Source organism: Fructilactobacillus sp. X3R5C2, assembly GCF_059901175.1.
In genome coordinates this window covers 230,686-288,356 of record NZ_JBWXVC010000002.1, presented here as the reverse complement: position 1 = coordinate 288,356, position 57,671 = coordinate 230,686, and the positions used below count along the sequence as shown (strand labels likewise).

At 37.3% G+C, this 57,671-nt stretch carries 60 protein-coding genes, 1 tRNA gene and 1 other annotated feature (1 of these 62 running past the window's edge); of the genes, 52 read left to right on the top strand and 9 right to left on the bottom strand.

The features are described from left to right. From pheT to greA, 4 genes are all read left to right on the top strand, one after another. Positions 1-1,387, top strand: the 3' portion of a protein-coding gene (gene pheT, locus AC6UD4_RS03495) for a phenylalanine--tRNA ligase subunit beta (RefSeq protein WP_500693678.1). Its footprint begins 1,025 nt before the window's first position; the window shows 1,387 of its 2,412 coding nt (coding positions 1,026-2,412); the start codon falls outside the window, past its left edge; its stop codon occupies positions 1,385-1,387. A gap of 13 nt (positions 1,388-1,400) precedes the next feature. Further along, positions 1,401-2,528: an endolytic transglycosylase MltG gene (gene mltG, locus AC6UD4_RS03490; RefSeq protein WP_500693679.1), complete on the top strand. Its 1,128-nt coding sequence runs from the start codon at positions 1,401-1,403 to the stop codon at positions 2,526-2,528. 12 nt (positions 2,529-2,540) lie between these two features. Further along, the gene (gene udk / locus AC6UD4_RS03485) at positions 2,541-3,215 is read left to right on the top strand and encodes a uridine kinase (protein WP_500693960.1); all 675 of its coding nucleotides are present in this window, start codon (positions 2,541-2,543) and stop codon (positions 3,213-3,215) included. Positions 3,216-3,278: 63 nt separating this feature from the next. Then, on the top strand, positions 3,279-3,755 hold the full coding sequence (gene greA, locus AC6UD4_RS03480) for a transcription elongation factor GreA (RefSeq protein ID WP_500693680.1): 477 nt from the start codon (positions 3,279-3,281) through the stop codon (positions 3,753-3,755). Between the two features lie 45 nt (positions 3,756-3,800). Here greA and AC6UD4_RS03475 read toward each other — a convergent pair whose 3' ends face one another. Then, positions 3,801-6,440, bottom strand: coding sequence for a YfhO family protein (locus AC6UD4_RS03475; protein WP_500693681.1), 2,640 nt, complete (start codon positions 6,438-6,440; stop codon positions 3,801-3,803). Between the two features lie 147 nt (positions 6,441-6,587). On the opposite strand from AC6UD4_RS03475, the gene AC6UD4_RS03470 reads away from it, so the two are divergent. The 7 genes from AC6UD4_RS03470 (at position 6,588) to AC6UD4_RS03440 (ending at position 11,850) form a co-directional block, all read left to right on the top strand. After that, positions 6,588-8,651: a peptidoglycan D,D-transpeptidase FtsI family protein gene (locus AC6UD4_RS03470; RefSeq protein WP_500693682.1), complete on the top strand. Its 2,064-nt coding sequence runs from the start codon at positions 6,588-6,590 to the stop codon at positions 8,649-8,651. 122 nt (positions 8,652-8,773) lie between these two features. After that, positions 8,774-8,923 (top strand): 50S ribosomal protein L33, encoded by a 150-nt coding sequence (rpmG, locus tag AC6UD4_RS03465; protein ID WP_500693683.1) that lies wholly within the window; start codon positions 8,774-8,776, stop codon positions 8,921-8,923. A gap of 55 nt (positions 8,924-8,978) precedes the next feature. Next, positions 8,979-9,512, top strand: a complete 534-nt coding sequence (locus AC6UD4_RS03460; RefSeq protein ID WP_500693684.1) for a 5-formyltetrahydrofolate cyclo-ligase — start codon at positions 8,979-8,981, stop codon at positions 9,510-9,512. Between the two features lie 10 nt (positions 9,513-9,522). Next, the gene (locus AC6UD4_RS03455; RefSeq protein ID WP_500693685.1) at positions 9,523-10,197 is read left to right on the top strand and encodes a rhomboid family intramembrane serine protease; all 675 of its coding nucleotides are present in this window, start codon (positions 9,523-9,525) and stop codon (positions 10,195-10,197) included. A gap of 36 nt (positions 10,198-10,233) precedes the next feature. After that, a complete protein-coding gene (locus tag AC6UD4_RS03450; protein ID WP_010021549.1) occupies positions 10,234-10,461 on the top strand; it encodes a YqgQ family protein in 228 nt (75 codons plus the stop codon). A 1-nt stretch (position 10,462) separates the two neighbouring features. After that, complete coding sequence (locus tag AC6UD4_RS03445) at positions 10,463-11,425, top strand: ROK family glucokinase (protein ID WP_500693686.1); 963 nt, start codon at positions 10,463-10,465, stop codon at positions 11,423-11,425. A gap of 20 nt (positions 11,426-11,445) precedes the next feature. Then, positions 11,446-11,850 (top strand): rhodanese-like domain-containing protein, encoded by a 405-nt coding sequence (locus AC6UD4_RS03440; protein ID WP_500693687.1) that lies wholly within the window; start codon positions 11,446-11,448, stop codon positions 11,848-11,850. Between the two features lie 43 nt (positions 11,851-11,893). Here the strand turns inward: AC6UD4_RS03440 and AC6UD4_RS03435 are convergent, their stop codons facing one another. Then, a complete protein-coding gene (locus AC6UD4_RS03435) occupies positions 11,894-12,070 on the bottom strand; it encodes a DUF3042 family protein (RefSeq protein WP_500693688.1) in 177 nt (58 codons plus the stop codon). Between the two features lie 92 nt (positions 12,071-12,162). Between AC6UD4_RS03435 and miaA the strand changes: the two genes are divergently transcribed. The 24 genes from miaA to AC6UD4_RS03315 all read left to right on the top strand — a co-directional run bounded on the left by miaA (position 12,163) and on the right by AC6UD4_RS03315 (position 31,545). Beyond that, positions 12,163-13,083, top strand: a complete 921-nt coding sequence (gene miaA, locus AC6UD4_RS03430) for a tRNA (adenosine(37)-N6)-dimethylallyltransferase MiaA (RefSeq protein ID WP_500693689.1) — start codon at positions 12,163-12,165, stop codon at positions 13,081-13,083. Beyond that, complete coding sequence (locus AC6UD4_RS03425; RefSeq protein ID WP_500693690.1) at positions 13,073-13,594, top strand: hypothetical protein; 522 nt, start codon at positions 13,073-13,075, stop codon at positions 13,592-13,594. The genes miaA and AC6UD4_RS03425 overlap by 11 nt, the downstream gene beginning before the upstream one ends. A 74-nt stretch (positions 13,595-13,668) precedes the next feature. Next, positions 13,669-13,742: transfer RNA gene (locus AC6UD4_RS03420), tRNA-Arg, on the top strand. Positions 13,743-13,841: 99 nt separating this feature from the next. Further along, positions 13,842-13,914 (top strand) — a sequence feature (ribosomal protein L21 leader region). Between the two features lie 16 nt (positions 13,915-13,930). Further along, positions 13,931-14,239, top strand: a complete 309-nt coding sequence (rplU, locus tag AC6UD4_RS03415; protein ID WP_500693691.1) for a 50S ribosomal protein L21 — start codon at positions 13,931-13,933, stop codon at positions 14,237-14,239. Between the two features lie 5 nt (positions 14,240-14,244). Next, complete coding sequence (locus AC6UD4_RS03410; protein WP_500693692.1) at positions 14,245-14,565, top strand: ribosomal-processing cysteine protease Prp; 321 nt, start codon at positions 14,245-14,247, stop codon at positions 14,563-14,565. A gap of 26 nt (positions 14,566-14,591) precedes the next feature. Beyond that, positions 14,592-14,888 (top strand): 50S ribosomal protein L27, encoded by a 297-nt coding sequence (rpmA, locus tag AC6UD4_RS03405; RefSeq protein WP_010021538.1) that lies wholly within the window; start codon positions 14,592-14,594, stop codon positions 14,886-14,888. Positions 14,889-15,002: 114 nt separating this feature from the next. Beyond that, positions 15,003-15,563 carry an elongation factor P gene (gene efp / locus AC6UD4_RS03400; protein WP_039143941.1) on the top strand — a complete coding sequence of 187 codons (561 nt, stop codon included), beginning with the start codon at positions 15,003-15,005 and terminating at the stop codon, positions 15,561-15,563. A 43-nt stretch (positions 15,564-15,606) separates the two neighbouring features. Continuing rightward, positions 15,607-16,035: an Asp23/Gls24 family envelope stress response protein gene (locus AC6UD4_RS03395; protein ID WP_500693693.1), complete on the top strand. Its 429-nt coding sequence runs from the start codon at positions 15,607-15,609 to the stop codon at positions 16,033-16,035. Beyond that, complete coding sequence (nusB, locus tag AC6UD4_RS03390) at positions 16,032-16,430, top strand: transcription antitermination factor NusB (RefSeq protein ID WP_500693694.1); 399 nt, start codon at positions 16,032-16,034, stop codon at positions 16,428-16,430. Before AC6UD4_RS03395 ends, nusB begins: the two co-directional genes overlap by 4 nt. 94 nt (positions 16,431-16,524) lie before the next feature. Continuing rightward, positions 16,525-17,388 carry a bifunctional 5,10-methylenetetrahydrofolate dehydrogenase/5,10-methenyltetrahydrofolate cyclohydrolase gene (locus AC6UD4_RS03385; RefSeq protein WP_500693695.1) on the top strand — a complete coding sequence of 288 codons (864 nt, stop codon included), beginning with the start codon at positions 16,525-16,527 and terminating at the stop codon, positions 17,386-17,388. Continuing rightward, positions 17,378-18,727, top strand: coding sequence for an exodeoxyribonuclease VII large subunit (xseA, locus tag AC6UD4_RS03380; RefSeq protein WP_500693696.1), 1,350 nt, complete (start codon positions 17,378-17,380; stop codon positions 18,725-18,727). The genes AC6UD4_RS03385 and xseA overlap by 11 nt, the downstream gene beginning before the upstream one ends. Beyond that, positions 18,727-18,978, top strand: coding sequence for an exodeoxyribonuclease VII small subunit (locus tag AC6UD4_RS03375; RefSeq protein WP_500693697.1), 252 nt, complete (start codon positions 18,727-18,729; stop codon positions 18,976-18,978). Before xseA ends, AC6UD4_RS03375 begins: the two co-directional genes overlap by 1 nt. Further along, a complete protein-coding gene (locus AC6UD4_RS03370) occupies positions 18,965-19,837 on the top strand; it encodes a polyprenyl synthetase family protein (protein WP_500693698.1) in 873 nt (290 codons plus the stop codon). Before AC6UD4_RS03375 ends, AC6UD4_RS03370 begins: the two co-directional genes overlap by 14 nt. A gap of 7 nt (positions 19,838-19,844) precedes the next feature. Then, positions 19,845-20,663, top strand: a complete 819-nt coding sequence (locus AC6UD4_RS03365) for a TlyA family RNA methyltransferase (RefSeq protein ID WP_500693699.1) — start codon at positions 19,845-19,847, stop codon at positions 20,661-20,663. Positions 20,664-20,675: 12 nt separating this feature from the next. Then, entirely contained in the window at positions 20,676-22,382 is a 1,707-nt protein-coding gene (gene recN, locus AC6UD4_RS03360; RefSeq protein ID WP_500693700.1) for a DNA repair protein RecN, read from the top strand. 82 nt (positions 22,383-22,464) lie between these two features. After that, positions 22,465-23,082: a guanylate kinase gene (gmk, locus tag AC6UD4_RS03355; protein ID WP_500693701.1), complete on the top strand. Its 618-nt coding sequence runs from the start codon at positions 22,465-22,467 to the stop codon at positions 23,080-23,082. Then, positions 23,082-23,285 (top strand): DNA-directed RNA polymerase subunit omega, encoded by a 204-nt coding sequence (gene rpoZ / locus AC6UD4_RS03350; protein ID WP_500693702.1) that lies wholly within the window; start codon positions 23,082-23,084, stop codon positions 23,283-23,285. The genes gmk and rpoZ overlap by 1 nt, the downstream gene beginning before the upstream one ends. Positions 23,286-23,389: 104 nt before the next feature. After that, entirely contained in the window at positions 23,390-24,595 is a 1,206-nt protein-coding gene (gene coaBC, locus AC6UD4_RS03345; protein WP_500709629.1) for a bifunctional phosphopantothenoylcysteine decarboxylase/phosphopantothenate--cysteine ligase CoaBC, read from the top strand. 20 nt (positions 24,596-24,615) lie between these two features. After that, on the top strand, positions 24,616-27,039 hold the full coding sequence (priA, locus tag AC6UD4_RS03340; protein ID WP_500693704.1) for a primosomal protein N': 2,424 nt from the start codon (positions 24,616-24,618) through the stop codon (positions 27,037-27,039). Between the two features lie 10 nt (positions 27,040-27,049). Continuing rightward, positions 27,050-27,994 carry a methionyl-tRNA formyltransferase gene (gene fmt, locus AC6UD4_RS03335; protein ID WP_500693705.1) on the top strand — a complete coding sequence of 315 codons (945 nt, stop codon included), beginning with the start codon at positions 27,050-27,052 and terminating at the stop codon, positions 27,992-27,994. Next, entirely contained in the window at positions 27,981-29,321 is a 1,341-nt protein-coding gene (rsmB, locus tag AC6UD4_RS03330) for a 16S rRNA (cytosine(967)-C(5))-methyltransferase RsmB (protein WP_500693706.1), read from the top strand. The genes fmt and rsmB overlap by 14 nt, the downstream gene beginning before the upstream one ends. Before the next feature lie 9 nt (positions 29,322-29,330). Continuing rightward, positions 29,331-30,236: a ribosome small subunit-dependent GTPase A gene (rsgA, locus tag AC6UD4_RS03325; protein ID WP_500693707.1), complete on the top strand. Its 906-nt coding sequence runs from the start codon at positions 29,331-29,333 to the stop codon at positions 30,234-30,236. Positions 30,237-30,238: 2 nt separating this feature from the next. Further along, entirely contained in the window at positions 30,239-30,898 is a 660-nt protein-coding gene (rpe, locus tag AC6UD4_RS03320) for a ribulose-phosphate 3-epimerase (RefSeq protein WP_500693708.1), read from the top strand. Between the two features lie 2 nt (positions 30,899-30,900). Continuing rightward, positions 30,901-31,545 carry a thiamine diphosphokinase gene (locus AC6UD4_RS03315; protein ID WP_500693709.1) on the top strand — a complete coding sequence of 215 codons (645 nt, stop codon included), beginning with the start codon at positions 30,901-30,903 and terminating at the stop codon, positions 31,543-31,545. Between the two features lie 62 nt (positions 31,546-31,607). Here the strand turns inward: AC6UD4_RS03315 and rpmB are convergent, their stop codons facing one another. Next, positions 31,608-31,793 carry a 50S ribosomal protein L28 gene (gene rpmB, locus AC6UD4_RS03310; protein WP_500693710.1) on the bottom strand — a complete coding sequence of 62 codons (186 nt, stop codon included), beginning with the start codon at positions 31,791-31,793 and terminating at the stop codon, positions 31,608-31,610. Between the two features lie 193 nt (positions 31,794-31,986). Here rpmB and AC6UD4_RS03305 point away from each other — a divergent pair, with 193 nt between their 5' ends. The 15 genes from AC6UD4_RS03305 to rplS all read left to right on the top strand — a co-directional run bounded on the left by AC6UD4_RS03305 (position 31,987) and on the right by rplS (position 47,423). Beyond that, the gene (locus AC6UD4_RS03305) at positions 31,987-32,349 is read left to right on the top strand and encodes an Asp23/Gls24 family envelope stress response protein (RefSeq protein WP_500693711.1); all 363 of its coding nucleotides are present in this window, start codon (positions 31,987-31,989) and stop codon (positions 32,347-32,349) included. 30 nt (positions 32,350-32,379) lie between these two features. Next, the gene (locus AC6UD4_RS03300; protein WP_500693712.1) at positions 32,380-34,080 is read left to right on the top strand and encodes a DAK2 domain-containing protein; all 1,701 of its coding nucleotides are present in this window, start codon (positions 32,380-32,382) and stop codon (positions 34,078-34,080) included. A gap of 76 nt (positions 34,081-34,156) precedes the next feature. After that, positions 34,157-36,187, top strand: coding sequence for an ATP-dependent DNA helicase RecG (gene recG / locus AC6UD4_RS03295; RefSeq protein WP_500693713.1), 2,031 nt, complete (start codon positions 34,157-34,159; stop codon positions 36,185-36,187). A 15-nt stretch (positions 36,188-36,202) separates the two neighbouring features. Continuing rightward, entirely contained in the window at positions 36,203-37,234 is a 1,032-nt protein-coding gene (plsX, locus tag AC6UD4_RS03290) for a phosphate acyltransferase PlsX (protein WP_500693714.1), read from the top strand. Between the two features lie 12 nt (positions 37,235-37,246). Beyond that, positions 37,247-37,519 (top strand): acyl carrier protein, encoded by a 273-nt coding sequence (locus AC6UD4_RS03285; RefSeq protein ID WP_500693715.1) that lies wholly within the window; start codon positions 37,247-37,249, stop codon positions 37,517-37,519. Between the two features lie 80 nt (positions 37,520-37,599). Further along, complete coding sequence (rnc, locus tag AC6UD4_RS03280; protein WP_500693716.1) at positions 37,600-38,331, top strand: ribonuclease III; 732 nt, start codon at positions 37,600-37,602, stop codon at positions 38,329-38,331. A 13-nt stretch (positions 38,332-38,344) separates the two neighbouring features. Then, positions 38,345-41,878, top strand: coding sequence for a chromosome segregation protein SMC (gene smc, locus AC6UD4_RS03275; RefSeq protein WP_500693717.1), 3,534 nt, complete (start codon positions 38,345-38,347; stop codon positions 41,876-41,878). A 2-nt stretch (positions 41,879-41,880) separates the two neighbouring features. Next, positions 41,881-43,191, top strand: coding sequence for a signal recognition particle-docking protein FtsY (gene ftsY / locus AC6UD4_RS03270; protein WP_500693718.1), 1,311 nt, complete (start codon positions 41,881-41,883; stop codon positions 43,189-43,191). A gap of 12 nt (positions 43,192-43,203) precedes the next feature. After that, the gene (locus tag AC6UD4_RS03265; RefSeq protein WP_500693719.1) at positions 43,204-43,545 is read left to right on the top strand and encodes a putative DNA-binding protein; all 342 of its coding nucleotides are present in this window, start codon (positions 43,204-43,206) and stop codon (positions 43,543-43,545) included. Between the two features lie 10 nt (positions 43,546-43,555). Then, entirely contained in the window at positions 43,556-45,001 is a 1,446-nt protein-coding gene (ffh, locus tag AC6UD4_RS03260; protein WP_500693720.1) for a signal recognition particle protein, read from the top strand. A gap of 89 nt (positions 45,002-45,090) precedes the next feature. Next, positions 45,091-45,369 carry a 30S ribosomal protein S16 gene (gene rpsP, locus AC6UD4_RS03255; RefSeq protein WP_500693721.1) on the top strand — a complete coding sequence of 93 codons (279 nt, stop codon included), beginning with the start codon at positions 45,091-45,093 and terminating at the stop codon, positions 45,367-45,369. A 10-nt stretch (positions 45,370-45,379) separates the two neighbouring features. Then, positions 45,380-45,628, top strand: a complete 249-nt coding sequence (locus AC6UD4_RS03250; RefSeq protein WP_500693722.1) for a KH domain-containing protein — start codon at positions 45,380-45,382, stop codon at positions 45,626-45,628. 55 nt (positions 45,629-45,683) lie between these two features. Further along, complete coding sequence (gene rimM / locus AC6UD4_RS03245) at positions 45,684-46,199, top strand: ribosome maturation factor RimM (protein ID WP_500693723.1); 516 nt, start codon at positions 45,684-45,686, stop codon at positions 46,197-46,199. Between the two features lie 2 nt (positions 46,200-46,201). After that, a complete protein-coding gene (gene trmD, locus AC6UD4_RS03240; RefSeq protein ID WP_500693724.1) occupies positions 46,202-46,954 on the top strand; it encodes a tRNA (guanosine(37)-N1)-methyltransferase TrmD in 753 nt (250 codons plus the stop codon). A gap of 109 nt (positions 46,955-47,063) precedes the next feature. Next, positions 47,064-47,423, top strand: a complete 360-nt coding sequence (rplS, locus tag AC6UD4_RS03235) for a 50S ribosomal protein L19 (protein WP_500693725.1) — start codon at positions 47,064-47,066, stop codon at positions 47,421-47,423. A gap of 41 nt (positions 47,424-47,464) precedes the next feature. Here the strand turns inward: rplS and yjeM are convergent, their stop codons facing one another. After that, positions 47,465-48,988 carry a glutamate/gamma-aminobutyrate family transporter YjeM gene (gene yjeM, locus AC6UD4_RS03230; RefSeq protein ID WP_500693726.1) on the bottom strand — a complete coding sequence of 508 codons (1,524 nt, stop codon included), beginning with the start codon at positions 48,986-48,988 and terminating at the stop codon, positions 47,465-47,467. 58 nt (positions 48,989-49,046) lie between these two features. Then, positions 49,047-50,489 carry a C69 family dipeptidase gene (locus AC6UD4_RS03225; RefSeq protein ID WP_500693727.1) on the bottom strand — a complete coding sequence of 481 codons (1,443 nt, stop codon included), beginning with the start codon at positions 50,487-50,489 and terminating at the stop codon, positions 49,047-49,049. Between the two features lie 137 nt (positions 50,490-50,626). Here AC6UD4_RS03225 and glpK point away from each other — a divergent pair, with 137 nt between their 5' ends. Both glpK and AC6UD4_RS03215 read left to right on the top strand, forming a co-directional pair. Next, complete coding sequence (gene glpK, locus AC6UD4_RS03220; RefSeq protein WP_500693728.1) at positions 50,627-52,123, top strand: glycerol kinase GlpK; 1,497 nt, start codon at positions 50,627-50,629, stop codon at positions 52,121-52,123. A 15-nt stretch (positions 52,124-52,138) separates the two neighbouring features. Continuing rightward, the gene (locus AC6UD4_RS03215; RefSeq protein ID WP_500693729.1) at positions 52,139-53,482 is read left to right on the top strand and encodes an RsmF rRNA methyltransferase first C-terminal domain-containing protein; all 1,344 of its coding nucleotides are present in this window, start codon (positions 52,139-52,141) and stop codon (positions 53,480-53,482) included. Between the two features lie 39 nt (positions 53,483-53,521). Here the strand turns inward: AC6UD4_RS03215 and fni are convergent, their stop codons facing one another. Genes fni through mvk form a run of 4 tightly spaced genes read right to left on the bottom strand, consistent with a single transcriptional unit; the run spans position 53,522 to position 57,580 of the window. Continuing rightward, on the bottom strand, positions 53,522-54,547 hold the full coding sequence (gene fni, locus AC6UD4_RS03210; RefSeq protein WP_500693730.1) for a type 2 isopentenyl-diphosphate Delta-isomerase: 1,026 nt from the start codon (positions 54,545-54,547) through the stop codon (positions 53,522-53,524). Between the two features lie 9 nt (positions 54,548-54,556). Then, positions 54,557-55,624, bottom strand: coding sequence for a phosphomevalonate kinase (locus AC6UD4_RS03205; RefSeq protein ID WP_500701065.1), 1,068 nt, complete (start codon positions 55,622-55,624; stop codon positions 54,557-54,559). A 16-nt stretch (positions 55,625-55,640) separates the two neighbouring features. After that, entirely contained in the window at positions 55,641-56,636 is a 996-nt protein-coding gene (mvaD, locus tag AC6UD4_RS03200; protein ID WP_500693732.1) for a diphosphomevalonate decarboxylase, read from the bottom strand. Positions 56,637-56,647: 11 nt separating this feature from the next. Next, entirely contained in the window at positions 56,648-57,580 is a 933-nt protein-coding gene (gene mvk / locus AC6UD4_RS03195; RefSeq protein WP_500693733.1) for a mevalonate kinase, read from the bottom strand. Between the last annotated feature and the right edge of the window lie 91 nt (positions 57,581-57,671).

Sequence of the window (57,671 nt, the reverse complement as noted above, 5' to 3'; positions counted from 1 at the left end):
AGGAGTTTTTGATCCGGTTAAAACCAGGAAGATGGCACAAAAACAGCTCTTACACACGGATGCCTCACAACGCTTTGAACGGGGAATTGACCATGGAAACGTTGAACAAGCACTTGAGTATGCTTCGGGAATGACCCAAGATTTAGCTCTTGGTCAATCTCAACAAGGGGTTGTTAGTGGGAGTGATGTTGAGGTTAAGCCACGAGTGATTTCAATTTCAACTTCTCACATTAATCACGTTCTTGGGACTAATCTTAGTGACGAGGAAATCATTTCAATCTTTAAACGTCTAGGTTTCTCAGTTGAGGCATCTGGAGACGATCTGACGGTCACGGTTCCTACTAGATGCTGGGACATTCAAATTGATGCTGACTTAATTGAAGAGGTTGCCAGAATCTATGGATATGACAATATTCCGTCAACATTACCAATCACTCAAACGACTGAAGGTGGACTAACACCAAAGCAATTAATGATTCGAAAATCTAGAGAAACACTTGAGGGACTTGGATTAACGCATGCTATGTCATATTCGTTAACTACAAAAGCCAAGGCAAAGATGTTTATGATAAATGGTAGTCATGAAACTAATTTGCAGTGGCCAATGACAGAGGATCATGCCGTTTTACGTATGAATTTAATTTCAGGATTATTGGATGATGTGGCATATAACCAGGCTCGAAACGTGCTTAATGTGCCACTTTATGAGCAAGGTCGTGTTTTTTATAAGCAAACTCCTGATCAGATAAGACCAGACGAAGTGGAACATATTGCTGGTGCCATTTCTGGATCGTTAGTTGCTCCAAGCTGGGACCATAAAGCTAAGTCAGTTGATTTTTATCAAATTAAGGGAATTCTTGAAAAATACTTAGAAAGTCTTTCCTTAAAGGGTGACGTTACTTATGTTGCGACTGATAAAATTCTCGAAATGCATCCAGGTAGAACAGCGCTTGTTAAACTAGATGATCACATCATCGGTTTTGTGGGAGAAGTTCATCCAGAAGTCGCTAAACAATTTAAGATTAAAGAAACCTATGTTTTTGAACTTGACCTTGATTATTTAAATGTGGCTCCTAAGTCTGGACAACAATACCAAAAGGTTGGTCAGTACCCTGCTATTCATCGTGATATTGCTATGTTAGTGGATCGTACCATTACTAATGAGGACATATATAATGTAATTATTAGGAGAGGTGGCGCCTACTTACAGAATGCTACCGTATTTGACGTATATCAGGGGCAAAATGTGCCTGAAGGCAAAAAATCAATTGCCTATTCATTGACTTTTGAAGATCCTAACGCCACTTTGAAAGACGAGACTGTTGATAAAGCGGTCGATAAAATACAAAAACGTTTGACCACTGAATTAAGCGCTGAGATTAGATAAGGGTGGATTCATAATGAGTGAGAGAAAAAGGCATTTGGGTGGTTTTATTTCCAAAATTAAAACTAGTTCATTTGGGAAGAAAATTATTTATTCTGTGATTGCAATTATTGTAATTTTAGTAATTGCAATTGCGTTATTTGGACATCACTATTTTAAAACTTCACTTCAACCACTGGATCCTCATGATAATGAAGTGACTCAAGTTAACATTCCAAGAGGCGCTTCCACCAAAAAGATTGGGGCAATCTTACAGAAGTCAGAAGTAGTTAAAAGTGGGATGGTATTTAATTACTATGTAAAATCACACAACATCACTAGTTTTAAGTCAGGATATTATCAATTAAAGCCGTCAATGTCCCTAGATACGATTGCCAAGAGTTTACAAAAGGGTGGAAGTTTCGAACCCATTCAAAGCACTGATAGTAAAGTTACCGTTCCAGAAGGAGCTAACATCGACCAAATTGCGGATATTGTGGCTAAAAATACCGATTTTTCTAGGGCAGAATTTATTTCCCTGATGAAGAATCGTAATTTCTTTGATGAAATGACCAAGGATTATCCAGAATTACTGGGGTCCGCTAAAGATGCCAAGGGGACCCGTTATCTTTTTGAAGGATACCTTTATCCAGCGACATATCCCGTCCCTAAACATTCGTCGTTAAAGATGATGGTCAGTTTAATGCTCGCTAAAAGCAATCAAATGTATGGTCCATATTATCAAAGAATGAAAGAGCAAAAGCTGACGGTTCAGCAAACTTTAACGTTAGCATCTTTGATTGAACGTGAAGGTGTAAGTCAAAATGATCGTAATAAGATGGCTGGTGTGTTAAGAAATCGCATTGATAAAAAGATGCCACTTCAATCGGATGTGGCTGTTTTGTATGCACTTCATAAAAACTCAAAGACACTTTCAAAACGTGATTTAATGGTTAATTCCAAATATAATCTTTATGTTAATAAAGGGTTTGGTCCTGGACCATTTGATAACCCTTCGGTAAGCTCAGTCCAAGCTGTGCTATATCCAACTGATATGTCTAAAGGATATTTATATTTCTTGGCCGATCCGAAAACTAAAAAGATTTATTACGCTAAAACCTTAAAAGAACAGCAAAATAACATTAAAACTCATATGGATCGATAGTGGAGGATTAAAATAGTGAAAAGCAAAAAAAGACCCGTAATTATTGGAGTTACCGGAGGCTCTAGTAGTGGTAAAACAACGGTAAGTAGGTCAATCTTGAATCGTTTGCTGGGACATTCAATTGCAATCTTGCAGCAAGATTCTTACTATAAGGATCAATCCAATATGACGATGGACGAAAGAAGACAGGTTAACTACGATCATCCGCTTGCTTTTGACACTGATTTAATGGTTAAGCAATTGAAGCAGCTGTTAAACTATGAATCAATTGAGAAACCGGTTTATGATTATTCCAAATTCACCCGGAGTGGTGAAACTGTCACTCAAGAACCACGTGATGTAATTATTGTTGAGGGGATTTTAATCCTTGATGATAAAAGGCTCCGGGACCTAATGGATATTAAAGTTTATGTAGATACTGATGCTGATATTCGCGTCATTAGGCGGATTGAGCGGGATACCAAAGAACGTGGTCGAACGCTTGATTCGGTAATTCAACAATATTTAGCAACCGTTCGCCCCATGCATCTCCAATTTGTTGAACCCACGAAACGATATGCTGATATAATTATTCCTGAGGGTGGCAAAAATCAAGTAGCGATTGACTTACTAGTTACTAAAATTCAGTCAATTTTAAATGACGTTGGTGACGATCCGATTAGTAATGCAATTGATACGACAATATAATTAAGTTGCCAAACTTTAATTTAAATGGTATTTTAATTTTGAATAAAATAGTGAGGTGTAAGAATGGCTGAAGATGAAATGTACCCGATGACTGAAGAGGGGAAAGAAAAGCTCGAAACTGAATTAAAAGATTTAAAGGTCAATCAAAGACCAAAGATTGTTGATCGAATCAAAGTCGCTAGAAGTTACGGCGATTTATCTGAAAACTCTGAATACGAATCTGCCAAAAACGAACAAAGTATGTTAGAGAGCAGAATTGCTACGGTAGAGCACATGTTACAATATGCTCAAGTGGTTGATAAAGAAGAGACCGACGAAGATGAAGTGACCGTTGGAAAAGAAATTCAGTTTAAGGAACTACCTGATGAAGAGCCAGAGACATTTACAATTGTCGGAGCTGCTGAAGCTGACCCGATGAGTGGAAAAATCTCGAATGATTCTCCAATTGCACAGGCTTTGCTTGGCCATAAAGTAGGGGAAAACGTTGATATTGATATTCCTGCTGGCGTAATGCATGTCAAGATATTATCAGTTAAATAATAATTTTAATTTAAAATAGGGCAATCGTCTCAAGTGACGATTGCCCTATTTATTATATCTTTTTTTAAACCAACTTCTTAAAATTAAGGTGAGAAGTGTCAAAGCACTAATGATTATTCCCATATTTAAGAATGGTGGCCAATATGAAAGCTGAATGTGCTTCATTCCTTTTCCAGTTTTAAGTGCAATGAAGTAATGATCCCATTTCGTGATTGAATGTTTCTTTCCGTTTATTTGGGCACTCCAGCCTTTCGAGTACGGGATACTTGAAGCAATTACTGAATTAGAACCGTTTGTCTTTATATCAGCCTTTACCGTTCGTGCGTTTGGGCTGGATATTTTTTTGGTTCCCGATCGAAGTTTTCGATCGGTTTGCTTAAATAAAGAATTATTTAGCTGGTATAAAGTAAAGTTTTCTAACCAAAGTGATGACTTTTTCAAGCTGATTTTTACTTTAATCTTTTTGTTTTTTGCGTTATTGGCAATGTTAATGACCTTAATCGAATTAGATTCAGGACTAAGTGACAGTTGGTTACCATCAACTGACAAATCACAATTACCGTTATTTAACGCTGTTCCCATCGTCAAATAGTAAGAGTCATTAGTTTTTGGCTTAAACGTGAGATCAAGAGAGGCCGGCTGTAAGACGTTGACTTTGTTGAAGATGGTGCCAGTAAGTTGATTGTGTTTGGTTACGTTGTTATATCTAACGTGATTGAAGTTAATGCTCGAAAAGAGGTGGCTTTGGACTTGGTTGTCCCCCGTTAGATTTGACCATAGCTGTGTTTGGTATTGAATGGGATCTGGACTGGCAGCATTTTTGTGGATTGATTGGTCACTGGCTCTAAACATCATTGGTAACGCATACTGATTTTCGTATACTGAAAATCCCTCAGATGATCCCATGTTTTTGTATGAGTTTTGGTCATATCGTTCTGGGAATTCTCTAATACCTGGAACGTCAACTGGAGCTGTGTAGGGACGAGCCAGATGGTATTTCATTGAGAGCAGTGCATCTGAAACCATGGTTCCACTGGAATATTCGATTACGCCATCGCCATTTGGCTGACCAATTTTTCCAACTAGATCAGACATTTTAGGATTCATGACGGATGAAAATAAGGAAGCACCATAAAAATTAAAGTTAAAGGGGTCGTTTTTAGTTCGGGAAAAGTCCTTGCTGATTCGATATGGGCCATCTAAAGAATGATGTTTCAGGTAAGTTGTGACATGATCTAATTTATTTACGTAACCACGGTATTCAGAGTTACTTAAGTATGAGATGTTGTTTAAAGAGAGAATAAGATTAATGGTAATGCCAAAGACAATTAGTGAAAAAACACCCAAATTAAACCATTTTTCATTCCGGAAGTGGGTTAATAAAACGATGATGGCGGCTAAAATCATAAGTCCCTCAATCACAATTGTGAACCATTTAAGATAGTTATATTGAGGCATTCTAATGGTGGTATAAGCGACCATTAGTGCAAGCAATAAAATTATGAGCCACGTTCCAATTTGCTTAAAACTAATTGCCTGAATGTGAGATAAGCTAACTAGCGCGACCATGATGAACCAAAAACATATTACAAACGAAAAACGGTAGGGGTACCAGATTGGAAACTGAAATGCATGCCAAAATAAGTCGAGTGGCTGAAAACACGTTGACAACAGTAAAAAGATGGTCATTACCAAAGTGAAAATTCGAGTTTTTTTGGAGAAGGTTTTATTAACAAAAAAGAACAAAAATAGTACCAAAATCGTTTCTGAAATAAAAAGGTTTGGTAAGCCCTTGGGCATTTGGTCAAAATTAAAGGTCCCAGGAGCAAATTTAGTTACTAAGTCAAGCATTGGATATTCAAATTTAAAGTTCAATTTATCAGAAAATCCCTGGCCCTTGGAGTTAATCAGTGAATAAATGGTTGGCAGAAGAATGAAAGCAGCTAATCCCACCGAAATTAATCCATTTGCGACTAGTCGCAAAAATCCAACAAACATATCTTTGATATTTGAAACATTGATGGCTAAATAGTAGATAGTTAGTGCTACGATAAAAATCGTAATCATGTATGCCATATAATAGTTGATGATCAACATAGCGGTATATGATGTAATGAAAAGTAGTTTTTGGTTGTTTTTTAAGAGTTTAACTAAACCAAGCACAATTAAAGGAAGTAAAATCATGGCATCGAGCCAAATGATATTTAGGTTATTTGCAATCATCCAACCATTTAATGCATATGCAGTTGCAAATGATGACAGTATGAGTGAAGAATTAGTAAGATGAAGTTTGCGAACTAGAATGGTAAAGGTCAAACCAGATAAGCCAATCTTTAAAAGTAATAGGATGAGAATCCCTGATGGGAGGGATGCATTATTAAAAAAGAGTAAGATAAGGTTTAATGGACTCATTAGATAGTAAGCCCAAGTCCCGATCATTTCATTCCCTAGTCCGTTAGAAAACGAATAAAGAATTGATGAAGGATGGTGCAAGATGGCTCTTCTAAAATATGCAAAAAAATCAATGTACTGTTGTCCTAAATCAACCGTTAGAATCGTATTATTTCCGAAGGGTGCCATATTGCGATATGCTGCGTATAATGCCATAATAACTAGTGGTATTAAAAAGCTTAGGATTAATGCGAAGTTTTTAGATAGGCTCTTTTTTATTTTTTGGTTAAGCATTTAATTACCTCATTAATTTATAAAGTAATGAATTATAATAAGATTAGGTTTGTCGTTTTTCTAATAAATAGAGTATCATATATAAATTAAGAAAAGCGCCATAAGTGATGAATTCGAGTTATTAATTAGTTAAGGAGCGTTAGCATCGTGAGAAACTTTTTTGATCGGTTATTTAGAAGAAGGAGTCGGGATTCGAGCCGGCGAAACGGTAATTCCAAAATTCCATTTCGACTGAATTTTATCTTCGCAATTGTTGGAATATTGTTTGCAGTTTTAGTATTTCGACTAGCATACATGCAGATTTTTCAAGGATCAGTTTATAAATCTGATGTTAATCAGAGCGATAATTCAGTTAAGTATGGTAATGTTCCGCGGGGGATGATCTATGACTCAACCGGGAAAGTTTTAGTTGGTAACAAAACTCATCGGGCCATCACCTATACTAAAGGATTAAGCGTAATGCCTCAGGAGATTTATAATGATGCCAATAAACTTGGGAGTTACATCACCCTCCCAACTAAAGGGCTTACTAAAAAGCAAATTGGTGAATATTACTTGGCCGATAAGACTAACCTTACAAACGCTACTAAGGAAGTTCCTAATGGAACAAAGTTAGCGCCACAAGCAGCCTACAATAAAGCTTTAGATATGATCCAGAATGGGAAAATTGTAAAGGTTACTCCTCGAATGAAGAACGCAGCTGCTATTTTTACGGAAATGAGTGGGGCTTATCAATTATCAACTACCAACATTAAAACGGATGGTGTAAGTAACAAAGAAATTGCTGAAGTTGGTGAACATGCTTCTGAAATGCCTGGAGTTCAGGTTGGAACAAGTTGGTCTCGTGATTATCCATCTGGAAACGAGATTCAAAGTATTGTTGGAAATGTTTCATCTAGTAAAACTGGGTTACCTTCTGATCGGGTTAATGAACTTTTAGCTGAAGGGTATTCAAGAAATGATTCAGTTGGACAAAGTAATTTGGAACAACAATATGAACCAATTTTACGTGGCTCTAAGTCTCAGACCGAGGTTAAAGTTGGAGGGGATAACAAAATTGTTAAAGAAGTTAAGAAGTATCCAGGCCAACGGGGCCAGAATCTTCAGTTGTCCATTAACTCTAAGTTTCAAAATAAACTCCAAGATTTGGTTAAGGGTGCAGAGTCTGGTGGCGTTGGTGATTCAACGGGAGCTTATGCCGTTGTTATGAACCCAAAGACCGGTGCGGTAATTGGAATGGCTGGTGTTAACCGTGATCCTAAGACTGGTAAAGTAACACCAAACGAATTAGGAACCATCAACAGTGCCATTGTAATGGGATCGGTTGTTAAGGGTGCGATGGTTTCAGGTGCCCTAATGGATAAGGTTATTACACCGAATAACAGTACAATGGAAGATATGCCAATTGATATTGGTGGAGCTAAAAAGAGTTCTTGGTTTAACAAAAATGGTGAGGCCAATATGCCGGTTAACGCCCAGGGTGCTCTAGAGGTTTCCTCTAACTCTTACATGATGCAACTTGCTATGAAAGAAGGGGGCTTCAGGTATAAAGCGGGAGGATCACTTAACATGAGTCCCAACATTTTTAACATCGAACGAAACTACTTCAATCAATTTGGTTTAGGTGTTAAGACTGGGATTGATCTACCGGGTGAAACTGCTGGCATTCAAGGACCATCAACGTTTGCTAATATTGGGAAATCTTTGGATGAATCATTTGGTAACTATGATTCGTACACTACGATTCAATTAGCCCAATACATGTCCACCATTGCTAATGGCGGATATCGTTTGAAGCCACATGTGGTTCAAAATGTAAGATCAACCAATACCAAGAACGGACAACTTGGAGCTGTTCAGAATACGACGATGCCAACGGTGTTAAATGAAATTCCAATGACACAACAAGAACGAAACGTTGTTACCCAGGGATTGTATCAAGTAGTTCATGGTACCAATAAATATAAAACCGGTGGAGATTTGTCAAGCCTATCTCCCGAAGTATCTGCTAAGACGGGTACTGCCCAAACATTTTACAATGGAAAACCAACTGTTACTCTGAGTTTGGCTTCCTATGCACCATCAAAGGATCCACAGGTAGTGGTTGCATTAGCCATTCCTAATCTCCCGGTTGACGCTGAAAGTAATAATTTGAATCTTGCTAAACAAATTTATCAAGCATACTGGGATGATGTTCAGAATAAGCCATAAAATACTGTTAAGTAAAATTACTTAACGTTCTTTAAATGAGACTGGATATATAGTGCTAAAGATGTTAGTATTATGATTGTTGAATTAGTTATAAAAAACGAATATGTTTGGAGGTATTTGACATGCGTGTTCATATCACTTTGGAATGTACTGAATGCCACGAACGCAATTACTTATCAACTAAGAGTCGTAGAAATAATCCCGATCGCTTAGAATTAGAAAAGTATTGCCCACGTGATAGAAAAGTTACTTTACATCGCGAAACAAAATAAGATTTTGGGTTTTTACCCAAAATCTTTTTTATTATAAAATTAATGGGTGATGTAAATGAATAAAAATAAAGTTAGAGAATTGGTTTTAAAAAGAATGAAAAATGCTAAGCCATCGGATCAATTCTTTTATGGGTTGTATGAAGCGCTCTTTGACCTTCAAGAATGGCAGAACGCCAAGGTGGTTGCCACAACCATGAATACCGCCATTGAGATTCCTACAGCTCCCATAATTTTTGCGGCTTTAAATGATGGGAAAAAGGTGGTGGTTCCTCATACACTTCCTAAGCATCAGATGGAGTTTGTTGAGCTTAGCCATACTTTAAAGTTTCAAAAGACTAAGTTTGGGATCTGGGAGCCCGTTAATGGAAAGACGATCATCAGTAATTTGATTGATTTGATAGTGGTTCCAGGAGTTGCTTTTAATCCTGATAGTAATCAGAGAATTGGTTATGGTGCGGGATTTTATGATCGTTATTTATCTCGATTTGACGGCTATAAGGTTTCACTGGCCCAAAAAGCACAAATCGTTTCTGAGTTAAATTGGAAGCCAGATCCATTTGACGTTAGATTGGATCGGATTATTTTTTAGAGGATTTAAGATGATCAAACAAAAACTTAAAAGAGTCAATAATTATCCCTGGGTAACGTACTTATTACTGTTCATCATGGTAGTTGTATATTTAATGATGACTTTAAGTGGTGGCTCAGAGAATACCGTTAATCTACTAAAGTTTGGTGCACAATATAACCCCTTAGTAAAAGATGGTCAGTGGTGGCGTCTAATTACTCCCATTTTTGTTCATATTGGTTTTCAACATATTTTAATTAATGGAATCACCTTATATTATTTGGGAAAATTAATTGAACCAATCGTTGGTCATTTAAGATATTTTGTCATTTTTATGGTTGCAGGATTTTGTGGAAATTTAATGAGCTTCGCGTTTGGAAGTGGAATTTCAGCAGGATCCAGTACCGCTATTTTTGGATTATTCGGTGCCTTTTTGATGATTGCTTTTCAGTATCGTGGTGATTCATTTGTCAGAAGTACTGCAAAGACGTTTATTCTTTTTGTAGTAATTAACCTTGTATTTGATATCTTTACGCCTGGTATTGATATTTTTGGTCATATTGGCGGATTCATTGGTGGTTACCTGATTAGTTTTGTTGTAGGATTAAAGCACAATATCAATTTAGATAAAATTATGAGATTATTTTATGCAACCGCTTTAATTATTGGTATAATAATAATGTACTATTTAGGTTCTGTTCGTTGACACGTTGTACATAGTTAATTTAGGATGATGATTAAAATGACAACTCTATATGATGTTCAACAACTGTTAAAAAAATTTGGAATATATGTATATGTCGGTAAACGACTTTGGGATATTGAAGTAATGGCCTTAGAACTCGACCATCTTCATGATGCTCATGTAGTTAGTGATCGAGAGTTTACATCCGCAAAACTAGTATTAACACGTGAACACAGGATTGAAGAAAAAAACTTAAAATCTAAAAATGAGACGGGAGGTCTATAGAATGGCAAAGAATTTGATTGGGATTGACTTAGGTGGTACCACTACTAAAATGGCTTTTTTGGACGAAAATGGTGAGGTTCTTGATAAATGGAGAGTACTCACTGATACTAGTGATAAGGGCGCTCACATCGTTGAGAACATTGTTAAGTCAATCAACAAACATATCGAGGATTCTGACAAAACCATTAATGATTTTGTTGGAATTGGAATGGGAACACCAGGAACTGTAAACCGTGAAAAGGGGACAGTTTCCGAAGCTTTTAACCTTAACTGGAAGGATGAACAACCAGTTCGAGAATTGATTCAGAATGGGGTTGGATTACCATTTCAATTAGACAATGATGCCAATGTGGCTTCCTTAGGTGAATACTGGAAGGGTGCAGGTAGTACTGAAGACGACGTAGTCTTTGTTACGTTAGGAACTGGAGTTGGTGGTGGAGTAATTGCTAACGGTAAACTCCTTCATGGTGTTAATGGTGGAGCAGGTGAAGTTGGACACATTGCTGTTCAACCAAATGGTTACCTTTGTACCTGTGGCAAAAGAGGTTGCTTAGAACAGTACGCTTCAGCAACTGGAATTGTTCACGTAGCTAAGGATATGTCTAAAGATTTTAAGGGACATTCACGGTTAAAGGATCTCGAAAATACTGATGAAAAAATCACTTCAAAAATGGTTTTTTACCTAGCAGATAATGGCGACATCTTTGCTAATCAGGTTGTGGATAAGATTTGTTTTTACCTTGGACTAGCCTTATCTGATATTGGAAATACTTTGAACCCAGCAAGTATCATTATTGGTGGTGGAGTTTCTAATGCTGGAAACACTTTGCTTCAACCAACTACTAGATATTTCCAGGAAAATGCCTTTCCATCAATTAGAGATTCAACTAAAGTTAAATTAGCTCAGTTGGGTAATGATGCTGGGGTAATTGGTGCAGCTTCGTTAGCATTACAATTTAGATAAAAGTATTGGAGAGATTTTAATTGAGTAGTGTGATAGTTTCAGTTCTTTATTTTCTGATCACTCTAGGAGTGGTTCTGTTAATTTGGTGGTTATACCATGAATTTACTATTTTAATGGCCAAACGTTATTGTAAGTTTTTAAATGAAGATGAATTTCAAAGTGGGATTCGCAAATCGCAAGTTATTGACTTACGTGAAAGTAAAGCTTTTAATGATGGTCATATTCTTGGTTCAAGAAACATGCCATATTCAACTTTTCGAAGTTTTTATCAAGAACTGAGACCAGATCTACCAGTTTATTTGTACGATCAGAATAAGACTTTGAGTATGAAAGTTGCCAAATTCCTTCATAAAAAGGGTTTTAAAAATATTTCAATTCTTAACGAGGGTTACCAGCGATGGGATGGCAAAATTAAAAAGGGCTAAATAAAAAGAGAACTCGATCGAGTTCTCTTTTTATTATTAATAATTAACTTAAATGAGCTGAATGACTTTTTCTGTTTGCTCTTTTACGGTTTTCATTAATTTTGGACTCTTGTTCCTCCATTGGTTGAACCACCGTTTTCTTGAATGAAAGCCAAACTCCTGCAGCGATTCCAATACATGCTGCAACTCCCGTAGTAAATCCTTGTGTAAATTTACTCATAGTCATTGCCTCCTTTTTTATTATCTACTTGTCTATTATGCGTTATTTGCGCTAATATATCCAGTATAGAACATCATTAATTAGGTGAATTTATGAACAAATTATTAGCGATTGTTGGTCCAACGGCTGTTGGAAAAACGGACTTATCAATTAAAATTGCAAAACAGTTTAATGGAGAAATTATTTCTGGCGACTCAATGCAGGTTTACCGTCATCTAGATATTGGGACTGCCAAGATTTCTCGAACGGAGCAACAGGGAATTCCTCATTATTTAATAAACATCATTGATGTTGACGAACAATATTCGGTGGTTGATTTTGTTGAAGCTGCTGAAAAATTAATTAAGGAAATTACGAATCGAGGGCATCTTCCAATTATTGTTGGTGGCACTGGATTTTATCTTAATTCACTCTTAAGGGGATTAAATTTAGGAAGTAAGAATGATCCTGAAATTAGAGCAACATTGATTAATGAACTTAACGAATTTGGTCCAATGAAAATGTGGGATAAATTAAATCAGGTTGATCCCGTAACGGCATCAAAGACACCTATGCAAAACACACGACGCATTTTACGGGCTCTCGAAGTATACCTTGTTAGTGGAAAACCAATTTCCAAGCAGGATAATCAGGGACAGCAGTATGATGAATTGATTGTGGGACTTAATACGCGTCGTGATGTCCTATACCAGCGGATTAATCAACGAGTAGACCAGATGATGGAAAACGGGTTAATTAAAGAAAATAAATGGCTTTTTGAAAATGGTGGGAGTAAAATTCCTGCTAGTAAGGGAATTGGGTATCGAGAATTCATCCCTTATTTCAATGGTAACGAAAGTTTGGATCGAGTAGTAGAAGATGTTAAGCAAGACTCAAGACACTACGCTAAGAGACAACTAACGTGGTTTAGAAACAAGATGGACGTTACTTGGTATGATTTAGTTCAACATCCCGAAGAAATTACTCAAATTAAACAACAAATTAAGGAGTGGCAAAACAATAATGGATATTAACAAAATGGTTTCGGACACAGTCAACTTATATCGGCAGTTAGATGCTAAGAATCAAACAATTTGGAAACCTGGAACTCATGTTTCAAGTTCTTATGTTTCTTTAGACATTCACTTTTCTGAATTGGCTAAAAATTCTGGGATGCTTAAAACGGACATCACTAGTTCTGAGAATAATCGTGACAACCAGCTCGAAAGTTACATTAGGACTTTCAGGGATTTTTTGCTAATTGCTAACCTACAAAGTTGGGTGGATGTGATTACTGTGGATGATGAGATGTTAAATAAGTTATCAGGAATGAAAAAGACTGACGACCTTAATTCTTTGTATTTGTCGATGCTGAATATGTTACTAAAAAGTTATTATGAGAAAAGCAAGATTGGATATAAGCACGCTTGGACTTTATTCTTAAAGTTCGGCATTGTTGATTTAGGCTTTAGCCCAGATACAATCATCGATAGATTTAATAGTCTACTGCAAGATGATTTAAAGCTGGTTTTAAATGATCATTAAATCAAGCAATGTACTAAAAACCATTGACTTATAGTTCGATATTCAATATAATTATTCTTGTTGTTTGAGTTTATGTCGCAGTAGCTCAGCTGGATAGAGCAACGGTCTTCTAAACCGTAGGTCGAGCGTTCGAATCGCTCCTGCGACATCTCGAAAAAAGGCACACGCTTAATATCTGGCGTGTCCTTTTTTTATTTGACTTATAACATTAATTTTTATATACTTATGATGTTGTAATTGTGGACTTCCACAGCTACAACCGCTCAGTTTGAGTTTTAAAGCCCAGTGGGCACTTAATACTGGCGAGTCTAAGCAAATTATAAGGAGGTGCACTACATGTACGCAATTATTGAAACAGGTGGCAAGCAATACAAAGTTTCTGAAGGTGAAGCCATCTTTGTTGAAAAACTTGATGCTAACGAAGGTGACAAGGTTACTTTTGATGATGTTGTCTTTGTTAGTGGCAAAACCCCTAAGGTTGGTTCACCATTAGTCGATGGTGCTTCAGTCGAAGGAAAAGTTGATAAGCAAGGTAAGGGTAAGAAGATCCGTATCTTTAGATACAAACCTAAAAAGGGTGCTCAATCAAAGAAGGGTCATAGACAACCTTATACTAAGGTTACTATCAACAAGATTAACGCTTAAGTCGTATGATTAAAGCTACATTTGATTTAAATCATAATTTAATAACTGGATTTAAAGTGACTGGCCACGCTGATTCTGGTGAGTATGGGCATGATATCGTCTGTGCAGCAGTATCAGCGTTAGCAATTTCTTCTGTGAACGGGTTAATTACCGTTTGTGACATTGATCCATATGTAGAACAGGATGAAAAAAATGGAGGATATCTCCAAGTTAAGATTCCGGTTGAACATTTGAATGATGTTAAGGTCCAAACGTTACTTAAAAGCTTTATGAATGGACTTATGGATATTTCAAAACAGTATTCGAATTACGTTGAAGTAAAATAACACTTTTAATTTGGAGGTGTAAACGCATGTTAAAAATGAATCTACAATTTTTCTCTCACCATAAAACCGGTGGTTCATCATCTAACGGTCGTGACTCAGCTGGACGTCGTTTAGGGACTAAAGCTGCTGATGGCTCATCAGTAACAACTGGTACAATTTTATACCGTCAACGTGGAACTCATATCTATCCAGGTAAGAACGTTAAACGTGGTGGAGATGACACATTATTTGCTTTAGTTGATGGGATTGTTCGTTTCGAACGTTTAGGTCGTGACAAACGTCAAGTTTCTGTTTACCCTGAAGCAGAAGTAGCAACTAAGTAAATCCAAAGAGGCCTAGCGTTAATGCAGGGGTCTCTTTTTTTATCAATATCGTAACTTGCTTTTACGTGATCGATATTGATATGATAGGAACATAAATATGTGGGAGGCATGAAAATGTCAATTTCAATTGTAAAAGTAAAAAATGGTATGACCATTCAAGCTGACAATAACATCTGGAAGATTGTTAGTTTTCAACACGTAAAGCCCGGTAAGGGTGGAGCATTTGTTCGTACTAAGTTAAAGAATTTAAGGACGGGAGCCGTTCAGGAAAAGACTTTCAGAGCTAGTGCTAAAGTTGAAAAAGCTAACATTGAAACCAAAAAGATGCAATACCTCTACGATGATGGTAGTGGCCTTGTCTTTATGGACATGGATAATTATGAACAACTAACGATTCCAAGAGAGCAAGTTAAAGAAGAAATGAACTACTTACAAGAGAATATGGAAGTTCAAGTTATTCAGTATGGCGGTGAAACTCTGGGAGTTGAAGTGCCTAAGACGGTCACACTTGAAGTAGCGGATACTGAACCTGGAATTAAGGGTGATACTGCTTCTGGTGGATCAAAACCTGCTACTATGACCACTGGTTTAACGCTTCAAGTTCCATTCTTTGTAAATAAGGGTGATAAGTTAGTGATCAATACTGATGACGGTACTTACATTTCTCGGGCATAATGGTCAGAAGGATCTGATTGTTTAGCCAATTGGGGGTTATATTATGGCAGCAGACGAAAGTTTCATTACACTCGACAATAAGAAATCAGACCTAGGGTCGATTAAAATTGCACCTCGTGTGATTGAGGTCATTGCTGGAATTGCGGCCGTGCAAGTTGAAGGAGTTAACCGGATGCGTGGTAGTTTTTCTTCCAGTGTTAACGAATTATTTGGAAGAAAAGAGCGCGGTAAGGGCATCAGATTAGCAATTGAGAATGGCAAATTGAATGTTGATATTTTTGTATACCTAAATTACGGGGTTTCGGTTCCTAAAGTTGCTTTAGAGATTCAAAATCAAGTAAAACAACAGTTGTTGTTTATGACTGACCTTCGTATCGGTTCCGTAAATGTTCACGTTGAAGGAATGATTCCTCCAAAGAGTACTGGTAAAGTTGATACTGATAAATTATTCGATAATGAGGATAAAAAGTGAAAATAAGTCGACATCAAATTAGAGAGTTAGCTTTTCAAACCTTATTTGCGATGGAAAGTAATGATGCTGTTGAACCAAGTGAATTTTTTGATTATCTTACTAATGAAGATGTAAGGGCACCAGAATATTACTTGGAAATCGTTAATGGGGTAAGAGAGCATAAGAGTGAACTTGATAAGATCATTACGGATCACTTAGCGAATAAATGGTCGATTGATCGAATTAGTAAAGCTGACCTAATTATCTTAAGAATTGCGCTGTATGAAATTAAGTATGAAGAAGCAACGCCAAATAAGGTTGCCATTAATGAAGCTTTAGAATTAGCTAAAAAGTTTTGTGATGATAAGTCACGAAACTTTATTAATGGCGTTTTAGATAGTGCGATTGAAAAATAAGAACCCGTGATGGGTTCTTATTTTTTTACATTTAGCTAGAACAAAAATAATATGCTAAAATTGTACTAATAATAATGTATCGGGAGATGTTTTCGTGGTTAGCATAATTGATGGCAGAAAGGTTGCAAAAGACCTGAACTTAAAAACAAAAAAGCGAGTTTTTAAACTAAAACAAGCTGGAATTACTCCAGGATTAGCGGTAGTAATCGTTGGAAATGACCAGGCAAGTCAAAGATATGTTCGAAGCAAAGAAAAAAAGGCAACAGAGTTAGGCATCTATTCCATTAAGAAAGCTTTACCTGAATCAACCACGCAAGACGAATTGATCCAAATTGTGAGAAGTTTGAATGAGAACCCTGAAATCAATGGAATCTTAGTTCAATCGCCACTTCCTGATCATATTAACGAAGACAAAGTGATTGAGGCAATTGATCCTACAAAAGATGTGGATGGTTTTCATCCCGTTAATGTCGGTAAGTTATTTCTTAATCTTAAGGAGAATTACCCGGTTGCATGTACTCCGAAGGGCATTATGACTTTACTATCGGAGTACCATATTGACTTAGATGGTAAAAACGTTGTGATTGTTGGCCGTAGTTCAATTGTTGGAAAGCCAATGTTAGCTTTGATGCTTAACGCCGATGCAACTGTGATTGACGTTCATAGTCACACTGATGATGTTTCAAAGTACACGAAGCAAGCTGATGTAGTTATTTCAGCGGTCGGCAAGTATGCCATATTAAATGATGATGATTTTAAACCAGGTGCCGTTGTTATTGATGTTGGTCAAAATATGGATGAGAATGGTAAATTGGCTGGCGACGTCGAATACAAATCAAAAAGTGACAATATCGAATATATCACTCCGGTGCCGGGTGGCGTAGGACCAATGACAATCGCAACCTTGATGCAACAAACGGTTGATATGTGTGAATGGAGCAAAAAGAGTGGCAAGTAAATATTTAACTGTATCAGCTTTGACGCAGTATATCAAAAAGAAATTTGACGTTGACCCATACCTAGGACGAGTTTACCTTACCGGTGAAATCTCCAACTTTCGCTTGCGACCAACTCATCAATATTTTAGTTTAAAGGATGACAACTCAAAAATTAACGTTACCATGTTTAAATCGGCCTTCTCTAAGGTTAAATTCATGCCAAAAGAGGGAATGAAAGTCCTTGTTACTGGACATGTTTCCGTGTATGAAAAAACCGGAATGTATCAGTTTTATATTGATCACATGGAACCGGATGGAGTGGGTCAACTTTATGAAGCCTACGAACAGTTAAAAAATAAACTTGCCAAAGAGGGCTTGTTTGAGGAAATTCATAAAAAACCTCTTCCAATGTATCCTAAGAGAATTGCCGTAGTCACGTCTCAAAGTGGTGCAGTTATTAAGGACATCATCACCACCGTTAGACGGAGATTCCCGATTGCTCAAATTGTTTTGTTTCCAGCAGCTGTTCAGGGTGAGAATGCAGCGAGTGAGATCGCTCATCAAATTAACCGAGTCAACGAAATTGGCGGCTTCGATACTCTTATTATTGGTCGTGGTGGTGGTTCTATTGAAGATTTATGGCCATTTAATGAAGAAATTGTCGCAAGAGCTATTTATAATAGTAAAATTCCAGTGATTTCATCAGTTGGACATGAAACTGATACAACGATTGCTGATTTAGTTTCTGACAAACGGGCAGCAACCCCGACCGCAGCTGCGGAGTTGGCAGTTCCTGTGCTTAGTGATGTAATTCTTGATTTAAAGACTAAACAGACTAGGATTTATAATGCCATGGATAACATTTTGGCCCGTTCGAGGTCACAATACGATAAAGTAATGAATTCTTACGTTTTTAACCAGCCCGAACGTCTTTATGAATCCTATGTCCAGCAATTAGATACTTTAAATACCAAACTGGGTACTAACATGAAAGATTTACTAAATCATTACCATAATCAACTTCAAGCTTATTTAGAACAACTAAAATTAAACTCACCGGTTCATAGCATCAATGCAAACCAAAAACAGGTTAATTATTATCTTGAATCGATGAAAAAGTCCGTTCAAGTGATTTTGAAAACAAAACGGAATCAGTTAAATTCAAACGTCAGTGCACTCGATCATCTAAGCCCACTACGTTTAATGAGTTCTGGATATGGGATGGTTACAAACGATCATGATAAATTAGTTAAGTCGGCTAAGGATTTAAAAAGGGATGAACACATTCGTATTCAGTTCAGTGATGGAAGCGCTAGTGCAACCGTTGATCATGTTGGACTTAAAGGAGACTGTAAATAATGGCAGATAAAAAACCAACTTTTGAAGAAAATATGGATAAATTAGAAGAAATTGTTAATCAACTTGAACAGGGGGACGTACCTTTAGAAAAAGCCCTTTCAGAATTTAAAGATGGAGTTGAGTTAAGTAACGAAATGCAAAAGACACTTTCAAATGCACAAAAAACGCTTACTAAAATGATGGATGACAGTGATAATGAAATCCCATTTGATCGTGATCAACAAGGTGGAGACAGTGATGACACCCAATAAACAAACTCTTTCAGAATTTAAAGATAAATATATTCCGAAAATCGATCAAACTTTAGAAACAAACATTGATAAGTCGAGCTCGATAAAATTAATTGTAGATGCCATGAAATATTCTTTGATGGCTGGTGGAAAACGATTACGACCATTATTGACGTTAGCCACCCTAAAAACTTTGAATTACGAAGTTGACGAGTCCACCATTAAAACCAGTTCTGCGGTTGAGTTAGTTCATACCTATTCTTTAATTCATGATGATCTACCAGCCATGGACAATGATGATTATCGTCGTGGTCAACTCTCCAATCACAAAAAATTTGGCGCTGATATTGCAACTTTAGCTGGAGACGGATTGTTGACGTTAGCGTTTAACTGGCTTTCAAGAGCTGATTTGTCAGCTGTAAAAAGAGTTCAATTGATTCAGTTATTGTCCCATGCTGCTGGTCCAGATGGAATGGTAGCTGGTCAAACTGTAGATGTTAGTTCAGATAACCAACATTTGAATCTGGATGAATTAATGCATTTACATAGAAACAAAACCGGTGAGCTGTTTCATTATTGTGTTATAGCAGGGGCGATCATTGCTGATGCTGATAAAGCAAGTCGGGAATGTTTATCTGCGTTTGCTTGGAATTTTGGGCTAGCATTTCAAATATTTGATGATATTAAAGATGCTCCTAACCTTGAAAATCAGGATGATGTTGATAAAAATACGTATGTAAATTTGTTGGGAATTAATGGAGCAATTCAAAAATTAGATGAGACTGTTAGTAAAAGTCAAGAGGCATTAAGTAAGTTGCCGGATGAATTTTCACCCGATTTGTTAGATTCATTTTTATCTTATTTTGTGGTGAAAAAGTGAGGTTATAATGGCAAAGGATAAAGAGCGGGTTGATGTCTTACTTGTCAAGCAAGGATTGTTTGACACACGCGAAAGGGCAAAAAGAGCCGTCATGGCTGGTGAAGTACTTGGAAAAAATGAACAACGCATGGATAAGCCTGGGGTGAAGATTCCAGTTGAAACCAAGCTGCATTTAAAGGGCAATGCACTTCCCTTTGTCAGTCGGGGTGGATTAAAATTAGCAAAAGCACTCAAAAGTTTTAATATTAGTGTTCGTGATAGAATCGTTTTGGACATCGGATCCTCCACCGGGGGGTTTACGGATGTAATGTTACAAAATGGAGCTAAATTGAGTTACGCCTTAGATGTTGGGACAAACCAATTAGTTTGGAAGCTTAGAAATGACCCTCGTGTTGTTGTAATGGAGAATACTAATTTTCGGTACAGTAAACCAGAAGATTTTACTTGTGGAGAACCTAGTTTCGCCTCAATTGACGTTTCTTTTATTTCTCTTAAATTAATTTTAAAGCCCTTAAAATCAATTTTAGCTAAAAATGGGGAAGTAGTGGCATTAATAAAACCCCAGTTTGAGGCTGGTCGTGGAAACGTTGGTAAGCATGGCATTGTAAGGGACAAAAACGTGCATAAACAGGTGATTAATAACGTCATTCAGTTTGCGACTGAGGCTGGTTTTTCTGTTTTAGGACTTGATTTTTCTCCCATCAAGGGTGGTGAAGGAAATATCGAATTCTTGATTTATCTAAAGTCATCTGATGACCCTGAAGTAGGAAACGATGTTGCAGTTGATGGTGTCATGGATCGGGCTTATAAAAGTTTAAATAATTAAGAAGGTGAGAAGTTGTTACAGGAAATTTCAATCAAAGACTTTGCGATTATTGATCAATTGGAAGTTAATTTTTACTCAGGGATGACAGTTCTGTCAGGAGAAACTGGTGCAGGAAAGTCGATTATTATTGATGCCGTTGGTCTACTTGCTGGTGGTAGGGGATCGTCTCACTTTATTAGAAAGGGTGCGAACAAATCAATTTTACAGGGAATGTTTGCTATTCCTAAAGATGGTCTTACTGCTCATGTGTTGGATAAATTTGGGATCGAACATGATGATGATACGGTAATTTTACAGCGTGAATTATATCGTAATGGCCGCAACGTATGTCGCATCAATGGTATATTGGTGAATACAAATACGCTAAAAAAAGTTGGCGAAACTTTGGTTGATATTTATGGACAAAATGAACATCAAGCGCTGATGCAACCTGATAAGCACATTGGGTTACTTGATGAATTTGCTGGCGACAGCCTCAAACCTACGCTTAAGCTTTATCAGGAACAATATGAAAAATACCTTAAATTAAAGAAAGAATTAAATAATAAAAATAAAAATGAAAAAGAATGGGCTCAACGCATTGATATGCTTAAGTACCAGGTAAATGAAATTGAAACGGCTGATTTAACGGATGGCGAAGAAGAAGATCTGATAGCCGAAAGGGATCGTTTAAATAATTTTCAAGCCATTAGCGATAGTCTAGGAAGAAGTTTTAATGATATTAATGGTGATGAAAGTATTAGTCCGATTGATATGATCGGGGATGCCATGAATGCTCTTGAAGATTTAGAACGGTTAGATGATGAGTTTAAGTCAATTTCTGAGAATGTTAAAAATGCTTATTATACGCTACAAGATGCTTCTGGAGAGATTAGTAATCAGATGGATAATTTGGAGTTTGACCCTGACCGATTGAACGAAGTTGAGCAACGCTTAAATACTATTTTTGAGTTAAAACGAAAATACGGTGATTCGATTAAACAGATTTTAAAGTATTACGATAAAATCTCTGGTGAATTAACTGATATGGAGACGGATGAAAAGAGTGGCAATAATTTAGAAGAACGCTTCAATGCTTCCGTCAAAGAATTAAATAAACTTGGGAAAAAGTTAAGTGATATTAGACATCAGCAAGCCGAAAAGTTAACGGCTGAAATTCATCAACAATTATCTGATTTGTACATGGATAAAACGCAGTTCGAAGTTCGTTTTTCCAATTTACCTAAAGATACTTTTAATCGAAATGGAATTGAAGAAGTTGAGTTTTACATCCGAACGAATCCGGGTGAGGACATGGCACCGTTATCCAAAATTGCCTCAGGTGGTGAACTTTCTCGAATTATGTTAGCTCTTAAAACGATTTTTTCCCGCGTCCAAGGAGTAACTTCAATCGTGTTTGACGAGGTAGATACGGGGGTTTCGGGAAGAGTGGCTCAAGCAATTGCTGATAAAATTAGTGCAATTGGTAAGAAATCCCAGGTTTTGTGTATCACCCATCTGCCACAGGTTGCCGCCATGGCTGATAATCATGATTTCATCTCGAAGCATGTTGATTCTAATAATCGAACGGAAACTTCGGTTCAACCCTTATCAGGTGAGCAACGAGTTAAGGAACTTGCTAGAATGTTAGCAGGAACCACAGTTACTAAGTTAACCATGGAACACGCTTCTGAACTTTTAAACTTGGCCAATCAACAAAAAAGACAAAAAATTAAATAGCATTCATTTTATCTCTTATTGATTAATTGATTTATAAATTGCATAATATATATAAAGAAGTTACGAAAAAGGAGCGGTTTAAGTGAGTGAAAGAGGAATGTTAATTGTTCTTTCTGGTCCAAGTGGAGTGGGGAAGGGAACGGTTAGAAAAGCCCTTTTTAATGAGCCTGATGTCGATTTCAAGTATTCAATCTCGATGACTACCAGAAAACCCCGTGAGGGAGAAGTTAACGGGGTTGATTATTACTTTGTTTCAAAGGATCAATTTGAACAGAATATTAAAAATGGTAAGATGCTGGAGTATGCTAAGTATGTTGACAATTACTATGGCACCCCGTTACAATACGTAAACGAGACATTAGATTCAGGAAGAGATGTTTTTCTGGAAATTGAAGTTAATGGTGCCATGCAGGTGCGTGCCAACTGCCCCGATGGAGTTTTTATTTTCCTAACTCCACCTGACATTGATTCACTTAGGGATCGTTTGGTTGGCCGTGGGACTGATGATATTGAAGTTATCAACAAACGAATTGAAAAAGCTTCTAAGGAAATCCGAATGATGCAAAACTATGATTATGCAGTTGTGAATGATAAGGTTTCAAATGCGGTAGACCGAATTAAAACAATTGTTAAAAGTGAACGTTTAAAGGTAAACCGTGTTATGCCAAATTATCTTAATAAATTAGGAGATGAAGTTTAATGTTTATTTATCCACCACTTGAAGATTTATTGCAACACGTTGATTCAAGATATTCGCTCGTTATGTTAGCCAGCAAAAGAGCTGAAGAACTTGATCAAGGTGCGAAACCACTGCTTTCCCATTATAAGTCAGTAAAATCAGTTGGAATGGCGTTGGAAGAAATTGCTGCCGGCGTGTTAACCATCGCTCCAAAAAGTAAGTAAGAAAGGACTTTTGTGATGAATCTCATCACAGGGTCTTTTTTTATTAAATGAATAATAAGGGATGTGTAGTATAATTAATAAGAAATACTTTGGAGGGTATAATTTTGTTAAACGGGAAGCAAATTGTCTTATTTGTATCTGGTAGCGTTGCTGCTTATAAGGCAGTTTATTTATTGAGACTTTTAAAAAAGAATGGTGCTAGTGTCAAAGTTGTAATGACACCGTTTGCCAAACGATTTGTCTCGAAATTAACTTTTCAAGTTTTATCGAAGAATGATGTCTATGATGATCAAAGTTATTTTGATGACTCAACAACGATTAATCATATTGGGCTAGCTAAATGGGCCGATTTGGCAATTGTTGCCCCTGCTACCGCTGATTTTATTTCTAAAACAGCAAATGGGATTGCGGATGATTTTGCAAGTACGACTATGTTAGCCATGGAGTGCCCCAAGTATTTTGCGCCAGCAATGAATGATGTCATGCTAAAAAATCCAGCTACCCAAAGAAATCTTCAAAGATTAAAAGATGATGGTATCGAATTTATTGAGCCACAAGTTGGTCCACTAGCCGAAGGATATTCAGCTCTAGGTCGACTTGCTGAACCAGAAGAAATTTATCAGTTTGTGGTTAGTCAATTAAGTGATCATGATGACCAACCTCTTTCTGGGGTTAATATACTAGTAACTGCTGGTGGTACTAGAGAACCAATTGATCCGGTTAGGTACTTATCAAATAATTCATCAGGAAAGATGGGATATGCAATTGCTGAGGTTGCTAAAGAAATGGGGGCTAAAGTGACACTTGTAAGTGCCAACAGTCAGTGCCAGATTCCAGATGGTGTGAAAGTTATCAAAGTTAGTTCTGCTGATCAACTGGAGCACCAGGTACAACGCTTATTTTCAGATAATCAGGTTTTGATTATGGCTGCTGCAGTTAGTGATTTTAAACCTGCTCATGCGGAAAAACAAAAAATCAAGAAGGATCAAGACCATGATTCTTTAGATCTCCATCTAATTAAGAACGATGATATTGTTCCAAAAGTGGCACAACAGAAGAACCCTAATCAGGTGGTGGTCGGTTTTGCGGCCGAGACCAATGATCCTCTTAAAAATGCTAAGCAAAAGTTGATGAAAAAGAAATTAGACCTAGTGGTATTAAATGATGTTTCCAATTCATTAATTGGTTTTAATAGTGATGATAATCAGGTTTCAATCATCTCAAAGGATGGTTTGGTCAAAAAGACAGAAGTTGAGTCTAAATTAAAAGTTGCTAGTGAAGTGTTAAATGTCGTTGTTGACCTTTTATAGCTAATCTGTAATATGCAAGAATGGAAAGAAGGGGTAATTTGAAAATTGCAAAAGTGATTGTTGATGTTCCGACCATGCAAACAAATGTACCCTATTCATACTTAATTCCTACTGGATTAGAAGATCAACTGAAACGAGGCATGAGGGTCATTGTTCCATTTGGGAATGGAAACAGAAAAGTTGAAGGTTTTGTCGTTGATATTACAGATGAGAAACCGGACCAGCTTAAGCAACTCAAAAAGATTGATAGTACCATGGATTTGAGCCCAGTGTTGAACGACGAAATGATTGAACTTTCTAAGTGGTTGGCTGATACAACTTATTCTTTTCGAATTAGTTGTCTTTTGACCATGCTTCCTAATGCGATGAAGGCAAGATATACAACCTATGTAAAAGCAACTGGAAATCTTGCCGATCAAGAGCTTAATGATAAGTTTAAGGACCAGAGTATGGTTCCGTTTGACAAGGAGCATTTTAATAGTACTGAGATGGGGAAACTTGCTAAGTTACGTAAGAACAATAAAATCCAAGTGATTTACAAAGTTCAAAATGATGCCAAAAAGAAAACGGAAACGGCCATTTTAAATCAATTAAGTGATTTTGGTCAGGCAAAAAAACAACTTCGTAAGAATGCCACTTCTCAATTAAAATTACTTTCTGTATTAGAGCACCATACTGATCAACCAATTATTCAGACCCATCTCGTTAATGATCTTAAAATATCTAATTCGGCGATTAATAGTTTTGAAAAGAAGAATTGGATAAAAAAAGTTCAGGTTGAGAAGTATCGTGATCCGTACAAACATGATATTACAATTGATCAACCAAAAAAGTTAACCGTTGATCAAGCACATGCCGTTCGTGAAATTGATCGTTCCATTGAAGCCCATCGAAATGAAACCTATCTACTTGAAGGAGTAACTGGATCAGGTAAGACTGAGGTTTATCTTCAATCCATCCAAAAGGCTCTGGATTTAGGTGAGACGGCGTTGATGTTAGTTCCAGAGATTTCTTTAACCCCCCAGATGGTTAATCGAGTTAAAAATCGGTTTGGTAATCAAGTTGCTGTAATTCATAGTGGTTTGTCAACTGGGGAAAAGTATGATGAGTGGCGTAGAATTAATAATGGAAAGGCAAAGGTAGTAGTAGGGGCAAGATCAGCAGTTTTTGCTCCTCTTTCTGATATTGGGATTATTATTCTTGATGAGGAACACGATACAAGTTACAAGCAGGATGATAATCCGCGTTATCACACGCGGGATGTTGCCATTTGGCGTGGCAATTATCATCATTGCCCAGTCGTACTTGGGAGTGCAACACCTTCGCTTGAGTCAAGGGCTCGTGCCGGAAAGGGAGTTTATAGATTTTTACGCCTTCCCGATCGCATTAATCAAAGGCGTTTACCAGAAGTTTCAGTTGTTGACATGACCAGAGAGGAAGAGACTCATGATGGAATCTTTTCGCACCAATTACTTAGTGCGATTAAGCAAACAATTGAAAAGCACGAACAAGTAGTGTTAATGCTTAATCGTCGGGGATTCTCGTCTTTTCTGATGTGTCGAGATTGTGGCTATGTTTTAAAGTGTCCCAACTGTGATATTTCTTTGACGCTTCACATGGATTCTCATACGATGAAGTGTCACTACTGCGGATTTGAGGAACCAATTCCTAAGTATTGTCCCAACTGTCACAGTAAAAATATTCGTTACTTTGGTACTGGAACTGAAAGGGTAGAGCGACAATTACATGAACTCATTTCAAAAGCGCGAGTAATCAGAATGGATGTCGATACAACCCGGAAAAAGGGTTCTCATGAGAAGTTACTTCGTGAATTTGGTGAACATCATGCTGATGTTTTACTAGGAACGCAGATGATTGCTAAGGGACTGGATTTTCCGAATGTAACTTTGGTGGGGGTATTAAATGCTGATACTGGATTGGATTTACCTGATTTTCGTTCTAGTGAACGAACGTTTGATTTATTAACTCAAGTTTCCGGACGAGCTGGACGAGCTGATAAGGATGGAGAAGTCATTATTCAGACCTATAATCCAGATAATTATGTGATTCAATTGGCTAAAGACCAGGATTATGAAGCATTTTATCAAAAAGAAATGCATTTAAGACATTTAGCTGATTATTCTCCATACTTCTTTACCATTAAAGTTTCAATTAGTTCACTAAATGAGAGGCAGGCGGCTAATGAATCTTATGAGGTTGCTAATTATCTTAAAAAGTCGCTTGATCAAACTACCATTATTTTGGGGCCAACCCCTAGGCCGATTGCTCGAATGAAAAAACGTTATTATTTCCAAATCATTATTAAGTACAAACGTGACTTAAAGCTCAATGAAAGCTTAAAGCATATTTTACAAATATCACAAAAAGAAGTTAGAAAGGGTTTACGGATCGGGATTGATCCAGAACCAGTCAGTTTTATGTAGGTGAATTATTATGAAATCAATTGTATTTATGGGAACGCCTGAATTTAGTGTTCCAATCCTAAAAGCTTTAAATCAGAACTACAAAGTGTTGGCAGTGGTAACCCAGCCAGATCGACCGGTTGGGCGAAAACATCAAATTGAAGAATCACCGGTTAAGAAAGCTAGTCAAGATTTGGGGTTACCGGTACTACAACCGCAAAAATTAGGTGGAAGTCCCGAAATGGAAGAAATTATTCAAATGAAGCCAGATTTTATTATAACTGCTGCATTTGGCCAATTTTTGCCGACTAAATTGCTTGAAGCAGCGCAAATTGCGGATATCAATGTTCATGGATCTTTACTGCCGAAATATCGTGGTGGGGCTCCGGTTCAATATGCCATTATGAACGGAGATAAAGAAACCGGAATTTCGATCATGTACATGGTCAAAAAGATGGATGCTGGTGATGTTTTAGCTCAACAACCTGTTAAGATTGAAAACACCGACGATACTGATAGTATGTTTAAAAAGTTGAGTTTAGTGGGACGTGACCTTCTCTTAAAGACTTTAAAAGAAGTTATTAATGGAACTGCACATTCCCAAAAACAGGATGAAGAGCAAGTTGTGTTTTCGCCAAACATTAAGCGAGAACAAGAAGAGTTAGATTTTTCTCAACCTGCTAGTTTGGTTGATGCAAAAGTCAGAGCGTTAAGACCCGATCCGACCGCATTTGCAATGGTAAATGGGAAACCAAATAAGATTTGGAAAACAACGGTTATTGATGAGCAGACTGATTTAGATCCTGGTCAGGTGGTTAGTAAAGATAAACACCATTTAAAAATTGCTGCTGGGAACGGAACGGTTTTGGGAATTGAAGAAATTCAACCGTCTGGGAAGTCAAAAAAATCAATTACCGAATATTTGAACGGCAACCAGAAATTAGAAATTGGAGATCAATTTATTGACAGAAAATAACTCAAGTAATCCACGATACTTAGCCGTAAGAACACTAGAGCGTGTTCATGGCGGTGCATATTCTAATCTTCAAATCAACAATGTGATCGATTCTAGCACGATGAGTCCCAAAGATATTTCTCTGTATACTAATATCGTTTATGGTGTGATTCAGCACCGGTTAACGTTAGCTTATTATGTTGACCATTTAGTAAAAAGATCTGACAAACTTGATGGTTGGGTCAAAGAATTACTGTATACGGCAATTTATCAAATGCAGTATTTAGACAAAATACCAGATCGTGCGATTTTTGATGAATCAATTAAGATTGCCAAAAAGCGTGGGCATGATGGTATTAGACGACTTGTTACCGGAGTCCTTCACTACATCCAACGAAATGGATTGCCTCCAATTGATAAAATTAAAGACACTGCCACTTACGACTCAATCTTTTATAGTGTTCCGCTGTGGATTGTAAAGCAACTTAATGAGCAACTTGGTATGGATAAGACGGTTGATATACTTAAAAGTATTAATCAGCCAGCTAAGCAATCAGTCCGGGTGAACCATCGTAAGATTTCTGATGATGACTTAAAGAAGAAATTTTTCCAAGAGGGATATGAGGTTAAGAGTAGTGAAGTAGCTGATCATGCGCTTATCTTATCCGGTAAAAGTGCTAGTGGTAGTCCTCTGTTTAAAGAGGGTTTGTTTACGATTCAGGACGAAAGTGCCATGTTGCCAGTTCAATCCATGGACATTAGAAATGATGACTATGTACTAGATGCTTGTGCGGCTCCTGGTGGTAAAACCACGCAAATTGCTGAATATTTGACTACTGGTAAGGTTGAAGCTTTAGATCTGCACCTCAAAAAATTAACCAAAATTGAGCAAAATGCAGCCCGAATGGGTGTGAAAGATAATATTGAAGTTCATGCCATTGACGCTCGTAATGTTTCTGAATTATTTGGTGAAAGTACTTTTGATAAAATCCTGGTTGATGCTCCCTGTTCGGGACTTGGATTGATGAGGCGTAAACCAGAGATTAGATACGATAAGACACTTGATGACGTTTTACATCTTGTAAAGATTCAAACTGAAATTTTGAATGCTGTGGCACCAACACTCAAAGTGGGCGGACAGTTGGTATTTAGTACATGTACCATCATGAATCAAGAAAATAGTGAGAATGTCGGCAGGTTTTTAGATCAGCACCAAAACTTTAAACCGGTTTGGGTTAAGACAAGAAAAGACCTAAAGCCAAATCGTGATACAGATGCTTTAAAAATTTATCCAGACGACTATGATTCTGATGGCTTCTTTATCGCGGGCTTTCAGAGGATTCAATAGGAGATTAATGTGAGAAAAGGCAAGATTTATCAATCTTTGAGTGGGTTCTATGACGTTGAGTCCGATGAAAAAATGTACCGGACGAGAGCACGAGGGAACTTTAGAAAAAGAAATATTAAACCCATCGTTGGCGACCTGGTTGAGTTTGATGAAACTAATGTGAACGAGGGATACATTTTAAGGGTTTTACCACGGTTTAATCAATTAGTTAGACCACCAGTTGCTAATACTGATCAAGCAATTGTAGTTAATTCAGCCATTGAACCTGCTTTTTCTTTCTCACTATTAGATAAGCAACTTGTGGCCCTCGAAAAGCAGAAGATTATCCCAATTATTTATCTTAGTAAGACTGACTTGTTAACGTCAAAAGTGCAGGTTGATTTTTTTAAAACGGTTGCGGCTGATTATAGGAAAATTGGTTATGAAGTTGTGTTGCCTGATAAAAAAGATGATGTAAATGCAGTGAGCGATGTTTCGAAGTTACTTCCTCACAAACAATCAATCGTAATGGGTCAGACTGGGTCAGGAAAATCAACACTGCTTAACGAAATTGACCCTAAGTTAAAGCTTAAAACTGGAGTCGTATCTAAGTCTTTAAGTCGAGGGAAGCATACCACTAGGAAGGTGTCTTTACTAACGGTAAATGGCGGCTTGATTGCTGACACACCAGGCTTCTCTTCTTTTGATACTTTGGAAATTAAGTCAAATGAATTAAAAAATTATTTTCCGGAATTTGTACGTGCTTCACCCAACTGTAAGTTTCGTGAATGTCTGCATGTTAATGAACCTGGTTGTGCCGTGAAAGCTGGGGTTGAAAGTGGTACAATTCTATCGAGCAGGTATGATGATTATCTGCAAGAATATCATTTATTAAAAGCACAAAAGCCAATTTATAATAAGAAAAGAGGAAATTAAACATGATTAAAGTTGCTCCTTCAATTTTAAGTGCGGATTACGTAAACCTACAAAAAGACATTGAAAAGGTCGATAAGGGTGGTGCGGAATTACTACATATCGATGTTATGGATGGGATGTTTGTTCCAGCGATTGCCTATGGTCCAGGCTGGGTCAAAGAGATTCGCCCCATTACTGGATTAACACTTGACTGTCATTTAATGATTGAGAATCCTGAAAGATATATTGATACTTTTGCTGATGCTAACGCAGATATTATTGGGGTTCATGTTGAATCAACTCCCCATATTCATCGTGCTCTTCAAATGATTAAAGATAAAAACGTTAAAGCTGAAGTGGTAATTAATCCGGGAACCCCAGTGGAGATGATTAAGCCAGTCTTGTACATGGTTGATCAAGTTCTTGTGATGACTGTTAATCCCGGATTTGGTGGTCAAAAGTTTATTCCTGAAACGATTAGTAAGGTTAGAGAATTAAATAAATTACGTGAAGAAAATGATTCATATTCCTATGACATTGAAATTGATGGTGGAGTTAACAATAAGACGGTGGTTGACGCCTATAAAGCTGGTGCAAACGTCGCTGTAGCTGGCTCATATGTTTTTGATGCAGAAGATCCTGCTGCTCGTATTCAGGCTCTTAAGAACGCTACTAATTTTTAGTTATGAATAAGGTAAATGTCGTTGTTGGGGGACCAATTGAGTTATGGCCATCTAACTTAAAGACTAAAAAAATAAAGGGTCCCTTCATTGGGGTTGATCGAGGAAGTTTACGACTAATCAAATTGGGCATTATTCCTGAATACGCTGTTGGTGACTTCGATTCGGTTTCAGATTCGGAATTTAAAATAATATTACAAAAAGCCAAGCACGTTATTCGGGTTGATCCGGTAAAGGATGAGACTGATACTGAATTGGGTATCAGGACCGCTGGCAAGTATTTTCCTAAGAATGAGATCGATATTTATGGCTTTTCAGGCGGGCGTCTTGATCACTTGCTGACCAATTTTTTGATGGTCTTAAAGCCAAATATTAAACCCTATCTTTCAAGGCTGAGACTCATTGATAGTCAAAATGTAATCCGATACTTTCTAAGTGGGTCGTATCATATTAAGAAAATCACTGGAATGAAATATTTAGACTTTTGTCCGCTGTTACCAATGCATTTAACGCTCAATGATGAAAGATATCAATTAAATCATCATTGGGTGGGGTATCCAACTTCTTATTCAAGTAATGAATTTATTGGAGATAGTGCTTCGTTTGTTTTTGATGAAGGAGTATTGATGGTGATTCAAAGCCGAGACTAAAAAACAGTACAACCATTCAATGGTTGTACTGTTTTTTAATTAATTAATTAAAATAATAATGATTATACTCTGGTAATCTTACCAGATTTTAAAGTTCTGGCACTAACCCAAACACGTTTGGGCTTACCATCAACTAAGATGCGTACCTTTTGTAGGTTTGGCTTCCAACTTCTTCTTGATGAGTTTAAAGCGTGAGAACGACGATTGCCGAAATGAGTTCTCTTACCATTAATTTGATCCTTAGCCATAATATCCCTCCTTACTTTGGAATTCTTTTATATTCAATAGTTCACCTAAATAACTTACCATAATACCGTCATAAATGCAAAGTTTCTTTCAAGTAAATGTCCTTGACACCATGATTCATATTTTTGTTTTATAATGGGGTGTGGTAACATTAGATATCGTTATGAGCTCGAAAGGATAAGGGGGATGCAAACGATGGCTGTAAAGTTAAACACTCAATATGGATCAATTGATATTGATAATGATGTAATTGCTACAGTAGTCGGCGGTGCCGCAACTGATAATTATGGAGTTGTTGGCATGGCTAGCAAAAACCAATTTAAAGATAATATGAATGAAATTCTTCGAAAGGATAGTTACTCAAAAGGAGTAGTTGTCAGAGAAGTTAACAAGAAAGTTCAAGTTGACGTCAACGTCATTGTGAGTTATGGAACCAAGATCTCTGAAGTTTCTCGTAATGTTCAGTCAAAAGTTAAATATAATTTGGAATCGATGTTAGGGATTAATTCGGATTCAGTAAACGTAATTGTTCAGGGTGTTAAGGTTATTAACGACTAGTGGTTTGAGTATAAGGAGGATTTGATAATAGTGTCATTAACTAAGATTACTACTAAAGAGTTCGACCAAATGGTTCAAGCCGCCGCGGTCGTTCTTAATAATAATACGGATTTTATTAATTCGTTAAATGTTTTCCCAGTTCCAGACGGAGACACTGGAACGAACATGAGTTTGTCATTATCAAGTGGGGAAAGTTACGTCGATAAATCAAATGATGATACGATTGGCGGTAAAGCTTCTGCACTTGCTAAGGGGCTATTAATGGGAGCTCGAGGTAACTCTGGTGTCATTATGTCTCAGATTTTCCGTGGTTTTGCAAAAAACGTTGAAGGTAAAAAGGATCTTGATGCTCAAGAATTTGCAGATGCTATTATCGCTGGAGCTAAGACTGCTTATAGTTCGGTCATGAAGCCCACTGAAGGGACCATCTTGACGGTAGTTAGACTAGCTGCTAAAGCTGGTGAAAATACTGCTTCAGATACTGATGATGTTATAAAGGTAATGGACTCAATTCTTGATGCTTCTGAGAAAGCTCTTAAAAAAACTCCAGATCTTCTCCCAGTATTAAAGCAAGTGGGAGTGGTGGATTCTGGTGGACAAGGATTGGTATTTGTTTTTCAAGCTTTTGATGATGTTTTAAATGGTCGAAAGATTGAAGACAAAGGTGAACATCAACCTAATTCTGAAGAAATGAACGAAATGATTGATGTTGAGCATCATAAGAGTGCTCAAGGTAAATTAAACCCAGCAGACATTGTTTATGGGTATTGTACCCAAATTATGGTGCGAATTGGGAAGGGAAAGCAGGTTACCCAGAAATTCGACTACGATACTTTTTATAACTATCTGGCGAAATTAGGGGACTCGCTTTTGGTTATTAATGATGATGAAGTGGTTCGCGTTCACGTTCACACGGAGCATCCTGGCAAGGTCTTGTCGTGGGGACAACAATTTGGTGACTTAGCAACCGTTAAAGTTGATAACATGCGACTGCAACAAGAATCAATCATGGAAAGCGATGAAAAAGCTCAAAAGACCGATGATTTAAAGGAAGAAAAAGAGCATAAAAAGCCGCGTGACTTAGCAATTATTGCGGTGGTTGCGGGAGCAGGTTTAGAGAAGCTCTTTAAGAGCTTAGGAGTAACTAACATCATTAGTGGTGGACAAACGATGAACCCTAGTACGCAAGATATTGTTGACGCTGTTAATAACAGTAATGCTAAAAAAGCGATCGTTCTCCCTAACAATAAGAATATTTTCCTATCGGCAGAGCAAGCCCAGGGAATCACAGACATTCCGATGGAAGTTGTCCACACCAAGACAATCCCACAAGGATTAACCGCGATGTTCTCATTTGATCCTGATAATACTTTTAAAGAAAACCAAACCCAGATGGACGACTCTTTAGATACCGTTAAAAGTGGCCAAGTGACGACTGCTGTTCGTGATACAAAGATTAATGGAATGGACATTAAAAAGGGTAGTTACATGGGAATTATTGATGGAGACATTCAGGTCCTTGGTTCTTCTTTAGATGATGCAGCTATTAAGATGCTGAAAAAAATGTTAGATGATGATAGCGAAAACGTTACGATTATTTTTGGAAAAGACGCTGATCAGGATGATGCTGATAAAGTTTCGAATGCTGCCTTATCAGTGGACGATGAATTAGAAGTTGAGACTCATGAGGGGGATCAACCAGTTTATCCGTTGATTATTTCCGTTGAATAGGTAATATTATATAGATAGATACTTAATAAGACTGCTAGTCCTTGTGGATTAACAGTCTTTTTAGGAGGTGAATTTGATGAGTGGGTTAGATGACCATGTGGAAACGCTTAGAGGAGTCGGTCCCAAAAAAGTTGAAGCTCTAAATGATTTGGGGATTGTGACCATTTATGATTTACTGACATACTTTCCATTTCGTTATGAAGATTTTCGAACTAAAGATCTTTCTGAAATTTCTGATCAGCAGGTGGTCACTCTGAAGGGTAAGGTTGCTATCAATCCAACGGTTAATTTTTTTGGAAGACGTAGAAGTCGTTTAACTATTAAGTTACTAGTTGGTAATGATGTGATTCCGGTGTCCTTTTTTAATCAGCCGTGGCTAAAGAAACAGGTTGAAGCCGGGGATGAAATTTTGATTTACGGAAAGTTTGATGCAAATAAAAAATCGATGGCCGGAATTAAAATTTTGAAAGCTGGTGATGGCGAAAAATTTGGTTCAATTTATCCCGCTAACCATAAGATTACCCAGAATACCATTCGCCAATTGGTAACCGAAGCCTATGATCAGTACCAAGGTCAAATTGAAGATTTCATCCCCAATTGGGTTTTAAAAAAGTATAAATTAGAAAATTTAAAAAATGTCATTTTTAACATGCACTTTCCAAAAAATCAAAGAGCAGCAGCACTCGCACGTAGAACCGCAAAGTTTGATGAATTTTTCTTGTTTCAAATGCGAATGCAAACTTTAAAACATCAGAAAAATCAGGCCCCTAATTCTGCGATAACCATTAATCGTGCTAAATTACAGACGTTTGTGAGTTCTCTTCCGTACGAATTGACCCTGGCACAAAAAAAGGTTATTTCAGAAATTTTATCTGATCTAAAGCGTCCATATCAGATGAATCGGCTTTTACAGGGAGATGTTGGGAGCGGAAAAACGGTTGTAGCGGCTATCGCAATTTATGCTGCGGTTCTTTCTGGGAAACAAGCCGTAATAATGGCTCCCACTGAAATTTTAGCCGAACAACATGCTGACGGACTTGCTGAGCTTTTTAAGGATACTAGTGTTAACATTGGACTACTGACTGGTGATACTTCTAGAGCGGCTCGAAATGAACTTTTACCCCGTATTGAAAGTGGCGAGATTAACTTGGTGGTGGGTACTCATGCATTGTTTCAAAAAGAGGTTAAATACCATAATTTAGGATTAGCTGTCATTGATGAGCAGCATCGGTTTGGAGTTAATCAAAGAAAGGCCATGCGAGAAAAGGGTAAATCAACGAACGTGTTATCGATGACCGCTACGCCTATTCCACGAACTCTATCGATCACAGCGTATGGTGAAATGGATGTCTCGGTAATTGATGAGTTGCCAGGTGGTAGAAAACCAATTAAAACGGCTTGGATTAAGAATCAACAGATTGATGCAATGCTTAATTTTGTCAAAAAGCGCTTAAATCATGGAGAACAAGTTTACGTGGTAGTCCCCCTTATCGGTGAATCTGAAGCAGTGGATATGAGAAACGTGACTGATACATACCAAAACTTTCAGCAAGAACTTGGTGATAAATGCACGGTTGGCTTACTCCATGGTCAAATGAGTGATGAAGACAAAAATAAAGTAATGGATGCTTTTAAGACTAATAAGGTACAAGTTCTAGTTTCTACAACCGTAATTGAAGTCGGAGTTGATGTTTCCAACGCAAGTACCATTGTGATTTATGATGCTGACCATTTTGGGTTGGCTCAACTACATCAACTTCGGGGTCGTGTGGGGCGAGGGGACCAGCAAGCTTATTGTATTTTAATTGCTGATCCTAAAAATGAAACTGGTAGAAAACGAATGAATGTGATGTGTTCATCAACTGATGGTTTCTTTATTTCACAAAAAGATTTAGAATTAAGAGGTCCTGGGGACATTCTCGGTAAAAATCAGTCTGGAATGCCAACCTTTAAAGTTGGAGATCCAGTTGCTGACATTAATATTTTGAGCACAGCGCAGACCGTTGCAAAAGAAATTGTTGATGATGTTAACTGGGAACAGGAACCGCAAAATCGAAAGTTAGTAAAAAGACTTAAATCTTTAAATCAAGATGTTAAGTTTGATTAAGGAGCTTTGCCTATAATGATAAAAATTGCTGTTGATGCAATGGGTGGCGATAATGCACCTGATGAAATTGTCAGAGGGATTGAGCTTGCTCGTGATGAAATGGATCACGTGGAGTTTCAACTCTTTGGTGATTCTGATAAAATCAATTCGTTGTTAAATAACAAAGAAAATATCAAAGTGATTCAATCAGATGAAGTTATTAAAATGGAAGATGAACCCGTTAAAGCAGTAAAAGAAAAAAAGGGATCAAGTCTGGTAATGGCTGCTCGAGCTGTTAAAGATGGAACAGCTGATGCATTTTATTCCTGTGGAAATACTGGTGCCATTCTAGTTGCTGGTTTATTGATAATCGGTAGAATCAAAGGAATTGATCGTCCGGGACTGGTTACTACTTTACCAGTAATTGATAACGATACTGGTTTCACGTTAATTGATTGTGGAGCAAATGCTGATGCTAAGGTTGTTAACGTTTATCAGTATGCACTACTAGGTAAGTATTATGCTGAAAGAGTCTTAAAGATTAAAAATCCACGGGTTGGGTTGATTAATAATGGCACCGAGTCTGACAAAGGAAATAAGATTCATCAAAAAATGTATCGTGCTTTAAGAAAAAATGATGACATTAATTTTATTGGTAACATCGAATCACGAGGGTTGCTGGATGGAGTTACCGATGTAGCGGTAACCGATGGCTTTACCGGTAATGCGGTTTTAAAGAGTATTGAAGGAACTGCATTGTCAATGATTAATATGTTGAAAGACGGCATTATAAATGGTGGAGTGAAGTCCAAAGTGGGTGCTTTATTACTCAAGGATACTTTAAGAAAGATTGCCCACAAGATGGATTACACTAAGTACGGGGGTGCCGTTCTGCTTGGATTAAAGGCCCCAGTGGTGAAGAGCCACGGTAGCAGTAAGGCTAAGACAATTAGAAATACGATACTTCAAATTCAGCAAATTATTAATTCTAATTTTGTTGATTCAGTGAAAGATTATTTTTCTAATCATACTGATGAAATGGATAGTATTAAAAATAGTGAGCAGTAGGAGGGATCACTGATGGATAGAGAAACAGTATTTAAAAAAGTAGCAGAAATCACCTCAAGTCGTTTTAAGGTTCCGGTTGATAAGGTAACGAATGACTTAAACTTTACTAATGATTTAGGCGCTGATTTTATTGATATGGCGGGATTTATCGTTGAATTAGAGGATGAGTTTGGCGATGTTTTCACCAGTGAAAATACTGAGAATATCAGTGATGTCGGCGATCTAGTGAATGTAATTATGCGAGATATTGATCCAAAAACGAAAAAACACATTGCAAAGAAATAGATGATTCGTTGTTATGACGGGTCATTTTTTATTATGCAATTATCGTAATTTAGGCATTAATGATATAATTAAAAGAAAAAATGTTACCTTTGGAGGAAATAGAATTGCAAAAGCAGTTTGATGACTTGTTAAAAGACAAGTTTAATATTAAGTTTAACGATGAAGCACTTTTAGATGAAGCAATGACCCAAGCATCATACGTGAACGAGCATCCCGGTCAAGGATTAAAATTTTATGAACGTCTGGAGTTTTTAGGGGATGCTGTCTATCAATTAGTGGTTTCAGACTACATCTTTAGACGTTTTCCTGAATTACCACAAGGTCGACTGACTAGATTAAGGGCTGCGATGGTTAATGAGCATAGCTTTAGTCGTTTCGCCCGTGAATGTCATTTTGACAAGTATATCCGACTCGGCAAAGGTGAAGAAAAGGCGAATGCCAGACAACGTGACTCACTTTTATGTGATATTTTTGAATCATTTATTGGAGCGGTGTATCTCGATCAAGGAATAGAAACGGTGAGGAATTTTTGTCAGATTGTGATTTTCCCTAAGCTTGATGAGGGTTGGTTTGACGAATTCTTTGATCATAAAACTGAATTACAGGAAGTTGTTCAAGAAAATGGCCCAGTCGATTTAGACTATGAACTAGTTAGTGAAGATGGTCCTGATAATGACCGTAAATTTAAAGTTGCGGTAAAAATTAACGGCAAAGAAATGGGAGTCGGGTTAGGACATTCCAAGAAAGATGCAGAACAGAAAGCGGCAAAGAAAGCACTCAATGAACTGGGAGTAAGCACAAGTATTAAGTAAATGAGGCATTAAGGTGAAGTTAAAATCAATTGAGATTGCAGGATTTAAATCTTTTGCAGATAAAACCACAATTGACTTTCAGGATGGGCTTACTGGAATTGTTGGTCCAAATGGTAGCGGAAAAAGTAATGTCATCGAGGCAATTCGTTGGGTTTTAGGTGAGCAGTCGGCCAAAACTTTACGTGGTAAAAAAATGTTAGACGTCATTTTCTCTGGGTCCAAGGGGCGCAGAGCTCTTAGTCGTGCAGAAGTTAGCATTTATTTTGATAATTCTGATCATTTTTTGGATTCTGATTATACCGAAATTAAAATCACACGTAAAGTTTATCGAAATGGTGATAGTTCTTATTCAATCAATGATAAAGATTGTCGTTTGAAGGATATTAATAATCTTTTTATGGATACTGGATTAGGTGAAGGTTCCCTTTCAATTATTTCGCAAGGGAATGTTGACGAAATTCTTAATGATGATGCTGAAAAAAGGCGATCAATTATTGAGACAGCTGCTGGAGTTTATCGATATAAAAAACAAAAGGTGGAAACTGAACAAAAGTTAGCTGATACTCAAGGAAATTTGGATCGAATCTCAGATATTATTAACGAGTTGGACAAACAAATTGGGCCTCTAAAGGAGCAAAGTGATGCTGCTTCGCTCTATTTAAATAAGAAAAAGTATCTTGATCAATTGAAGTATTCTAGATTAGTGATTAAGATTAAAAATCATGAAAACGTGAAAATGAATCTGGAAAAGGAGCTCAAAAAGCAAAATACTACTTTTACTAATCTAAAAATACAAGTTAAGGAAGTTAAAGAACGCAAACAAGGGTTAACGAGCAAGATTAAAAGTTTAACCCAGAAGCGTGAACAGCTTCAAAATCAACTTTTAAGCGACACTAAATCACTCGAATCAGCTCATAGTGATCAGCAGTTGTCTGAGCAACGACGTGAATTTAATCAACAAAAGATTAACGACTTAGAAAGTAAAGTAAGTGATTTAAAAGAGCAACTGGGAAACGTTAAAAACAATATTACTGATAATCAAAGCCAAATTAGTAAAAAGCAGGCTCTCATTTCCAACTATTCTCATAAGATGAAGCAGCTTGAAACGGCTCCTATTCAACAAAATTTATTGGAAAAGCAAACAGAACTTGAAAATATAAGAAATGATTACATAGATTTGATGCAGTCATTAGCCAGTGCCAAGAATAATTTAAAGTTAATGCAAAAATTATCCAAGCGTAGTGATAGTGAGGTAAAAGAGAAGTACCAGCGGATTAATGCGATTGAAGATCAAAGCAACCTTTTAAAGCAAGAAATCACTTCAGAAGAGACCGAATTATCGAAACTTCAAAACAACCAGAAACAAATGGTGGATGAATTAAAGCAAGTTGATAAGAAGTTGTCAGATTCAAGAGACAAAGAAAAAGAATTAAAGGCAAGCTGGTATGCTGCATTACGTGTTTTTCAGGAGACTAAAACGGAACGAGATAGTATTAAGTCAATCTTGGAAAATCATAATTCGCTTTATCGCGGGACGCGAAACTTATTAAAAAGCAAAGCGAATTTAACTGGTATTAAAGGAACAGTAAGTGATTTTATTGAAGTTCCTGATCGTTATGTTCTAGCCATTGAAACAGCACTGGGAAGTCAGATTCAGCAGGTTATCACCGAGAACGTTAAAGACGCTAGAGAAGCAATTCACTATTTAAGCGAGAAGAAACTGGGAAGAGTTACGTTCTTGCCTATGAATGCCGTTAATGAACGTTATTTATCCTCTAATGTGTTAAATGAGGTAAAGTCGATTTCTGGCTTTGTTGGAATTGCTTCGGACCTGGTCAAAATGCCATCGAATATGACACGGATTAAGAATCACCTGCTGGGTGGTACGATGACTGCGGTTGATTTAAAAAGTGCTACAAAGATCAGTAAGACAATTGGTCATAAGGCTAAAGTGGTAACTTTAGATGGGGATGTCGTTAATGCTGGAGGTGCAATCACCGGTGGATCGAATCGCAACCAGTCCTCTGGCTTACTAAGTCAAAAAGAAAAATTGGTCCACTTAAATCAGCAAGTTGAAGAAATGAGCCAGAAGATGAATGCTGGTGAGGAGACTATCAAAAAATTCCAATATCAGCACACAATAAAGCAGAATAAGCACGATGAACTTCGTCAAAAATTAAATGAATTAAAAGGAGAGATTCAAGCTAAACAAAAAAGCATTAGTATGAATCAAAGTAGTTTAAAGGAGTCTCAAAGAAATGCTGATGCAATTCGATTACAATTAAAAAACACAACTAGTGATGATGGTGTAAATGAGATTGATCTTTCTCATAAGATTAATGATTTAAAAATGCAAATTAAGCAAAATCAGTCTAAGAATACCTCAATCAAAAGTCAGATTGAAAAGATTACTCGGAATGTTAACGAAAATAATATCAAATCATCTGAAATCAAAGAAAAGTTGATTCGCTTAAAGGAACAAAATAGTCAACTCAAGTCCAGTAGGGAAAGTCTTTTAAAACAAAGGTTGAATTTTGAAACTCAATTAAAAAGCTTAGCCAATAGTATAAACGGACTTAAGCAATCAATTAATCAAGAAGTGGTGGCAGTAAAAACTAATATTCCCGAACTAGAACAACAAATCCAAAGTACTAAGCGGGATGTTAACGATCTTAATTCAAAAATTGATAAATTTAACCAAGATGATCAAAAATATGATCAGCAAGTTTCCGATCTTCAGGATCGTTTAATTTCTCAAACAGGAATAGTTCAAAAGCTAGAGTCAAATTTAAAAACAGCTATAGATAACCTTGATTCTGAGCGTTATCAACGTGATAACATGATTAAAGGAACTAGCTCAATGAAGAAGGTGGAACTTGAATTACCCGAAATCGATTCATTGATTAAATCCATCCAATCTGAAATTGACGAGTTGGGTCCGATTAATGTTAATTCAATTGATGCCTATGCAGAAGTGAAAGACCGTTACGAATTTATGAATCATCAACTTGATGATTTAATTGAATCTAAGAGCCAACTGATTGGGATAATGAATGAAATGGATCAAACGGTAAAAGTTAAATTTAGCGAAACTTATGATAAAATTGCAACTGCGTTTAGTCATATTTTTCGCAATATTTTTGGTGGTGGGGAAGCCAAACTAAAAATGGATGACCCACATCATTTACTTACAACCGGGATCGATATCTTGGTAAAACCACCCGGAAAGAAATACCGTAATCTCAATTTACTTTCTGGTGGTGAAAAAGCTCTAACGGCTTTGGCACTGCTTTTTTCGGTTCTTGAGGTAAAACCAGTTCCATTTGTAATATTGGATGAAGCTGAATCTGCTCTTGACCCTGCTAATGTGGATCGTTTTGCGCGGTATATGCAGAGTTTAAAGAATAATACACAATTTATTGTAATTACTCACAGAAAGGAAACGATGGTCTATGCGGATCATCTTTATGGAGTTACAATGCAAGATTCGGGTGTATCTAAGGTTGTTTCGGTCAACTTGGATGAATCTAAAAAGCTAGGAGAATAATTATGGGTTTATTTGATATTTTTAAAAGTAAGAAGAAGGAATCTGACGACAACGAGAACGAAACCAAGCAGTCTAAAAGAGAAGATGAGAAAGCAAAGGCTACTGGTGACGACACCTCTGATCGAGGTGACCACTCTCAACAAACTGAAGAAAATGAAGTTAGTCAGAAAAATGATGGATCAAGTGAGAGTGAGAACGATGGAGCTGATGTTTCTGAAGAACCGGAAGAACAAACGCAAACATCAAAAGATGGTGTTCGAAGCACTGACGATAACAAGTCAGATGAAAAAGGCCAGTCTGTGGTTGATGCAGATCATTCTTCTAATAAAAATGAAGATGTCAAAGAGTCTACTGATGATGTAACTAAGCAGCCTGAATCAACTGAAAAAGCATACGAACATGGTCTGGCAAAATCACGGTCTTCGTTTGGACAAAAATTAAATGCGCTATTTGCTAATTTTCGCTCAGTTGATGATGATTTCTTTGATGATTTAGAAGATACGCTGGTTGAATCCGATGTTGGATTTGAAACTGCAATCCAACTAACTGATGAACTAAAAGAAGAGGTTAAATTAAAAAATGCCAAGAAACCAAAAGAAGTTCAAAATCTAATCGTCCAAAAGATGATCGATTTGTATGATGCACCAAGTGATAAAGATAGTTCAATCAAATTATCTCAAACTGGCCCAACTGTGATTTTATTTGTTGGTGTCAATGGAGTTGGAAAAACGACGACTATTGGTAAGATGGCCAATAATTTTAAAAAGCAAAATAAAAAGGTGCTTTTAGCGGCTGCTGATACATTTAGAGCGGGCGCCATTGAACAATTAGATGAATGGGCTAAACGTGATGGTGTTGATATTGTTAAAAAGTCCGCTGGTAGTGATCCAGCTTCGGTTGTTTTTGAAGCAGTAGATAAAGCCAAAAAAGAAAATTATGATGTTTTATTTGTTGATACAGCCGGAAGATTGCAAAATAAAGTTAATTTAATGAATGAACTTGCTAAAATTGATAAGGTCATTAAGCGTGAAATTCCAGACGCACCTCAAGAAGTATTGCTAGTGATTGATGCAACTACTGGTCAAAATGCTTTGAATCAAGCCAAGATGTTCAATGAAATCACTAACATTACGGGAATTGTTCTAACAAAGCTTGATGGAACTGCCAAGGGTGGAATTGTAATTGCAATCAAAAATAAGCTTAATATTCCGGTAAAGTTCGTTGGACTTGGAGAAACGGTTAATGATTTGCGTAAATTTGATTCTAAGAGCTTTATTGACGGTTTATTTAAGGGATTAATTCAAGACAATTAGTGGTGACTTTAGATGGACATTAAAAAGAATAATCGGATTAATGCTTTGTATGATTTTTATGGTGAATTACTCACTAAGAAACAGGCAGAGTATATTCAAGAATACTATGCAGATGATTTTTCGTTAGGTGAGATTTCAGAAAATTTCAATATTAGTCGCCAAGCGGTTTATGATAACATTAAAAGAACTGAGCAAATTCTTGAAGACTATGAAAGTAAAATGCACCTATATCAATTGTTTGTATTACGCAATCGGCAAACCGATGAAATTAGAGATTACGTTAAGAAGTATTATCCAAATGATGAACACTTAAATGAGTTGGTGGATCACTTAGAAACTACGGAAGAAAATTAGGGGTGAAAAGATGGCTTTCGAAGGTTTAACCGATCGATTACAAAAAGCTTTTAAAAACTTAAGAGGAAAAGGTAAGGTCAGCGAATCTGATTTGCGTGAAACAATGCGGGAAATTAGATTAGCATTACTAGAAGCGGACGTTAACTTTAAGGTGGTTCGTCAGTTTGTAAAGAGGGTTCAAGAAAAAGCTAAGGGCGCTGATGTTCTTGAAGGATTAAATCCGGCCCAACAAATTGTTAAGATCGTTAACGATGAACTGACTAACATGATGGGTGAATCTGCCACTCCGCTAGTTAAATCAGACAAGATTCCTACAGTCATTATGATGGTAGGACTTCAAGGAGCAGGTAAAACTACTTCAGCAGGTAAATTAGCTAAAAGGCTTAAATCTGAAGATAATGCGCGTCCATTAATGATCGCTGCCGATGTTTATCGTCCCGCAGCAATTGAACAGTTAGAAAAGGTGGGCGAACAAGTTGATGTTCCAGTATTTCAAGAGGGAACGGATGTTGACCCAGTACAAATTGTTCAAGATGGTTTAAAGGAAGCTAGCAAGAATAATAACGATTATGTGTTAATTGATACGGCCGGTCGGCTTCAAATTGACGAAAACTTGATGGATGAATTAAAGAATATTAAAAAGGTGGCCAATCCAAATGATATTCTTTTAGTTGTTGATGCTATGACAGGTCAAAATGCAGTTGATACGGCGGTCGGATTTAACGATGCTTTAGATATTACCGGGGTTATTCTAACAAAGTTAGACGGAGATACTCGTGGTGGAGCTGCTTTGTCAATCAGGGCTGTGACTGACAAACCAATTATGTTTGTTGGTCAAGGTGAAAAATTAGATGATTTGGACGTATTTCACCCAGATCGAATGGCTTCTCGAATTTTGGGAATGGGCGACATGCTCTCGTTCATCGAAAAGACTCAGAAAGAGTATGATGAAAATCAAGCTAAGGAATTAACCGAAAAAATCAAGGAAAATTCTTTTGATTTTGATGATTTTGTTGATCAATTAGAACAAATTCAAAAGATGGGTCCAATTCAAGATTTGGTTAAAATGATTCCAGGAATGGCTAATAATCCGGCATTGAAGAATTTAAACGTTAATCCCAAAGATTTAGACCACATTAAAGCGATTATCTATTCAATGACTGATGAGGAACGATCCAATCCGGATGTGTTAAATCCTTCAAGGAGACGTCGAATTGCTCGCGGATCGGCTCAACCGATTCAACAAGTCAATCGACTCATTAAACAATTTGATCAAATGAAGAAAATGATGAACAAAGTGTCTAATGGAAATATGTCGGGTTTGTCAAATATGATGGATTCTGCTGGAATGGGTGGAGGAATGACTGGTAAATTGTCGAATCTCGCCATGAAGCGGATGAGTCGCAAGATCAAAAAGAATAAAAAGAAGCGACGAAAAAATAAAAAAAGACATTAATTTCAGACTGTAAAGAAAAAAACCTTTACATCATTAATATTTATTGGTAATATTAGTAACTGTTAAGAAAACTATTAGGAGGTGTGTTTATGTCATTAAAAATTAGATTAAGAAGAATGGGTTCAAAGAAGCGTCCATTTTACCGTATCGTGGTTGCTGACTCACGTAGTCCTCGTGACGGTCGTTTTATCGAAAATGTTGGTACTTACAATCCATTAACTGAACCTGATCAAGTAACTTTAAAAGAAGAATCAATCATGGACTGGTTGGAAAAAGGTGCTAAACCTTCTGATACTGTTCGTAATATTTTGTCAGATGCAGGTATTATGAAACAATTACATGATGCTAAATTAGCAGCTAAGAAATAAGTGATTGATTATGGTTAATTTTGATAATTTAATTAAAACAATCGTTAAGCCATTAGTTAAATTTCCTGATGATATTAGTATTAATCATCAGGATACTGATCAATTTAGCGAATATATATTGTCTACCAATCCTAATGACGTTGGACGTATTATTGGAAAAAAGGGTCGAGTTGCTCAGACGATTCGAACCATAATTTATAGTGTTCACGTTAATGATGGAAAGCGAATTAAACTCGTTATTGATGATGGCAAAGATTAGCTCTTAGATAAAACTCGTTTTTATTTAAGAGTTTTTTTATAGAAATAGGTGAACTATGGATTACTTAGAAATTGGGAAATTAGTAAATACTCAGGGAATTAAAGGTGAAGTACGAATAAAACCTACTACTGATTTTATTGATCAACGCTTTAAAGTTGGTAATCTTGTTTATGTATTCCCCAAAGACGGAAAAATGGAAGAATTGAAGATTGACGGGGTTAGAAGCCATAAGGGATTTATTCTGTTGCATTTTTCTGGTCGCAATTCCATAAATGATGTTGAATACCTTAAACCTGCCATCCTAAAAATTACGTCGGAGCAAAGAAAAAATACTGACTTACAACCAGGCGAATATTTCTATCAACAAATTATCGGCATGGATGTTATCGATAAAGATGATAATAAAATTGGTGTAATAAGTGATATTATGGATATGCCTGCCAATGATGTCTGGGTAGTGGAGCGTAAAAATAAAGATGATTTGTTACTTCCAAAGATTGATTCGGTCGTAAAAAAAGTGGATATTCCTAATCATAAAGTAGTCGTTGAGTTAATGGAGGGAATGCAGTAACGATGAAGATCGATATATTGAGCCTTTTCCCTAATATTTTAAAGGGCCCTTTGAGTGAATCCATTATCGGTAAGGCCATTGAAAAAGAAATCATAAATATTGATATTACTAATTTTCGTGATTTTTCGACTAATAAACATCATAACGTGGATGATACCCCCTTTGGTGGGGGAGCTGGAATGTTACTTAAGCCTCAACCAATGCTTGATGCTTTTGCGCATTCTCAAGAAGTTTCAGAAAAACAGGGTTATTCATCTGGTAGAGTCATTTTAACTGATCCGGCAGGGAAAAAATTTGATGAAAACGATGCTGCAAATCTTGCCAAAGAGGACCATTTGACCTTTTTATGTGGTCACTATGAGGGCTTTGACGAACGAATTAAATCCGTAGTAACTGACGAGTATTCAATTGGTGATTTTGTCCTGACGGGTGGTGAATTGCCTGCGCTAGTAATGATTGATGCGACCGTTCGACTCATTAAGGGTGTCCTTGGTAATCAAGAGTCAGCTCCAGGAGATTCTTTTTCAAGTGGATTGCTTGAATATCCTCAATACACGCGACCAGCAGACTTTAGGGGATTAGAAGTTCCACCGATTTTAACTAGTGGTGATCATCAAAAAATTGATGATTGGCGACAGAAGGAATCTTTAAGAAAGACATATTTAAGACGACCAGATCTGATTAATTACAATAAACTGTCAAAAAGGCAAAAGGAATTATTGGCGGACGTTAAAATTGAGGAAGAAGATCGGTAAGTATTGAGTTTTTTGGTTTGTATGTTATAATTTTAAGTGGTCTTTTATGGCTAAATAAAACGGTATTCCGCTGTCGAGAAGATAAGAATGCTAGTTAGGAGAAATGATTATGCGTCAAAATAAATTGATTGATAAGATCAATAGTGATCAACTTCGTTCAGATATTCCTGAATTTCGTGTCGGTGATACCGTTACGGTTTCCGTAAAGGTTGTTGAAGGTAGTAACGAACGTATTCAGAAGTTTACTGGTGTTGTAATTAAACGTCACGGTTCAGGCATTCAAGCTACTTACACAGTAAGAAGAATTGCCAGTGGGGTTGGGGTTGAGAGAATCTTCCCATTACATTCACCACGAATTGCTAAGATTGATGTTGTTAGACATGGTTCAGTTCGTCGTGCTAAGTTGTATTACTTACGTGATCGTTCTGGTAAGGCTGCTCGTATTAAAGAAGCAAGTCGTAAGCATTAATTTTATGTAAAAAAAAAGAGTTCGCATTGCGAACTCTTTTTTTATTGGTCATCAACTTCTTTAGCAGTTTTAGTACCTCTTCGACTGTTGTATTCATACATTAACCAACCAACCAATGCAAAAGCTAGTGGTCCCACAATGGTCCAGAAGGCGGTGGTGTAATCATGAGTCAAGATTGGTTGAATAGCAGTAAAACCAATTCCTAACACTAGTACAACCAAGATAATGGTTACCATGATGTTAGTGACAATTCGGTTCTTGTAAAAGACAAAGGGACGAGGAACATTCTTTAGTTTCTTGAAGAATGGAAAAGCTCCAACTAAAAATAAGTAGGGGAAAGTTGTCGAAATATTAGCCATGTCAGTTAAAATTAAGTAAAATTGTTGAGCATTATTGCCACTGAAAGAAATGACAAAGATAACGGCAACAACGACAAATGCTTGAATCCACATTGCAAACCCTGGCATGCCATGTTTGTTTAATTTAACCACTTTTTTAGGCCATAAATCTGGATTGGATCCCTCAATAAATGATTTGATTGGGGAATATATCAGAACAAAGAAAGAACCTAAGTACGGAATAAACATCCCTAAACCGGCTACTCGAGCCATGAAGCGACCAAATTCCATTGCTGATCCGGCTGAAAAGCCAAGGGTTTTAGCGAAAACATAACCAAGGTTATTCATTAAAACGTAAGTGATGTTACCCAAGTTGACCGAACCCTTTCCGACAACTTCATGCCAGTTAGCTGTAATACCAACCAAAAAAATGGATCCAGAATAGATGACTGCCATGATGATTGCCGCAATGATGACCCCACGGGGAAAAGTCTTCGTAGGATTTTTGACCTTATCAACGACTCCACCAATTGATTCCATTCCTCCATACGCAAAAATCGCATAAACAACAAATGACATGATGGCGATTGGAGTTACGAATAATGGATTAGGGGATTGAATGAAACTTTTAGCGCCATTGACTGGCTCAGCAAGTTGGCCCTTATTTAAGACCCAAACAATTACTGATAAGATAGCAAAGATCAGTGGCAAAGCAATTGATAATACTCCACCGATGTTTGCAATCTTAGCAATTGAATCAAAACCATGACTCGCACACAAAGTAATAATTAAAATCCAGGCAATCCCGAGGATTCCAATTGTTTGCATTGGGGTAAAAATTCCGAACAAATGCCATGTTTGGGTTTTGTCCGTTCCGAAAATAATGTTAGAAAATGGGATCCAAACCTTAGAAGAAGTTGAGATCATCCAAATGATCCATGATGATAGCCAGATAAAGGTTCCGATGAAGGCTAAGCGTTCACCAATTGACTCTTTAAGCCAGGAATAAATTCCACCTTTAGCACTACTGAAAGTCGAACCATATTCGGCAAACATTAATGAAACCGGTAAGAAAAATACTAGTGCTCCAAATATGTACCAGATAATACTGGCGTAGCCCATTTGATCATAGGCGACGGTCGTATTACCAAAGCCAAATATCGCAGTGAGTATCATTAAAACTAAAGACATTAAGCCTAATTTACTTTGCTTTTTCCCTTTAGACATAAAGTCACTCTCCTTGATTAAATTTAATGGAAATACTAATAAAGTATACTCTCTTTTTTTATAGATTTAAATCTTGGTGATAGTTGAGAGGAGAGAAGTCCGTTGAGTTTGTAATCAAGTATTGACCAAGGTTCTTAAAGCTACGCAAAGCGAGTTTACTTGCTTTAGAACTGGCCTCATTAGCAAGCTGAGTTAGTTCAATTGAATCTTCAATTGAATCCAAGTCGTGGGCCTCTTGTTCTCCCTGCTGTAAAATTTGTTCGTATTGTTCGATTAAACTTTGTTGCACGTTTTTAAGTTTGTCACCAAATTCAAGGTAATGGGGGTCAACTAAGATTCCAACTAGCTTGAAGATCCAGTAAGCCGATTTAGGATCAAAATCCATCTTGACGTGGTACTTATATGCTTTGGGAGTATCAGAAATTCCCTCAAGAAATGGGACGTAAGTACTCTGAGCCGCTACACCCATAGCAAGCCAGTGAATTCCACCAATTTCAATTGGTAGATTAGGTTTGATTTGGAGCACGTGTGATTCTTGGGTTTTGGCTAAACTAATGGGACGAAATCGAGTTCGATCAGCTTCTTCGCCTGCACCAATAGGATCGAACTGAGTTCCCTGATAGTGTGAACTGAGCAACTTTTGGGCATCGAGTGCCGATATTAATTCTTCACTTTTCCTTGTAAAGGGGAGGTCTTGGGAAGTGGGATCCTGCTTGATTTCTGGGTTAAACATTTTTTGTCCGTACCAAACTCGAGGGGTGTTATAGTAGGTGTCTGATAAGTCATGGGTTCCAAAAATGTGTCTAAAGTTAAAACCAGAACGATCCGGATTTAAATTGTTTTTTGATACAAAGTCCCTAATCCCTGGTGACCACATGAAGTGATCATTATCTTTAAAGTTAACTTCTTCAATGGCCATTTGATTAGCAACGATGGCGTATTCATCGTCAGGAATTCTTTCAGCGATCCATTGGTGTCCGGAACCGATCTCTAAGTACCAAACTTCTTCTTTATCAGACATAAGGACTCCGTTGTTTTCATTGGCCCCATATTTTTCAACAATGTTACCAAGACGTTTGACGGCTTCCTTTGCGGAATGGACATAAGGCAAGACTACGGTTACCATGGCTTCTTCGCCGATTCCATCTTTTACAAGAGGATCATAACCTAGGACACGTGCGTTAGCGTACGTACTTTCAGTTGCACTCATAGCAACCCCATATTCGTTAATACCATCCTCTTCAAATAAACCGTCTTGGTCGGTCCATTCGGGAGTAGCAGTGTATTTTCCCCGTGTTTTTGGTAGCGGCATTTTGAAGCCGTTATCAGTTGATTTGAATTCCTGATCATCCTGATACTCCTTATGTTCATGGACAACAAATCGTTTTGGCCATGATGCTTTAGCATCTTCATTGCGACCAATTAAAGTGCTGCCATCAACCGTGGCATCTTTTCCAACTAAAATGCTGGTACATGCGGAATATTCATTAAAACTTGTCATTTAGATTGCCTCCTATTAAATCACATGTAAGTATTCTACCATATTGCCTTTGTTATGGTATAACTTCACGTTTGGTATGCTAAATTACTTAGGGTATAATTAACACATAACATTTATTTGAAAAAACGAGGGAAAATATGAGTAGCAAGCAATACATAATGGCAATTGATGAAGGAACGACCTCTGCTCGAGCAATGTTATTTGATCATGATGGCCAGATTGTGGGAAAAGTACAACGTGAGTTTAAACAATCTTTTCCTCATCCAGGGTGGGTGGAACAAAATCCAATTGAAATTTGGAATGCCGTTGAATCTGTGATTTCTGAGGTATTGATTAACTCTGAAGTTCCTCCCTATAAAGTGCGAAGTATCGGCATTACTAATCAACGTGAAACGACTGTAATTTGGGATAGACGAAGTGGAAAGCCCATCTACAATGCTGTGGTGTGGCAATCAAAACAGACCAGTGAAATTGCTGATCGGTTAATAACTGATGGTTACGCTGATTTAATTCACCAAAAGACGGGACTGATTGTTGATTCTTATTTTGCTGGTACGAAAATTAGATGGATTTTAGATCATGTAAAGGGATCCCAGAGACGGGCGGAGAATGGAGATTTATTATTTGGAACCATTGATTCATGGTTGCTATGGAATCTGACCGGCGGAACCGTTCATGCCACTGATTATACTAATGCTAGTAGGACAATGTTATATAACATCAACGATTTGAAATGGGATGATGATCTGTTAGAGCTCTTCGATATTCCTAAGAAAATGTTACCTAAAGTGAAACCATCGTCACACTTCTTTGGATATACGAAGGGATATTCATTTTTAGGGGTACAGATTCCAATTGCCGGAATTGCCGGTGACCAACAAGCATCATTATTTGGACAATTAGCATTACAACCCGGAATGACGAAGAATACTTATGGAACGGGTGCCTTTATTATGATGAATACAGGAAAAACGCCAAGGTTTTCTAGTAATGGATTGTTAACCACAATTGCCTACGGATTGAATGGAGAAGTTAAATATGCTTTAGAAGGTAGCATTTTTGTGGCTGGATCGGCAATTCAATGGTTAAAGGATGAGATGGGTTTAATTTCATCGGCTAAGGCCTCTGAGCAAATGGCTTATGATGCCAAAACGAGTGACGGAGTTTACGTAGTGCCAGCGTTTACTGGACTAGGGGCACCATATTGGGATCAGGAAATTCGTGGATCGATTTTTGGCTTGACATCATCAACGACACGTAATCAATTAGTTCGTGCGACCATTGAATCGTTAGGATTTCAAACAAAGGATGTTCTTGATACGATGGTAGAGGAGACTAAGATTCCGGTTAAATCACTAGTAGTAGATGGTGGAGCTGCTAAAAATGATTACTTAATGCAGTTTCAAGCCGATATTTTAAATGATCAAATTGAACGGTCATTAATTTCAGAGACTACGGCACAAGGAGCAGCTTATCTGGCTGGTTTGGCGGTTGGATTTTGGAAGGATATTGATGAAATTAAAAGAAGTAAGCGTGTTGGTACTTTTTTTGAATCACATATGAGTGACGATAAAAGAAAAAAACTATACAAGGGATGGAAGATGGCTGTGAGAGCTGCCAAGCAATTTGAATAATAAGGACTTATCAATATGAAATTACCTGAAGATTTTAAAAGTAAATATCATGATCTGTTAAAAGATGATTATCAAAGTTTTATTGATTCTTTTGATGAAGATTCTTACAACGCCTTTCGAACTAATCCGCTCAAAACTAAAGCTGATGTTCGTTTGGATATGACAAGCCCGATTTCCTATACCCAAAATGGTTATTACGGAAAAATTAGCGGGAAAACCGTCGAGCATCAGAGTGGTTACGTTTACAGTCAGGAACCATCTGCTATGTACGTAGCAGAGGTGGTTGATCCTAGTGTGGGAGATCAGGTATTAGACTTGTGTGCTGCCCCAGGAGGAAAGTCAACTCATTTGGCTGGTATGTTGAAAAACAAGGGCTTACTTGTATCAAATGAGATTGACCAGAGCCGAGCTAAGATTTTAGTTGAAAATCTTGAACGGTTTGGGGTGTGGGATCCTTTAATCTTGAATGAAGATCCAAATAACCTGTCAAAGCATTTTCCAAGGTATTTTGATAAGATCTTGATTGACGCACCATGTTCGGGTGAGGGAATGTTTAGAAAAAATCATGACGCAACAAAATACTGGTCAATTGATTATCCGAAAGAGTGTGCTGTGCGGCAAAAAGACATTGTAAGAGAAGCCGTTAAGATGTTAAAACCAGGTGGACAATTGATTTATTCAACTTGTACTTTTTCACCAGAAGAAGACGAACAGATAATTGCTTGGATCTTAGCTAATTATGATTTTAAGGCTCTCCCGATTAAGAAGTATGATGGGATGATCGACGGAAAACCGGAATGGGCGGATGGAAACGAAGAGTTAACTAAAACGGCTCGTCTGTTTCCTAACTTATTTAAAGGTGATGGGCATTTTATTGCCAAGTTGCAGAGTACAGATGTTGGAAAATCCAAAAAGATTAAGCATCAAATAAGTAACGTCTCAAGTAGTATAAAAAAAGAGTGGAAAGAGTTCTGTACCGTTAACTTTAAGCGCGATTTTTTGACAAAAGATCTTCTAGAATTTGGGAGTACCCTGTATTCATTTAATCCGGCAATCCCCGATTTAGATGGTTTAAAAGTAATGCGACCCGGAACGCCACTTGGAACGATTAAAAAGAATCGGATTGAGCCTTCGTATGCATTGGCATTGGCAATTAATCCTAATGACGTAAAAAACATCGTTAAAATTACTGATCAGCAGTGGCAGAGTTATGTCCATGGTGACACCGTTGCCGTGGATCCCAACTTAAAGAAAGGGTGGTACTTAATTCAATGTCGCGGAATGAGTGTTGGATTTGGTAAAGTCGTGAATGGGACGTTAAAAAACTTTTTCCCTAAGGGATTAAGGTTTAAAGCATGAGAAAATAAAAAGACATTCGTTTTTTAAACGAAGGTCTTTTTATTTGCGTTGATTTAAGTAACTTTGTAATTCTGGACTGGTTACTGATTCACATTGACGCAGTTCATTAATGTTGTGTGCGCCTAGTGCGGTGAAAATGGACTTAATGCCAATAATCCAATCGTTAATCATTTTCACGGTCTTGTCTTCACCGTCATCAATTAGTTTCACCAAAATCTGACTCGCAATGCCAACAGCATCGGCACCCAAATACAATGATTTGACGATTTCCATGGGATTAGTGATGCCACCAGTTGCTACGATGTTCATGCTAGGAACTTTTTGGGATTCAAAGAGAGATTCCACCGTGGTAATCCCCCAGTCTTTAAAATAGTCCATTTCTTTTTGATGACGACGGAAGTTCTCAATTTGAGCAAAGTTAGTTCCGCCACGACCACCAATGTTTACATATTCAACTCCAAGGTCCAAAAGGGTTTGAATTGATTTAGAACTCATCCCGAATCCAACTTCCTTGACGATTACTGGTACTTTAATATTTTGGACAATGTTTGAAATATTGGATAGCCAGTTAAATGAATTTGATCCCTCGGGCATGATGAGTTCTTGAACTGAATTAACGTGGATCTCTAATGCATTAGCTTGAAGAATATCAATTGCTTGCTCAGCCGCTTTTGGGGTTGTCCCAGCACCAATGTTAGCAAAGATCAGTCCATCTGGGTTTTGCTTTCTAATGATCGAAAAGGTATCGATTAGTTCCGGATGTTTGATTGCTACACTTTCTGATCCCGAAGCCATTGCGATTCCACAGCGCCTTGAGATAGAAGCTAGGTGAAAATTTAATTTTTTGGTATACTCACTGCCACCAGTCATCGCTTCAATGTAAAAGGGGACCCTTAAAGACAGCGAGCCTAATTGAGTCGAGATATCTACATCCTGATATGTCATTTCAGGGAATGTTACTGGCATAAAATGAACCTGATCGAATCCAGCTTCAGATTCCGTATGGTGAAATTTTTTAGCAAGCGAGACGTGTTCATCTTTTCGATGTGACTGTTGGTTAGTCATTTGTTTCTCCTAATTATTATGAATCTTAAGGTCTAGTAGCTTAATTCCATGGCGGTTCCAATCGCTAACAAGATCATCGATATTATCATCCTTATTAATAATGACGATCCCACAATCACCACCACCAGCTCCCGAAGTTTTGGCTGCACCACCAAAATGATCGGCAATGTCAATTAATTCTTTTAGCTTGGGGGTTTCAATTTCAACGTTGGCAAATTCACCGAGTTTTAAAAGGAGTTTGCGGTTGTTTTCAATGTTCTTTTGGATCATTTCCAGATTAGAACTTTTAAAGCCATTAACAATATTTAAGACACACTCCTGACTGAAGTGAAGAAAGTCTTGATAAAGTTCAGAATTTCTGGCTTTTTTTAGCTCCACTCGATCAACTAGATTTGAAGTTGAAGCGGGTGAACCTGACCATCCAATTAATAATTGTAAATTCTTTGGTGCTGTTAGCGGCATAATTTTTAAACTAGGCCACTTTAAATCTAACAGTTCCACTAAATCCACATCTTTACGGGCATTGGCTAACCACTGTCGGTCAAATGAATGGTAAGCAATCCAACCGCCGAATACACTAGCAGCTACATCGCCTAATGAACCATTTCCTTGAACTTCAAAATGAGCAATTGCGGCTAGCTTGAAGAGTTGCATCGTAGAAAGGTTAATGTCGTAGAATTCGCATAAGGCTTTAACGGTTGCAACCGTGACGGCAGCTGAAGAACCTAATCCGTACTTACGTCCATCGGCACTATCGAGTTCACTATTTACGATTATATCGTATGTTTTTAAACTTTTATTGAGAGTTTCAACGTATTCTTCAGTTACTTTAATCGCTGAAATGATGTACTGAAAAGGATTATCACGATTATCGAAGACCATGCGATGGCCTAATCTCTTCCAATGGAGCATATTCTCATCGTACTGTTTCGAATAGATGCTTCCAAAATCTGAACTTGCTTTAATGCCAACCCGAACAAAGCGATCACATGCAGCGATGATAGCAGGGTAGCCGGTCTCAACTACTGCATATTCACCAGCTACGTACAATTTACCCGGTGCTTTTGCGGAAATCATGTAATTAATTACTCCCTTAATTTAAATATTCGATTCCAGGACCTGGAGTGGTAGCAACCACGTTTGATGATCCAAAAGTGCTTTTAAATCGATTTACAACTTGGTTTAAATTATCATGTTGGACTAACACTTTTACATTTGGACCAGCGTCAATTGTAAAATAGCAACTGATGCCATTGTCTCTTAATTCGTGAACAATTTGAATTGCTTTAAGTGTATCTCCATTAAAATATGTAAAAGCTGGATCGGAACTGAACGTGAGGGCGTGCATTTTCATGGCATTTTCCTCAGCAGTGTGGCCCATTAAGTCGAAGTTATGAGTACGAATTGCTTTTCTCATCGTGGTCATGTCATGACTAGTAACTTTTTTCCATGATTGATAGTAAGGGGAGGTGGACTTAGAAATTTTCATACCCTCTCTACTAGAAATCTTTTTTTCGTTTCGATTAATAATAACAGCTACTAGGTTAATGTCCCAATCAATGTCTTCTTCAATTGGAATGGCAAAGGAAGTTTCGTCACTATGACCCTTTTCCCATTTGACGAAACCGCCAAAAATAGAGCGTGTTGCTGAACCTGATCCTCGTCTAGCGAGCCTAGAAAGATCTTTTTTAGAAAGATTCATTCCAATGGCTTTACTAGAAGCGGCAGCGAGAGCAGCAAACCCTGAAGCAGATGAAGCAAGCCCAGCAGCAGTAGGGATATTGTTATTTGTCTTAACATGGGCGTGAATATCAACATTGGCTTTTTTTCGAACGATGTCAAGAAAACTGACAATCTTTTTTCCTTCCGAATCATTAATTAGATGATTGTTAAAAGTGATTTGATCAGAACTTAGAGATGGGTCAAAGCGAACTTCAGTATCGGTATAGAAGTCATTTAAAGTTAAAGACAGGCTACTGTCTTCTGGAATAATGAGTTGACTATTGGCCTTCCCCCAATATTTGATTAGTGCAATATTAGTATGAGCACGAGCCTTCTGGGTTCTATAGATATTAGTATTGTCGGACATAATAAATCTCCTTACTTCATTTCATTTAATGATTGGACCCAAACTCCTTGTGCTCCACTTTGTTTAAGGGTTGTCTTGATTTTTTGCGTGGTGGTTTTAGAATCTGACAGAGCAATAATGCATCCACCGAGTCCGCTTCCCGTTAGTTTAGCACCGAGGGCACCCGCCTGATTAGCAGCATTTACCAGGGTATTAATTTCTGTTGAACTAACTCCCAATTTTGAAAGATCATTTTGGGCCAGATTCATTAATTTGCCGGTTTGTTTGAGTTTATTGTATGTCAGAGAATGTTTAGCTGCTTCAGCTAAATCCCCGAGGTCGTTAATTAAATCATTCGTATTTTGAAAGTTATGGTCCATTTCATCTCTTACCATTGAAACCGCCGTGGAAGTATTACTTGAGATACCAGTATCAGCAATGATGAGATTTCCTGTGCTTGAAACGGGGAAATCATAAAACTGACCTTTTTCAAATAAGATGGGATTAAGTGCGCTGACGGTTTTAGCGTCAATTCCACTTGGATTACCATGAGTTATCTTTTCCTCTACATCGGTAAATTTCTTAAGCTGGTTAGCGTTTAGTTGATGATTAAAGAAATGAAAAAAGGCTCTGGTAACTGCACTAGCGGTTGCAGCGGATGAACCCATCCCTCTCCCCAACGGAATTGCACTATCAATTTTGATATTAATTGGGATGTTATTAGGATTTAATGATTGGTTAAGACGATTAATAAGTGTCTGTAATCCATTCATTGAAGAAGGGAGAGCACTAATTGGACCATGGTAGTATTTACTGAATAGTTGATTGTTACCATCAGAAGTAATGGTGGTTTTCACTTTAATTTGTGGCACAGGAAAAACAATCGCAGGCTTTTGGTAGACGGCACTGTGCTCACCTAAAAAAATTATTTTTGCATGACTCAACCCGGTTGCAGTCGTGTTCATATTTCAATCGCTCACTTTCCAAACATACCTATTTTATCATAATTTAGAACATGACCAATATATTTTAGAATACTTTACTAATGATTAAATG

Bases quoted from the DNA above. Each gene is read 5' to 3' on its own strand.
- AC6UD4_RS03450 (WP_010021549.1), top strand. From the start codon at position 10,234: ATGACAACTCTATATGATGTTCAACAACTGTTAAAAAAATTTGGAATA.
- rplU (WP_500693691.1), top strand. From the start codon at position 13,931: ATGTACGCAATTATTGAAACAGGTGGCAAGCAATACAAAGTTTCTGAA.
- mltG (WP_500693679.1), top strand. From the start codon at position 1,401: ATGAGTGAGAGAAAAAGGCATTTGGGTGGTTTTATTTCCAAAATTAAA.
- miaA (WP_500693689.1), top strand. From the start codon at position 12,163: ATGAACAAATTATTAGCGATTGTTGGTCCAACGGCTGTTGGAAAAACG.
- rpsP (WP_500693721.1), top strand. From the start codon at position 45,091: ATGTCATTAAAAATTAGATTAAGAAGAATGGGTTCAAAGAAGCGTCCA.
- AC6UD4_RS03410 (WP_500693692.1), top strand. From the start codon at position 14,245: ATGATTAAAGCTACATTTGATTTAAATCATAATTTAATAACTGGATTT.
- AC6UD4_RS03445 (WP_500693686.1), top strand. From the start codon at position 10,463: ATGGCAAAGAATTTGATTGGGATTGACTTAGGTGGTACCACTACTAAA.
- AC6UD4_RS03215 (WP_500693729.1), top strand. From the start codon at position 52,139: ATGAAATTACCTGAAGATTTTAAAAGTAAATATCATGATCTGTTAAAA.
- rpmA (WP_010021538.1), top strand. From the start codon at position 14,592: ATGTTAAAAATGAATCTACAATTTTTCTCTCACCATAAAACCGGTGGT.
- AC6UD4_RS03475 (WP_500693681.1), bottom strand. From the start codon at position 6,440: ATGCTTAACCAAAAAATAAAAAAGAGCCTATCTAAAAACTTCGCATTA.
- mvk (WP_500693733.1), bottom strand. From the start codon at position 57,580: ATGAACACGACTGCAACCGGGTTGAGTCATGCAAAAATAATTTTTTTA.
- AC6UD4_RS03265 (WP_500693719.1), top strand. From the start codon at position 43,204: ATGGACATTAAAAAGAATAATCGGATTAATGCTTTGTATGATTTTTAT.
- AC6UD4_RS03435 (WP_500693688.1), bottom strand. From the start codon at position 12,070: ATGAGTAAATTTACACAAGGATTTACTACGGGAGTTGCAGCATGTATT.
- rplS (WP_500693725.1), top strand. From the start codon at position 47,064: ATGCGTCAAAATAAATTGATTGATAAGATCAATAGTGATCAACTTCGT.
- rnc (WP_500693716.1), top strand. From the start codon at position 37,600: ATGTTACCTTTGGAGGAAATAGAATTGCAAAAGCAGTTTGATGACTTG.
- plsX (WP_500693714.1), top strand. From the start codon at position 36,203: ATGATAAAAATTGCTGTTGATGCAATGGGTGGCGATAATGCACCTGAT.
- rpmB (WP_500693710.1), bottom strand. From the start codon at position 31,793: ATGGCTAAGGATCAAATTAATGGTAAGAGAACTCATTTCGGCAATCGT.
- efp (WP_039143941.1), top strand. From the start codon at position 15,003: ATGTCAATTTCAATTGTAAAAGTAAAAAATGGTATGACCATTCAAGCT.
- rpmG (WP_500693683.1), top strand. From the start codon at position 8,774: ATGCGTGTTCATATCACTTTGGAATGTACTGAATGCCACGAACGCAAT.
- AC6UD4_RS03285 (WP_500693715.1), top strand. From the start codon at position 37,247: ATGGATAGAGAAACAGTATTTAAAAAAGTAGCAGAAATCACCTCAAGT.
- yjeM (WP_500693726.1), bottom strand. From the start codon at position 48,988: ATGTCTAAAGGGAAAAAGCAAAGTAAATTAGGCTTAATGTCTTTAGTT.
- recG (WP_500693713.1), top strand. From the start codon at position 34,157: ATGAGTGGGTTAGATGACCATGTGGAAACGCTTAGAGGAGTCGGTCCC.
- rimM (WP_500693723.1), top strand. From the start codon at position 45,684: ATGGATTACTTAGAAATTGGGAAATTAGTAAATACTCAGGGAATTAAA.
- AC6UD4_RS03460 (WP_500693684.1), top strand. From the start codon at position 8,979: ATGAATAAAAATAAAGTTAGAGAATTGGTTTTAAAAAGAATGAAAAAT.
- AC6UD4_RS03205 (WP_500701065.1), bottom strand. From the start codon at position 55,624: ATGATTTCCGCAAAAGCACCGGGTAAATTGTACGTAGCTGGTGAATAT.
- AC6UD4_RS03375 (WP_500693697.1), top strand. From the start codon at position 18,727: ATGGCAGATAAAAAACCAACTTTTGAAGAAAATATGGATAAATTAGAA.
- fni (WP_500693730.1), bottom strand. From the start codon at position 54,547: ATGACTAACCAACAGTCACATCGAAAAGATGAACACGTCTCGCTTGCT.
- AC6UD4_RS03250 (WP_500693722.1), top strand. From the start codon at position 45,380: ATGGTTAATTTTGATAATTTAATTAAAACAATCGTTAAGCCATTAGTT.
- greA (WP_500693680.1), top strand. From the start codon at position 3,279: ATGGCTGAAGATGAAATGTACCCGATGACTGAAGAGGGGAAAGAAAAG.
- AC6UD4_RS03315 (WP_500693709.1), top strand. From the start codon at position 30,901: ATGAATAAGGTAAATGTCGTTGTTGGGGGACCAATTGAGTTATGGCCA.
- AC6UD4_RS03425 (WP_500693690.1), top strand. From the start codon at position 13,073: ATGGATATTAACAAAATGGTTTCGGACACAGTCAACTTATATCGGCAG.
- AC6UD4_RS03455 (WP_500693685.1), top strand. From the start codon at position 9,523: ATGATCAAACAAAAACTTAAAAGAGTCAATAATTATCCCTGGGTAACG.
- AC6UD4_RS03225 (WP_500693727.1), bottom strand. From the start codon at position 50,489: ATGACAAGTTTTAATGAATATTCCGCATGTACCAGCATTTTAGTTGGA.
- rpe (WP_500693708.1), top strand. From the start codon at position 30,239: ATGATTAAAGTTGCTCCTTCAATTTTAAGTGCGGATTACGTAAACCTA.
- AC6UD4_RS03305 (WP_500693711.1), top strand. From the start codon at position 31,987: ATGGCTGTAAAGTTAAACACTCAATATGGATCAATTGATATTGATAAT.
- priA (WP_500693704.1), top strand. From the start codon at position 24,616: ATGGAAAGAAGGGGTAATTTGAAAATTGCAAAAGTGATTGTTGATGTT.
- trmD (WP_500693724.1), top strand. From the start codon at position 46,202: ATGAAGATCGATATATTGAGCCTTTTCCCTAATATTTTAAAGGGCCCT.
- ffh (WP_500693720.1), top strand. From the start codon at position 43,556: ATGGCTTTCGAAGGTTTAACCGATCGATTACAAAAAGCTTTTAAAAAC.
- AC6UD4_RS03365 (WP_500693699.1), top strand. From the start codon at position 19,845: ATGGCAAAGGATAAAGAGCGGGTTGATGTCTTACTTGTCAAGCAAGGA.
- AC6UD4_RS03370 (WP_500693698.1), top strand. From the start codon at position 18,965: ATGACACCCAATAAACAAACTCTTTCAGAATTTAAAGATAAATATATT.
- AC6UD4_RS03395 (WP_500693693.1), top strand. From the start codon at position 15,607: ATGGCAGCAGACGAAAGTTTCATTACACTCGACAATAAGAAATCAGAC.
- ftsY (WP_500693718.1), top strand. From the start codon at position 41,881: ATGGGTTTATTTGATATTTTTAAAAGTAAGAAGAAGGAATCTGACGAC.
- fmt (WP_500693705.1), top strand. From the start codon at position 27,050: ATGAAATCAATTGTATTTATGGGAACGCCTGAATTTAGTGTTCCAATC.
- mvaD (WP_500693732.1), bottom strand. From the start codon at position 56,636: ATGTCCGACAATACTAATATCTATAGAACCCAGAAGGCTCGTGCTCAT.
- rpoZ (WP_500693702.1), top strand. From the start codon at position 23,082: ATGTTTATTTATCCACCACTTGAAGATTTATTGCAACACGTTGATTCA.
- glpK (WP_500693728.1), top strand. From the start codon at position 50,627: ATGAGTAGCAAGCAATACATAATGGCAATTGATGAAGGAACGACCTCT.